This window comes from uncultured Veillonella sp. (genome assembly GCF_900545795.1).
In the GTDB taxonomy this organism is placed as follows: Bacteria; Bacillota; Negativicutes; order Veillonellales; family Veillonellaceae; genus Veillonella_A.
The window spans coordinates 288,357-346,027 of the sequence record NZ_URAR01000001.1; the positions used below are offsets into that span (position 1 = coordinate 288,357).

44 protein-coding genes and 1 pseudogene (2 of these 45 cut by a window edge) are annotated in these 57,671 nt (G+C 40.7%); 10 read left to right on the top strand and 35 right to left on the bottom strand.

The genetic code is table 11. The features are described 5' to 3' along the window. The 28 genes and pseudogenes from argS to QZR90_RS01310 form a co-directional block, all read right to left on the bottom strand. Positions 1–1,119: the 5' portion of an arginine--tRNA ligase gene (gene argS, locus QZR90_RS01175; RefSeq protein WP_295787860.1), read on the bottom strand. 546 nt of this gene lie to the left of the window's left edge; only the first 1,119 of its 1,665 coding nucleotides appear in the window; the start codon lies at positions 1,117–1,119; its stop codon lies off the left edge, out of view. After that, entirely contained in the window at positions 1,085–1,543 is a 459-nt protein-coding gene (locus QZR90_RS01180; RefSeq protein ID WP_295787862.1) for a DUF1934 domain-containing protein, read from the bottom strand. Before QZR90_RS01180 ends, argS begins: the two co-directional genes overlap by 35 nt. Before the next feature lie 58 nt (positions 1,544–1,601). Then, the gene (locus QZR90_RS01185) at positions 1,602–1,949 is read right to left on the bottom strand and encodes a GIY-YIG nuclease family protein (protein WP_307984880.1); all 348 of its coding nucleotides are present in this window, start codon (positions 1,947–1,949) and stop codon (positions 1,602–1,604) included. A gap of 30 nt (positions 1,950–1,979) precedes the next feature. Beyond that, on the bottom strand, positions 1,980–2,651 hold the full coding sequence (locus QZR90_RS01190) for a peptidylprolyl isomerase (protein ID WP_295787864.1): 672 nt from the start codon (positions 2,649–2,651) through the stop codon (positions 1,980–1,982). Positions 2,652–2,838: 187 nt separating this feature from the next. Further along, positions 2,839–3,612, bottom strand: a complete 774-nt coding sequence (locus QZR90_RS01195) for an HAD family hydrolase (protein ID WP_295787866.1) — start codon at positions 3,610–3,612, stop codon at positions 2,839–2,841. 9 nt (positions 3,613–3,621) lie between these two features. Further along, complete coding sequence (locus tag QZR90_RS01200; RefSeq protein WP_295787868.1) at positions 3,622–3,861, bottom strand: DUF1653 domain-containing protein; 240 nt, start codon at positions 3,859–3,861, stop codon at positions 3,622–3,624. 192 nt (positions 3,862–4,053) lie between these two features. After that, positions 4,054–5,061 carry a ketol-acid reductoisomerase gene (ilvC, locus tag QZR90_RS01205; protein ID WP_295787870.1) on the bottom strand — a complete coding sequence of 336 codons (1,008 nt, stop codon included), beginning with the start codon at positions 5,059–5,061 and terminating at the stop codon, positions 4,054–4,056. Positions 5,062–5,283: 222 nt separating this feature from the next. After that, positions 5,284–5,769: an acetolactate synthase small subunit gene (ilvN, locus tag QZR90_RS01210; protein ID WP_295787872.1), complete on the bottom strand. Its 486-nt coding sequence runs from the start codon at positions 5,767–5,769 to the stop codon at positions 5,284–5,286. Beyond that, a complete protein-coding gene (gene ilvB, locus QZR90_RS01215; RefSeq protein WP_295787875.1) occupies positions 5,762–7,477 on the bottom strand; it encodes a biosynthetic-type acetolactate synthase large subunit in 1,716 nt (571 codons plus the stop codon). Before ilvB ends, ilvN begins: the two co-directional genes overlap by 8 nt. A gap of 49 nt (positions 7,478–7,526) precedes the next feature. After that, entirely contained in the window at positions 7,527–8,762 is a 1,236-nt protein-coding gene (gene ilvA / locus QZR90_RS01220; RefSeq protein ID WP_295787876.1) for a threonine ammonia-lyase, read from the bottom strand. A 314-nt stretch (positions 8,763–9,076) separates the two neighbouring features. Further along, positions 9,077–10,744, bottom strand: a complete 1,668-nt coding sequence (ilvD, locus tag QZR90_RS01225; RefSeq protein WP_295787878.1) for a dihydroxy-acid dehydratase — start codon at positions 10,742–10,744, stop codon at positions 9,077–9,079. Between the two features lie 612 nt (positions 10,745–11,356). Beyond that, positions 11,357–12,745, bottom strand: coding sequence for an amino acid permease (locus tag QZR90_RS01230; protein WP_295787880.1), 1,389 nt, complete (start codon positions 12,743–12,745; stop codon positions 11,357–11,359). A gap of 256 nt (positions 12,746–13,001) precedes the next feature. Continuing rightward, positions 13,002–14,351 (bottom strand): branched-chain amino acid transport system II carrier protein, encoded by a 1,350-nt coding sequence (gene brnQ / locus QZR90_RS01235; RefSeq protein ID WP_295787882.1) that lies wholly within the window; start codon positions 14,349–14,351, stop codon positions 13,002–13,004. A 169-nt stretch (positions 14,352–14,520) separates the two neighbouring features. Then, complete coding sequence (locus QZR90_RS01240; RefSeq protein WP_295787883.1) at positions 14,521–16,674, bottom strand: molybdopterin-dependent oxidoreductase; 2,154 nt, start codon at positions 16,672–16,674, stop codon at positions 14,521–14,523. A 251-nt stretch (positions 16,675–16,925) separates the two neighbouring features. Further along, positions 16,926–18,053 (bottom strand): Ldh family oxidoreductase, encoded by a 1,128-nt coding sequence (locus QZR90_RS01245; protein WP_295787886.1) that lies wholly within the window; start codon positions 18,051–18,053, stop codon positions 16,926–16,928. 154 nt (positions 18,054–18,207) lie between these two features. Continuing rightward, complete coding sequence (locus QZR90_RS01250; RefSeq protein ID WP_295787888.1) at positions 18,208–19,269, bottom strand: M48 family metallopeptidase; 1,062 nt, start codon at positions 19,267–19,269, stop codon at positions 18,208–18,210. A gap of 163 nt (positions 19,270–19,432) precedes the next feature. Beyond that, positions 19,433–20,782, bottom strand: a complete 1,350-nt coding sequence (gene dnaB, locus QZR90_RS01255) for a replicative DNA helicase (protein ID WP_295787890.1) — start codon at positions 20,780–20,782, stop codon at positions 19,433–19,435. A 57-nt stretch (positions 20,783–20,839) separates the two neighbouring features. Continuing rightward, a complete protein-coding gene (rplI, locus tag QZR90_RS01260; RefSeq protein WP_295787892.1) occupies positions 20,840–21,286 on the bottom strand; it encodes a 50S ribosomal protein L9 in 447 nt (148 codons plus the stop codon). Next, a complete protein-coding gene (locus QZR90_RS01265) occupies positions 21,283–23,304 on the bottom strand; it encodes a DHH family phosphoesterase (protein ID WP_295787894.1) in 2,022 nt (673 codons plus the stop codon). The genes rplI and QZR90_RS01265 overlap by 4 nt, the downstream gene beginning before the upstream one ends. A 20-nt stretch (positions 23,305–23,324) precedes the next feature. Then, positions 23,325–24,281, bottom strand: coding sequence for a YybS family protein (locus QZR90_RS01270; RefSeq protein WP_295787896.1), 957 nt, complete (start codon positions 24,279–24,281; stop codon positions 23,325–23,327). Between the two features lie 82 nt (positions 24,282–24,363). Next, positions 24,364–26,511: an RNase J family beta-CASP ribonuclease gene (locus QZR90_RS01275; RefSeq protein WP_295787898.1), complete on the bottom strand. Its 2,148-nt coding sequence runs from the start codon at positions 26,509–26,511 to the stop codon at positions 24,364–24,366. 581 nt (positions 26,512–27,092) lie between these two features. Next, on the bottom strand, positions 27,093–27,806 hold the full coding sequence (locus QZR90_RS01280; protein ID WP_295787900.1) for a uracil-DNA glycosylase: 714 nt from the start codon (positions 27,804–27,806) through the stop codon (positions 27,093–27,095). A gap of 357 nt (positions 27,807–28,163) precedes the next feature. After that, positions 28,164–29,774, bottom strand: coding sequence for a glycosyltransferase family 39 protein (locus tag QZR90_RS01285; protein WP_295787902.1), 1,611 nt, complete (start codon positions 29,772–29,774; stop codon positions 28,164–28,166). Between the two features lie 171 nt (positions 29,775–29,945). Continuing rightward, a pseudogene (locus QZR90_RS01290) lies at positions 29,946–30,530 on the bottom strand (DedA family protein); the annotation flags it as partial. 230 nt (positions 30,531–30,760) lie between these two features. After that, positions 30,761–32,053: an adenylosuccinate synthase gene (locus tag QZR90_RS01295; protein ID WP_295787905.1), complete on the bottom strand. Its 1,293-nt coding sequence runs from the start codon at positions 32,051–32,053 to the stop codon at positions 30,761–30,763. Between the two features lie 250 nt (positions 32,054–32,303). Then, positions 32,304–33,596 carry an adenylosuccinate lyase gene (gene purB / locus QZR90_RS01300; RefSeq protein WP_295787906.1) on the bottom strand — a complete coding sequence of 431 codons (1,293 nt, stop codon included), beginning with the start codon at positions 33,594–33,596 and terminating at the stop codon, positions 32,304–32,306. A 337-nt stretch (positions 33,597–33,933) separates the two neighbouring features. Next, on the bottom strand, positions 33,934–34,152 hold the full coding sequence (locus tag QZR90_RS01305; RefSeq protein ID WP_295787908.1) for a hypothetical protein: 219 nt from the start codon (positions 34,150–34,152) through the stop codon (positions 33,934–33,936). Positions 34,153–34,318: 166 nt separating this feature from the next. Then, positions 34,319–34,552, bottom strand: a complete 234-nt coding sequence (locus tag QZR90_RS01310) for a DUF2922 domain-containing protein (RefSeq protein ID WP_295787910.1) — start codon at positions 34,550–34,552, stop codon at positions 34,319–34,321. A gap of 520 nt (positions 34,553–35,072) precedes the next feature. Here QZR90_RS01310 and QZR90_RS01315 point away from each other — a divergent pair. Both QZR90_RS01315 and QZR90_RS01320 read left to right on the top strand, forming a co-directional pair. Further along, positions 35,073–37,355, top strand: a complete 2,283-nt coding sequence (locus tag QZR90_RS01315; RefSeq protein WP_307984881.1) for a ribonucleoside-diphosphate reductase subunit alpha — start codon at positions 35,073–35,075, stop codon at positions 37,353–37,355. 104 nt (positions 37,356–37,459) lie between these two features. Further along, complete coding sequence (locus QZR90_RS01320; RefSeq protein WP_295787914.1) at positions 37,460–38,488, top strand: ribonucleotide-diphosphate reductase subunit beta; 1,029 nt, start codon at positions 37,460–37,462, stop codon at positions 38,486–38,488. 276 nt (positions 38,489–38,764) lie between these two features. Here QZR90_RS01320 and QZR90_RS01325 read toward each other — a convergent pair whose 3' ends face one another. Then, a complete protein-coding gene (locus QZR90_RS01325) occupies positions 38,765–40,084 on the bottom strand; it encodes an amidohydrolase (protein WP_295787915.1) in 1,320 nt (439 codons plus the stop codon). A gap of 267 nt (positions 40,085–40,351) precedes the next feature. Here QZR90_RS01325 and dcuC point away from each other — a divergent pair, with 267 nt between their 5' ends. From dcuC to QZR90_RS01365, 8 genes are all read left to right on the top strand, one after another. Further along, the gene (gene dcuC / locus QZR90_RS01330; protein WP_295787917.1) at positions 40,352–41,608 is read left to right on the top strand and encodes a C4-dicarboxylate transporter DcuC; all 1,257 of its coding nucleotides are present in this window, start codon (positions 40,352–40,354) and stop codon (positions 41,606–41,608) included. Between the two features lie 665 nt (positions 41,609–42,273). Beyond that, complete coding sequence (gene aroF, locus QZR90_RS01335) at positions 42,274–43,287, top strand: 3-deoxy-7-phosphoheptulonate synthase (RefSeq protein WP_295787920.1); 1,014 nt, start codon at positions 42,274–42,276, stop codon at positions 43,285–43,287. Positions 43,288–43,311: 24 nt separating this feature from the next. Further along, positions 43,312–44,370, top strand: coding sequence for a 3-dehydroquinate synthase (gene aroB, locus QZR90_RS01340; RefSeq protein WP_295787922.1), 1,059 nt, complete (start codon positions 43,312–43,314; stop codon positions 44,368–44,370). Between the two features lie 209 nt (positions 44,371–44,579). Then, the gene (locus QZR90_RS01345; RefSeq protein ID WP_295787924.1) at positions 44,580–46,061 is read left to right on the top strand and encodes a 3-phosphoshikimate 1-carboxyvinyltransferase; all 1,482 of its coding nucleotides are present in this window, start codon (positions 44,580–44,582) and stop codon (positions 46,059–46,061) included. Continuing rightward, entirely contained in the window at positions 46,051–47,181 is a 1,131-nt protein-coding gene (gene aroC, locus QZR90_RS01350) for a chorismate synthase (RefSeq protein ID WP_295787925.1), read from the top strand. The genes QZR90_RS01345 and aroC overlap by 11 nt, the downstream gene beginning before the upstream one ends. Next, on the top strand, positions 47,178–48,506 hold the full coding sequence (locus QZR90_RS01355; protein WP_295787927.1) for a shikimate kinase: 1,329 nt from the start codon (positions 47,178–47,180) through the stop codon (positions 48,504–48,506). Before aroC ends, QZR90_RS01355 begins: the two co-directional genes overlap by 4 nt. 13 nt (positions 48,507–48,519) lie before the next feature. Beyond that, a complete protein-coding gene (aroQ, locus tag QZR90_RS01360) occupies positions 48,520–48,951 on the top strand; it encodes a type II 3-dehydroquinate dehydratase (protein WP_295787928.1) in 432 nt (143 codons plus the stop codon). Between the two features lie 455 nt (positions 48,952–49,406). After that, complete coding sequence (locus tag QZR90_RS01365) at positions 49,407–51,011, top strand: YadA-like family protein (RefSeq protein ID WP_295787930.1); 1,605 nt, start codon at positions 49,407–49,409, stop codon at positions 51,009–51,011. A gap of 413 nt (positions 51,012–51,424) precedes the next feature. Here the strand turns inward: QZR90_RS01365 and QZR90_RS01370 are convergent, their stop codons facing one another. The 6 genes from QZR90_RS01370 to cysD all read right to left on the bottom strand — a co-directional run. Further along, the gene (locus tag QZR90_RS01370; RefSeq protein ID WP_295787932.1) at positions 51,425–52,426 is read right to left on the bottom strand and encodes an electron transfer flavoprotein subunit alpha/FixB family protein; all 1,002 of its coding nucleotides are present in this window, start codon (positions 52,424–52,426) and stop codon (positions 51,425–51,427) included. 18 nt (positions 52,427–52,444) lie between these two features. Continuing rightward, positions 52,445–53,248 carry an electron transfer flavoprotein subunit beta/FixA family protein gene (locus QZR90_RS01375; RefSeq protein ID WP_295787933.1) on the bottom strand — a complete coding sequence of 268 codons (804 nt, stop codon included), beginning with the start codon at positions 53,246–53,248 and terminating at the stop codon, positions 52,445–52,447. Positions 53,249–53,262: 14 nt separating this feature from the next. Next, positions 53,263–53,544, bottom strand: coding sequence for a ferredoxin family protein (locus QZR90_RS01380; RefSeq protein ID WP_295787935.1), 282 nt, complete (start codon positions 53,542–53,544; stop codon positions 53,263–53,265). After that, the gene (locus tag QZR90_RS01385; protein WP_295787937.1) at positions 53,541–54,821 is read right to left on the bottom strand and encodes an FAD-dependent oxidoreductase; all 1,281 of its coding nucleotides are present in this window, start codon (positions 54,819–54,821) and stop codon (positions 53,541–53,543) included. Before QZR90_RS01385 ends, QZR90_RS01380 begins: the two co-directional genes overlap by 4 nt. 223 nt (positions 54,822–55,044) lie before the next feature. Next, on the bottom strand, positions 55,045–56,733 hold the full coding sequence (locus QZR90_RS01390) for a sulfate adenylyltransferase subunit 1 (protein ID WP_295787939.1): 1,689 nt from the start codon (positions 56,731–56,733) through the stop codon (positions 55,045–55,047). A gap of 242 nt (positions 56,734–56,975) precedes the next feature. Then, positions 56,976–57,671 carry the 3' portion of a sulfate adenylyltransferase subunit CysD gene (gene cysD, locus QZR90_RS01395; RefSeq protein WP_295787940.1) on the bottom strand. It continues 204 nt past the right edge of the window, so only the last 696 of its 900 coding nucleotides appear in the window; its start codon lies off the right edge, out of view; its stop codon occupies positions 56,976–56,978.

The following is a 57,671-nucleotide window of genomic DNA, read 5'->3' on the forward strand; positions in this document are numbered from 1 at the left end:
GCGATATAAGGACACCATCTGTAATAATAAAATTTCAAGGCGTTCTGGATTATATCCTAAAGCCTGCATAGATGCTTTTACACGGGTAATATAACCATGATGGTCAGCGCCCCAAATATTGATCATCTTCTTGAAACCACGTTCAAATTTATTGCGGTGATACGCAATATCAGATGCTAAATAAGTAGGCTCACCATTTTCACGGATGACTACGCGGTCTTTGTCATCGCCGTAGCGAGTGGAGGCAAACCAAAGAGCGCCGTCTTTTTCGTATACATCGCCAGTATCTTTTAAGAATTGAATAGCCTTATTCACTTCACCACTGCGATGCACGGAGCGCTCACTGAACCAATTATCAAAGGTTACATGGAAATTGCGAAGCGTTACACGAAGCGCATTGAGCTTTTCTGTTAAGCCATATTCTTTAAAGAATGGTAAACGCTCTTCATCATTGAGTACGGCAAAGAAGTCACCGCGCCAATTAATGAGGCTTTGCGCTGTTTCTACAATATCTTGACCATGATAGCCATTTTCAGGGAATTCATTTTTTAAATCAAGTAACTCTAAATAACGCGCGTTGATAGATTTTGCTAAATTATCAATCTGATTGCCCGCATCATTAATATAGAACTCAGACTGTACATTATAACCAGCAGCGCGGAATAAATTAACGAGCGCACTGCCATAAGCTGCACCACGGCCATGACCTACATGAAGAGGGCCGGTTGGATTAGCACTTACATATTCCACTTGCACTGTATCTTCAGCGCGAGTTTCTTGATTACCATAGGAAGGACCTTGGATTAACACACTCTTTAATGTGTCATATACCATATCAGTTTTTACGAAGAAGTTAATAAAGCCAGCACCAGCACGCTCTGCTTTTTCTAGCCAATCAAAATTCATATATTCAATGATAATATCGGCAATCGCAGCAGGACTCATATGTGCTACACGAGCTGATTGCATAGCAATATTGGAGGAAAAATCACCAAATTCCTTTTGTGGTGGTACTTCAAGTACTACCTCTGGATACTCTCCAGCGGGTAATTTACCTGCCTCTAGTGCCGCGTTCAACGCACTTTCAATCCCTTGCTTGAGCTTGTCTTTCATCTCCATACTCTGTGTCCTCCTGTAAGTTAATGTCTAATTGGTTGTAAAATTGCCATTCACCACCAACAGAAATATCATATCCTAAATGAACATGGCCAAGGCCATCATCTATTTGTATATCTAGCTCATGAGTTTTAATCCCCATATGAAGCTCACCAAATGGTGTATTAACCACAGTCTGCTTCATTTCACCAAGTACATATTCATGTCGCATCGATACATTACCATTGCGAATTAGTATCATCGAAGCCGGCTTAATCTTAATTGTTGTATGAACCCCTTCAAGGCCTGTCACTTCGCTTTCATTGTACATGATGTATTTTACATTGTTTTTCTCATGATACTCACCAGGTGAAAGCAACTCAACGACCGTGTCTTTGCCACTTGCATCACGCTGAATGCTTTTTAACCCTACTAAAACACGCTTCATCGCGCCCCTCCATCTCAATGTTTCAATCAGTTCATTATACCATATTTACGCTTTAAATTTAAGAATTTTTCTGTGCTGCAAAGGCTGCTTTTAAGGCTCGTTTTTGGTCCCTTGCCATGCGCTTCACTTGATACTCCATAGATTGCGCATCTTGCTTGCGAGAAAATGTAGTGTACCATACTAAAGTTACAGGGCGACGACCGCGCGTATACTTAGCCCCTCCTGGTACGAGACCATTATGAGCCTTTAGACGATGCTCTATATCCACCGTCCAACCAGTATAGAAAGACCCATCGGCGCATTCAAGCATATACGTATAATATTGCTCACCCCCAACCGGTGTACTCTGCGCACCTTTACTCAAATCCTTCGCCTCACCAGGCGCAACAACTTGTTCGTCCTTCATCTGGGTCCCTCCTCTCAAGCATGCAAAAGATTATTTGCCATCATTAGAAAGTGGCTCTAAAGTAATAGATTTAATTACCACTGGTGTTAACGGTTTATCCTTTTGATCTGTCGGCACCTTGCCAATCTTGGCCACTACATCCATGCCCTGAGTGACAATGCCAAAGATTGTGTGCTTATTATCTAACCAAGGGGTCGGCCCCAAAGTGATAAAAAATTGTGCATTCCCCGTATTAGGCCCACGGTTCGCCATAGCTAATAAGCCCATTTTATTAAAGTGCAAATCATTAGAAAATTCATCAGGAATTGTATAGTCTGGGCCTCCTTGACCATTGTCGCCGCCTTGAATCATAAAATCATCGATAACACGATGAAAGTTCAAGCCATTGTAATAACCAGCTTTTACTAAAGAATCAAAATTTTTGACTGTAATAGGGGCCTTTGAACCAAAGAGACGCACCTTAATTGTACCCTCTGATGTTTCTAAAATAGCATAATGGTCTTTTATAGGGGTGGCATCAAAATTCGGTGCCTTACTTTCTGTCTGTGTACTCTTAGTGCTAGCCTGAGCTGTACTATCGGAGCCAGTAAAACTACAAGCCCCTACAATCGCTACCACTACTAATAAACTCATTATTAAAATCCAACGAAATCGCATAAACGATGTATTGCGTGCTGACTTAGACTCATTGCGTCGTTTCATATGTACCTCAATCTAGGATGTTAATCAATTTATATATAAAAACCGCTCACAAATCATGAGCGGTATTCTTGACATTTAATTATAGCATATAAAACCATTTTATCCAACCCGTGGAGATTTCACACTTTGAAAAATCACACAAATTCATAGTTCCATAAACTACTTACACTATTAATCACATATACAATTATATAAAACCCAATGCCTTGCAGGCCTTATAGATGCCATCATGCTTGCAATCTTCGGCAATATAATCAGCCTTAGCCTTCAATTCATCGCGCCCATTCCCCATGGCTACTTTATACCAATCAGGGCAAAACATAGATAAATCATTGTAACCATCACCAAACACGACCACTTGATGAGGCTCCATCTGATAATACTTTAACATGCGGCGAATGCCTTCACCTTTTACCATGGGCTCAAACAAAATGCAATTATCTCCATAGCGAATTAAATCCGAACTCATATGAACGACCTGTTTAGATATTTCTTCTTCAGGTGTCATAAAGGCAAATATTTTATAAAAATGCTCCACCTGACGATAGTCAAACTCTGGATCATAAATAGTCTCCATCACATCCCAACTAGGATGCCAACTGACTACATCTTCATAGGGGGTGATGCGAATAAACTCATTTACATCAGTTAAAGCCCAATGAAGATTCTTCGCTTCTAAATGTTCAATATAATCAATGCAAGCCTGACGATCCATGCCTTCCATAAAGCGTATTTCATTATCTATAGTGCCACTGCGCCCACCATCAGCTACAAAATCATCTAACTCAGCCATCTTGGCAAAACGACTGGCATCAATTTGCAGTCGACCTGTTGCCAGTGCCACGCGATGCCCCTGCTGCTCTAATCGGCGTAATGTATCTAGCGCACTATCAGGAATAATCCCTTCTGGCCATACTGCTAAGGTGTTATCAATATCAAAAAAGAAACACTTTTTTTCCATTTCGCCTCCTTATTTATCGCGTCCTGACATCAGTTTAAATCGTTCCTTTTGCTTTACTTCAGGATATTTCTCATGATCTACAGGACTAGCGAACATAGTCAAAGGACGGATATAGGTTTTACGCTCTCCATATAGTTGCTGATACACTACAAAGGGCTCCCCTGTTTCAGAATGAATCGCAATATCCTTTACATAATAGTACATACCTTTAAAATGACGATATAAGCCACCCACTACAATTTCCTGCATCTTTACCTCCAGGAATAGTTTTACTAACAAATTTAACATCCTATAAGACAACATAGCTTATGTATATAACTAAAATGGCATGTCCTATAGGTACAACAGAAATTTTCTTTATGATTATTGTATCATAGAAAATACAAAAAATCCCCTGATTAATATGTATAATCAGGGGATCTATTAAATTACATATGTTTATTATTTAAGCCAAGACATTAAGCCGCGAAGCTCAGCACCTACTTTTTCACATTCATGATCTGCCGCTTTTTCGCGTTCTGCATACAACTTCTTGAAGCCACCTTTATAATCATCCAAGAATTCATCAGCAAATTTACCAGATTGAATATCAGCTAAGATATTTTTCATAGCTGTGCGAGTTTCATCTGTAATAATTTTTGGTCCTGTAACATAGTCGCCATATTCAGCTGTATTGGAAATGGAATTACGCATAGTTTGGAAGCCACCTTCGTAGATGAGATCCACGATTAACTTCATTTCATGAATAGCTTCAAAATAAGCATTTACAGGATTATAACCGGCTTCTACAAGCGTTTCAAAGCCAGCTTGCATCAAAGCACATACACCACCACAAAGTACGGCTTGTTCACCAAAGAGATCTGTTTCCGTTTCTTGACGATATGTAGTCTCAAGAATACCAGCACGGCCAGCACCAATGCCAGCAGCCCAAGCTTTAGCAATTTCCATTGTATCACCAGCTGGGTCTTGCTCAACCGCTACCAAGCTAGGCACGCCGCTGCCTTTAGTAAAGGTACGACGCACTAAATGGCCAGGTCCTTTAGGCGCTACCATGAAGATATTGGCATCTGCTGGTGGCACGATTTTCTTATAGTGAATATTAAAACCATGAGCAAAGGCAAGGTATACGCCTTTCTTAAGATTTGGTGCAATATCTTTTTCATAAGTTTCAGCTTGTAGTTCATCAGGGATTAATACCATAACTACATCAGCATCTTTTACTGCTTCCGCAGTGGTCTTAACAGCAAGTCCCGCTTCTTCTGCGGCCTTCCAGGACTTAGAACCTTCGCGAAGACCTACAGTTACGTCCATGCCATTTTCCTTAAGATTAAGAGCATGGGCATGACCTTGTGAACCATAGCCAAGAACGGTGATTTTCTTTCCTTTTAAAGCCCCCAAATTACAATCTGCATCATAATATACTGCTGTTCCAAAAATGTTTCCTGCCATAATAAATTCCTCCTCAATCTCTCTCGTTCCTCTAAGCCTTAGCTCTTCGGCACAATAATTTAATAAACTCAACGGAGCTTATCTATCTCTATATTAACTTGAGCTTTGCCAAGATAATATCACTGCGCATGCCCTCAAGGCATGTTGTATGGGCTAGCTTTATTACTAAAATAATGCTATATAACTAAACCAATACTTTAATACGTAATCAAATATATATTCCTACATTCTATCGCCACGACTCATGGCTGTAATGCCAGTCTTAGCGATTTCCAATACGCCATAAGGTGTCATAATATCGATAAATCCACGAAGTTTTTCAGTGTCCCCAGTCAACTCAATAATCAAAGATGTAGGATACACATCCAGTACATTACCGCGATAAATATTAGCGATTTGAACTATTTGTGATCTCGTTTGATCATCCGCTTTAACCTTGATAAGCATTAACTCTCGACGCACCACATTCTCAGCAGGAAATACCTTAACTTTTACTACATCAATAAGCTTATAAATCTGCTTTTGAATCTGGTCCAGTGTATTGCTATCAGCCTCCACAGTCAAAGTTAAACGGGCATAGCCAGTTTGGACGGTAACGCCAGACGTCATTTTCATAACAGAGTAGCCGCGACGATTAAATAGGGATAATATTCTAGCTCCAATACCTGGCGTATTTTTAGCGATGATTAAAATCTGATGCTCATTCATTGTCAGGTACCCCCTTTTTGCCCACCATCTCAGCCACCGTTTGGCCTGCTGGAATCATTGGATATACATTTTCTTCGCGCTCTACTACGCATTCGATGACTATGCCTTCATCAGAAGCTAAGGCTTCATCCAATTGTGCTAAATCAGACGTTTTACTAAGCTGTAAGGATTTAACTCCATAGGCTTTGGCCAAAGTCTGGAAGTCTGGATTTACACTTAAATCTACATAAGAATAGCGCTTGTCATTAAACAGCTCTTGCCATTGTCGTACCATACCTAAGAAGGAATTGTTCAACAATAGGACCTTCACAGGTAATTTGTATTGAGAAATGAGCATAAGCTCTTGGGCTGTCATTTGAAAACCCCCATCGCCTACAACGAGTACGACTTTTTTATCGGGACAACTAATCTGTGCCCCAATAGCAGCCGGCAAGCCAAACCCCATAGTGCCAGCACCACCTGATGTAATAATGGAGTTAGGGTCCTTATATTTGAAGTACTGCGCCGCCCACATCTGATGTTGACCCACATCGGTAACAATAATAGCATCACCTTGTAATTGTTGATCTACATACTCCAACACTTGCTGTGGCTTGAGGCCACCTGTAGGAGATGGATGATAGCGCAAAGCATATTCTTCCTTCCACTGTTTAATCATAGCTACCCATTCACTGCGGTCTGCCTCAGTAAGTCCTGAGTTAATAGCCCGTAATACACTCTTAGCATCACCTACAATCGGTACAGACACGGCTTTATTTTTTTCAATTTCCGCCGGATCAATATCAATGTGGATGACTGTAGCTTGTTTGCAGAAGGCCTTTGGATTACCTGCAATGCGATCATCAAAACGAATCCCTACAGCTAATACTACATCTGCTTCATCAGTAGCAAAATTGGCACTGGCCGTACCATGCATGCCCAACATGCCAAGGAAAAGCTCATGATGACCTGGGAAGGAGCCTAAACCTAACAAAGTATTTGTCACTGGTATTTGCCCCTTCGTAGCTAAGGTGTACAGCTCTTGAGCTGCGCCGCTTTTTAAGACCCCAGCACCAGCAATAATAAGTGGTCGCTTCGCCTCTTTTAATAGCTTGATGGCCTTTTTAATCTGCAGTGGATGTCCATCATAAGTTGGGTCATACCCTTCTAAATGATAAGGCTCTTCTAAAAGCTTTTTAAACTCATCGCGGCTAATTTGTCCTACTTGCACATCTTTTGGAATGTCGATGAGCACCGGCCCTGGTCGCCCCGTAGTGGCAATATAATGCGCCTCTCTCAACACCCGTGGTAAATCTTTAATGGATTTCACTAAATAATTATGCTTTGTAATAGGACTGGTAATTCCGACAATATCAGACTCTTGAAAAGCATCCTTACCTAACAAAGAACAACCTACCTGACCAGTAATCGCTAACATAGGAATGGAATCCATATGTGCTGTCATAATGCCTGTTACTAAATTAGTAGCACCTGGCCCTGATGTGGCTAAACAAACGCCACATTTGCCGGATGCCCGCGCATAGCCATCGGCTTCATGAGCAGCGCCTTGCTCATGACGAGCAAAATAATGTGTTAATCCATCGTATTTATAAATTTCATCATAAATAGGAATGACTGCGCCACCAGGATATCCAAAAATATGGCGAATGCCAATATGGTGCAAGGTTTCTAATACGATGCGTGCCCCATTAATCATCTCTCTACTCATGCATACACTTCCTTTCTCAACTGTTTAACCCCTAGGCTAAGAGCCACTATTACCGAGCCACTTCATATTCATGAACTTCATTAGAATTATCTCGATGAATCGTATAGCCTTCATCTTCTAGGGCCTTCGTAATTCGATCAATATGCTCTTCTCCATTAGTTTCTACGGTCACCCGCAATTCCACTTCATGGAAGCGATCTAAATTTTTAAATTGATTGTGCTCTAATTTAATAACATTCGCATTTTGTTCAGCTAAAATACGCGATACATTCACTAATTGACCTGGTTTATCTGGCAAATTAACTGAGAATGTAAAAATGCGTCCTCTCACAATAAGCCCCTTAGTAATCATAGATGCAATAGTCAACACATCTATGTTGCCACCACTGAGTATAGATACAACTTTCTTGCCTTTTTCCTTGAGCTTTTTAAGGCCTGCAATAGAAAGAAGTCCTGCATTTTCACCTACAATCTTGTGTTTCTCTGCTACCATGAGAAAGGCTTCCATCAATTCATAATCAGATACAGTGACGATTTCATCTACATATTCTTCTATGTATTTTAATGTCATATCACCAATTTGTTTTACTGCTGCGCCATCAGCAATCGTACTAACTCCATCTAAGGTCACTACATGATGGGCCTCTAAAGAAGCCGTAGCACTTGCTGCCCCTACTGGCTCAACGCCAACGACTTTAATAGATGGATTCTTTAGCTTTGCCGCCGCTGCTACACCGGCTATCAAACCGCCACCGCCAATAGGTACAAGTAATATATCAGCATCTGGTAATTCTTCTAAAATCTCCAGCGCAATCGTGCCCTGTCCTTCAATGACATCTTCATCATTAAAAGGGTGAACGAATACATAGCCATTTTTTTCCTGAAGCTCTACTGCTTTTTGGTACGCCTCATCATATACTTCACCAGCTAATACTACATCAGCACCATATTGCTTGGTCGCTTCTACTTTAATCAAAGGGCTCGGCTTTGGCATTACGATAACCGCCTTTGTCCCTAAGCGCTGTGCGGCTAACGCTACACCTTGTGCATGATTGCCTGCCGAAGAAGCGATGACACCTCTGCTTTTCTCGTCCTTGGATAATTTGGCGATTTTATTATAAGCACCACGCAATTTAAAAGAACCGGTACGCTGCAAGTTTTCTGGCTTGATGTACACATCATTGCCGCTTTCCTTGGAAAATACAGAGCTGTGAATCAATTTAGTCTTCACCGCCACTGTACCAAGTCGCTCTCTTGCTTCTATAAAATCATATAAACTTAACATCCTACCTAGTCCTTTCTCTTTTTCTAGAACAACATGTTCTAGCTCTCTTTTTATCTATGCTCGGCCTCTCACCGCCGAGTTTTTTATGTTCTCTATACTCTTTACTAGCCCTCTCACCGGCTAATATGTAGTAACGCTCTTTTTTCTCTCATTAACCCACTCATCGGTTAATTTGTATGTAATGCCCTCTTTTTTCTCACCACTAGCCCTCTCACCGACTAGTGTATATGTAACTCTCTCTTTTTACTCGCCACTAGCCCTCTCATCGGCTAGTGTGTACAGATTCTCTAAACCCTATAATTTATTTTTATTTATTAATCTTCATATATTTCAATAGCCCCTTGTGCTGCGGAAGAAACATGAGCCGCATATTTCTTTAAATAGCCAGTCACTTGAGGTTTGTATGGTTTTAAAGCAGCCTTACGCTTAGCAATTTCTTCATCGCTCAGACGAACAGCTAACTTTCTATTAGGAATATCAATTTCAATGATATCTCCTTCTTCTACCACTGCAATAGTACCACCAGATGCAGCCTCTGGAGATACATGCCCAATCGATGCGCCTCGTGTAGCACCAGAGAAGCGGCCATCTGTAATTAAAGCCACATCCTTACCTAAGCTCATACCTGTAATTGTAGAAGTAGGTGTTAGCATTTCTCGCATACCAGGACCGCCTTTAGGCCCTTCATAGCGAATGACCACTACATCACCGGCTACAATCTGTCCGCCCATAATAGCCGCCACTGCATCTTCTTCATTATTAAATACACGGGCTGGTCCACTATGTACCAACATTTCTGGATCTACGGCTCCGGCCTTAACTACAGAACCATCTGGTGCTAAATTCCCTTTTAATACAGCAATACCACCAGTGCTATATACTGGATCATCCCAAGGATGAATTACATCTTCATCAAGTACTTTAGCCACCTCAGCAATTTCACCTTGTGTTACAAGCGATACTGTTTTAGCCTCTTTATGAAGACGATTATGCACTGCTAAGCGATTAAGTACTGCTGAAATACCTCCAGCGGCATACAAGTCTTCAATAAAATATTGACCTGATGGAGATAATTTAGACAATTGCGGCGTCACTTCTGCAATATCGTTGAAATCATCTAGCGTAAGTTCTACACCTGCTTCATGAGCTACGGCTGGTAAATGAAGGGCTGTATTAGAAGAACCTCCTAAGACCATATCAACGGCTACAGCATTTTCAAAAGCTTCTCGAGTCATAATATCTCTTGGTCTAAGATCAGCTTTAAGAACATCCATAATCTGCATGCCAGCTCGCTTAGCTAAGCGAGTTCGCTCAGAATATACGGCAGGAATTGTACCATTGCCTGGAAGGCCCATCCCCAAGGCTTCAGTTAAACAATTCATAGTGTTTGCTGTGTACATGCCGGAACAAGAACCACAAGTTGGACATGCCACATCTTCTACTTCCGCTAATTCCTCTTCTGTCATAAGGCCTGCTTCCACTTTGCCTACCGCTTCAAACACATCGCTAAGACCGATTTTCTTCCCCTTATAGGTACCAGCCAACATAGCACCACCACTGACAAAGATGGACGGAATATTCAATCGCGCGGCAGCCATCAACATACCTGGTACAATTTTGTCACAATTAGGTATGAACACTAAGCCATCAAAAGGTGTTGCCATAGCTGTTGCCTCAATGGAGTCAGCTACAATTTGTCGCGTAACTAAAGAATATTTCATGCCAATGTGATTCATCGCTGTACCATCGCAAATACCAATTGTATTGAATTCCATTGGTATGCCGCCGGCTTCGCGAATCCCATCTTTTACAGCTTGCACTAAATTGCGCAAATGCATATGTCCGGGAATAATTTCATTAAATGAATTTGCAATGCCAATGAGGGGCTTACCAATTTCTTCATTTACAAATCCAAGTGCTTTAAGTAAAGATCTATGCGGCGCTCTGGCCACTCCTTTGGAAATATTATCGCTGCGTTTCATAAGTCTCTCTTCTTTCTCAATCCATTTTATAGATTGTATCTTTTAAATTAACTACCTAGTAAGCTTTTGATTAATTCTAGCTTTTAATAAAAAAAGACGATTCCTAAGAATCGTCTTAAAAGTCCGTATGACAATATGAGGATATGTTCAAAAAATCGTAATAACCACGCCTATACTCACATATTAACTTGCTATGCCAATGTTTCCATTGATGAGTATAGGGAAATGATTTTTTTAAACCTTCAAGACGAAGCCTGTTAAGTTTTGTTCATTTCTAATGACAATAATGTCAATAATCACCAGCAAGCTAATAATAATTAGAACAAATGCTAACATGACTTCTTCTCCTTTCCTCTACTCATTACTACGACTGATTATACTAATACAAAATTATGACTACCTGCTAGGCTCTAAAGGCCTTTACTTACACATTGCAATTTAGTCATATATCATCGATACATCTAATCCCAAACTCCACAACAGGAAAACTCTCGTTTACCTGCAATGTATTGTTCCACTGTAAGTGTATCCATGTCCATTATATTAGCACTATGATGAGAAAAGTGCAATACTTTTTTACTATAATTTTACAATTTTTTCAACTTTTTTCTTTTATTTTTCTGAAGACTTAGCAAGTACGCTATGTTTTCGACTATAAAAAGTGTATATCAAAAATCCTAAAATGCTCCAACTTGTAAATAATTCAAAGGTGTGCGCCGATAATTGTGAAAATACAAATAAGCAGAAAACAATTGCTAAAGGCGCTACTATATATACAGCAGGGCAACGGAAATCGCGCTTCACATCAGGATATACGCGGCGCAGTACCATGACACCTAAGGACGCGCACATAAAAGCAAATAAAGTACCGGCAGAGCACATTTCAGCCACTATATGAATGGGAGTAAATCCTGAAATCAATGCTACCACTACACCTACAATAATCGTGATAATATGAGGCGTATGGAAGGTTGGATGAATGCGACATAAGCTTTTAGGAATTAAACCATCCCGGCTCATCGCATAAAAAGCACGCGTCTGTGCGTAAATCATCACCAATAATACTGTGGATAAACCGCATAATGCCCCCGTACCAACAACAGCCGACCCCAACCGGGAGCCTACATATTCTAGCACATATGTAGCCGGTGCTGCCGTATCTAACTGGGGATATGGCACTACACCCGTCATCACGGCGCTGACTGCAATGTATAAAACAGTGCAAATCGCCAAAGACGCTATAATGCCAACTGGCATATCTACTTTAGGATTTTTAGTCTCCTCTGCCGCTGTAGCGATAGCATCAACACCTAAATAAGCAAAGAATAAAATCGCTGTCCCTGCTGCTACCCCCTTCCAGCCATAAGGCAAGAATGGCGTCCAATTAACTGGATCTACATGAGGGGCAGCTAAGAAAATAAACAAGAAAATTGTAGCAATTTTTATCAATACGAGAACTCGATTAACCCTTGCACTTTCGCGAATGCCCAAGACCAACAGCAAAGTGGCAAATAAAACAACAATAACGGCCGGTAAATTCACAATGCCTCCATCATGAGGCACGGCCGTCAACGCTTGTGGCAAATCAATTCCACCAGCATGCAAAATGCCTACCAAATAAGCAGACCAACCACCGGCGACGGCACTAGCTCCTACAGAGTACTCTAGCACAAGCCCCCAGCCAACCCACCAGCCAAAAAATTCGCCCAGTGAAGCATATGTATACGTATATGCACTACCAGAAACTGGCAACATGGATACGAGCTCAGCATATGCTAAGCACACAAAGGCACATGTTATGGCCGCTAATACAAATGAAAGCATTAAGCCTGGCCCTGCATAATCAGCTGCACCAATACCAGTTAACACAAAGATACCCGTCCCAATTATGACGCCTAAACCTAATAAGGTTACATCAAAGGCACTAAGGGCACGGGTGAGTTTTTTCTCCTCTGCCACGGCCGTTAAATCAGCCAATGACTTCCTACGAAACCAAGTCACAATATTCCTCCTATGCTACATAACTACCTTTCTTATTATACACAGAAGGGCTTATTACGCCTAGGATTTATTCAGACTTTCTGCATAGACACAAATCAAAATTAATAACCAAATATAAAAAGGAACTGAACCTAAGCCCAGTTCCTTTAATCTTTATTATCTTATTTTTACTAACTAGTACGCTACTGCCCCCAAGCAAGTTTGAAGATGTCTCAACAGTACAAAGTACTCATCTTCTTCGCACTAGCCCAATCTATTAGTTAACTTCTGCTACAGCAGCTTTTTTTACAACAGCCTTATTAATGAGACCAACTACAAAACCCACTACAGCAAAAGGTACCCAACTCATACCAACAGCGTGGAATGGTACATATTGAGCAAATGCTTCGCCAAAAGAACCTAGTGCAAAACCGGCTGTTTCAGCACCACTTACAAAAGCGGCAATCAACGTAAGGCCAATGCTCCACGCATATACGCATTGACGGCCATCAAACACGCGATCTAAGAACGCTAATGCGATGATTACAATAGTCAATGGATACAAGAACATCAACACTGGAATAGTAGACACAATGATAGTTTTTAAACCAAACATACCAATGAAGAAAGATACTACTGAGAAAATAACGGCATATGCTTTATAGCTTAAGCCTGAGTATAAACGGTTAAAGTAAGTAGCACAAGATGTTACAAGACCAATACTTGTAGTCAAGCATGCTAATAATACGATAATAGCAAGTACGATAGCACCTACATTGCCGATTAGAATACGAGCACTACCTGCTAATACAGGAGCCCCTGTTTCAAGCACACCTAATTGCTCTACGCTAGTAGCACCAAGATTAGCGATGAAGATATATACAAAGCCAAGGCAAGCTACAGCAATAATACCGGCCTTAAATGTAGCCGATGTGATTTGCTCTTTAGTTTTTGCACCTGATAAAGTAACAAATTGAATCACCAAGATAGCAAATACTAAGGATGCTAACGCATCAAGTGTATTGTAACCATCTAAGAAACCTTGAAGCACCGCTGTGCTTGGTGTAGCATATTGCTCCATAGGTGCCATATAGCTACCCATTGGGGTAATCAAAGATTTAGCAATTAAAATACAAATAGTCAATAATAAAAGTGGTGTTAAGACTTTACCAATGCGGTCTACTAATTTAGCTGGGTTAATAGCCAACCATAAAGTAATAGCAAAGAAAATAGCCAACACAATACCTTGCGTCATATCAGAGCCGCCGCCATCTAAGAAAGGTCGAACGGCAATTTCATAAGATACTGTGCCTGTACGAGGAATCGCGAAAGCTGGCCCAATGGAAAGGTATAAAAGTACAGTATAAATAAATCCATAGGCAGGGTGTACGCGACTAGCCAAAGCTTGTACGTCCTTAGAGCCAGAATAGCCCATCGCCATAACGCCAAGTAATGGCAAACCTACACCAGTAATAATGAAGCCTAAAATAGCCCACCATACATTCTCACCTGCTTGTTGCCCCAAAGCGGCAGGGAAAATTAAGTTACCAGCTCCAAAGAATAGAGCGAATAACATGAGACCTATAGCTATATAGGCTCGGTTGTTTAAATTTGCTTGATTGTCCATAAAAATCTCTCCTTTTCACAAGTTTAGGTTTTATTATACAACAGTTTTTTAGAATGGACAAATGTATTTTTCTTTATTTTTTTAATTTTAGTATGCAGAAAGCGCATATTATTATTTAATATGTGCTTTGTACTAATAAGTGTTAAATTTTTACTATCTAACAAACCCTTTATTTACAGGGAATAACGCCTACCTTTACATCATAAAATGTACTGCCCGTCCCCTTATCAGTCATGCGGCTGGCCGTTAAAGCATTAATGCTTACTGCCTCATCTGAAGAATTCCGTTGCCACCATACCCCATAGGTAAGCACCGTTCCCTTCGCTACCCTATCATCAAAGTAAAGGGGCAACTTCACTTCCCCACGTTCATTTTTCAAAATGACTGTATCCCCTTCTTTTAGTTCCTGAACCAAAGTTTCGTTTGGATTCATATAAGCAGCCATATAGGGTTTTGAATTGATTTTCTCTTTTATGTTTTCTTGCCCCTCAAGCTTGCATTCTACTTCTACACCATATCGCTCATTAAAGGAAGAATCTAAAATGCGTGGATCTGGTGCATTAATTAGCCAATACGCTTCATCATCTCCATAAGGTGTTGTATATGTGGGCAACGGTTGATCTTCCTGAGGATTTAAAATTTCAATCTTCCCAGACGGTGTTTTAAAATCCATTTTGTAGTGTTTAGGTAACTCTACTTCTACCGGTTCACCTGCTAAAACGCGCTGCTGTTCTTCGTCAGTTAAAGCAGATCCTTCCAACGTTTCTTTAATTAAATCCCAAGCCGAACGATTAAAAATCTCATCCGTTAGGCCAAAGGCTTTCGCAATAGTACAAATTGTATCCCAGTTAGACTTGCTATCCCCTATAGGCTCAATTATCTTACGCCCTAAACCAACAGAGTAATGACCGTAAGAATTATAAATATCATCATGCTCTAAGGATGAAGTAGCAGGTAGCACAATATCGGCATACTTAGCAGTATCAGTCATAAAGCGCTCATGCACAACCGTAAATAAATCGTCTCGCATCAGCCCTGCGCGTACTACATTTTGGTCTGGCAAAGTAATCGCCGGATTCGAGGAGTACACATAAAGACATTTTATAGGCTTCTTTGTATCCAATAAAGCAGGCCCTAATTGCACCATAGGAATGAGACGACCTAGCAAAGGCGCCTCTGTATCATCAAGACTATAAGCTAAGCTTTTAATTTGCGCTTTAAGTTTAAGAGCCTCCTCTGAATTATAAAATTCACTGCGCTCTAAGCTATCCAAAGTAGGCGCATGAGAGCTCCAAGCCATGAGAGCTTTACTTATAAAGGCACTTCCTGATGTGCTGCCTAAAAATCCGCCCCCCTGTTTTGCATACGCTCCCACCAAGGCTGGCAAGCAAGTAATAATGCGCACCGTCATGGCCCCATTTCCATAACGGGACAGGCCACTACCTAAGCGAATAAAGGGCGCCTGCGCTGCGCCATAAGCATGGGCTAATTCTTCAATACGCGCTTCACTTACACCTGTAAGCTCTGCTACCGTACGCAAATCATAATGAGGTAATACATCCTTGCACAGTTCTTCATAGCCCTGTACATAGTTTGCTACAAACTCTTTATCTACTAAACCATCACGAACTAGCACATGCATGACGCCTAGTGCCAAAGCACCGTCGCTACCTGGTTTAGTTAGGACTACTTCATCACCAAGATCGGCGGTGCTGCTACGATACACATCTACGACCCATACTTTAGCCCCTTTTGCTTTAGCACGCTTCACATCATGAAGAATGTGAAGATTCGTGGCCACTGCATTAAGGCTCCATAAAATAATAAGATCACTATGCTGCATTTCCTGAGGCCTAGTACCTAATGTTTGACCCATTACGGCCTGCCAAGCATAGCGCTTAGCAGGGGAGCAAATCCCTCTATCTTGACGCGTTGCCCCGAGGCGTGCAAACAGAGGATCACCGGCAGCGCTTTGGATGAGCCCCATTGTACCTGCATAGGAATAAGGCATAATACTTTCACTGCCATAATCCTTAATCGTCTTTTTAAATTGTTGTGCAATTTCCGCTGTCGCTTCGTTCCACGAACAAGGCTCAAACTGCCCTAAACCTTTAGGGCCTACACGGCGCAAAGGAGTCTGTAGGCGCTCTGGAGAATGAACTACGTCTTCATAGTGAACCATCTTTTGACATAAAGTCCCTCTAGTAAAACTATGGTCAGGATTCCCCTGTACCTTTTTTACTATATTGTTCTCCACCTTTATAACTAAGCCACAAGCATCTGGACAGTCATAAGGACATACGGAATTATGAATTGTTTCCATCACCAAGCTCCTCTCTTTATGTATAGTATCTGCCATCTTAAATATACCACGTTTGTAGTATCAGATAAAGTAAAGAGCCCTCTACAGTAGAGAGCTCTTTGCTAGAATTTATATTATATTTTATATTTTCAAGCGCTATAGAAATCAACCTCTATTAGTAGCACTATAGTGATTCACCTTTAGTAGTAGCTCTATATAGTAGCACCATAAGGATTAAACTTTATCCATAACACTATAAAGATGGCCCTCTATTAGTAATTCCCTTTGAAATCACCGGCAGCCGGTGGCTCATAATCGCCGAAGTAATCAGAGAAAGTTAAACCTATGGATTGGCAAAGATTATAAATTTCAAGCATAGTCATATCAATAACTGGAATGCCTTCCTTGCGGCGGGTTTCATATGCTTCTACTTCTTTTTCGCCATGTGTATAAATCCGTGTTTGCCCCTTAGCTTTTGGACTATTGCGAATTTCTTCTAGTAAAGTCGACATATGCTGTTTAATCGCGTCAGCATCACCAAAGAAGGCCGGATTAATAGCCATAAATCCATGACAAGTATTGGCGCGTCCGCCTTCACCTATATGATGAGACGTAGCCCCTACAGATAGAATAGAGGCAAAGAGTTCTGCTACCATGCCATTGCCATAGCCCTTGTGAGAGCCTAATTCTTCAGTACTGCCGCCTAAAGGCATAATGCCGCCGCCTCGCTTATGGGTCAAATTATCAAGGATCGTAGCCGCATCATCGCTTGGACTACCATCAATATCTACAGCCCATTCCTTTGGCACCTTTTTGCCAAGTTTATTGTAAATCTCAAGTTTACCTCTCGTAACAACCGTCGTAGAAGCATCAAAGAAGAAATTATATGGCTCTGCTGGTGCTGCCCAAGCTTGAGGATTGGAACCCAACATAGCCATGCGACCAAACGTTGGCACCATTAAGGATTCTGAATTTGTAGAGGAGAAACCAATAAGGCCTTCTTCTACAGCCATATTCGCATAATAGCCTGCGATACCATAATGATTGGAATGTTTTACCGTCACTATACCGATGCCTGACTTCTTAGCCTTGTCAATGGCTAATTTCATAGCAAAATGCCCATTTATCTGACCCATCCCATGATGTCCATCCACCACTGCGGTAACCGGTGTTTCAAAAATAACTTCCGGCTTCGTATCGACTTCAATGATACCTTTTTGAATGCCCTTTTGATAGCGCACTAAGCGTTGTACGCCATGACTATCAATGCCATATAAATCTGACATGAGCAAGACATCGCGAATAATCGCTGCATCTTTAGTGGAAAAGCCAAATTTCTTAAAGGCATCCATACATAAACGGTTTAATTGATCATATTTGACGGTTACTGTGTGTTCCATAACAAGGCCTCCTCATCGGCATTTAGCACACTTAATACATTATTCGGCCGCGTCTTTTTGATATACTATAGCTATTTTATTTCCTATGCGGTTAGCAAACACTCTTACGTATTCGCTTTATTTTACAAATTCGTTTAGCTTCTATAAATTCATTTTATTTTTTACCTATAGCTTCATTCATAGCGGCACTAATACTCTCCGCTTGTGCAGAACTACTAGCAGTTACCAAAGACACCGAGCCCATGGAAACAACAGCTCCATTACTAGTAGTAGGTACAACTTGTTTATCATGGAATAAACGAGCTAATTTCCCCGCCACTAAATAGGCGCGTTCTTCTGCTGTCAACTGACCTGTAGGCTCGCCTGTGTAGACTGCTTTATTATTAATATATACAGTATTTTCTTTTACCTGCACTTTTTTGCCTGAGTATTCATATAGGCGTTGTAAGTTTTCATTAATGCGATTACTTGTCTTTGGATGATCATTAGGATTAATAATCTGGGCTAATCCTTCCTGATATAATTCGCCATATTTTTCGCGAATCGTATACATCGACATCGGTGCGCCACCAAGATTATACGGACTATCCGCTAAAATAGAAAATCCTAATTCATCAGCATTTTTCTCCTGAGATACAGAGAATACTTGATTGGATAAGTACTGACCAGCAATATTGCCTAAGAGCACACTAGCCGTACCTGCATCAGCTGTAGCAGCCCCTACAGCAACTTGTACACCAAGCTTTTTCTTTAAGCCGCGCACGCCATCCTTATGTTCCCCATGGGCAATTTCATGACTCATAATATAAGCCAATTCATCATCACTCATGCGGTCCATAGTGCCCTTATTGACCGACATAACTCGACCAATAGCCATAAACGCATTGATATCATCTTGCGGATTTACATACACTACATAGGAGCGCTTCACCTTAGGAGACTGTGATAAGGTATCTAAAATGCGTTGCGCCCGTTGCTGATACGCCGCATTATTATAATATCCAGTCATCTCCTTATATTTTTTTAAGCTAGCTTCTTGCCCCGCATCAGTATCATCTAATTGTGATACAGTTTGGTGCACTTCAGCCATGCCTAAGGCGCCCCCTAATAATACGCCCAGTGCCGAAGCGTCAACTCGTTGCCCTTGACTGCCTGAACCTACTAAAACTGTTGCTCCAAGTAAACCTACCATTAATCGTCGTTGCCATTGTTTCATAGTCATTCACTCCCGTCAAATCACCATTACATCCTTGCAAACGTATTCACTTGTAACGCCTTTATTTTATTATGGCAAAGGAGACCTCGCTTGTCTTCATGTTCCATAATAAATAAAATAGTCACTTCGGCCTATTTTTTGGCTCTACGCAGCATAAAACAAATTATACTTCGTCTGGTCGCGAAGTTGTATTGCGGAATTTTGTTAGCGCCCCGTCAAAGAGGAGTTTAATATTATCTAAAGCGCCATTACGGTGCTTACTAATAATAACTTCCGTCACATCCTGGGCATTTTCATCCTTTGTATAATATTTGTCGCGATATAAAAAGGCTACAATATCCGCATCCTGTTCCAAAGAGCCTGATTCACGAAGGTCACTGAGGAGCGGCCGCTTATCTTGACGCGCTTCTACAGCTCGACTGAGCTGTGATAAAGCAATTAAAGGAACATTAAATTCACGAGCCATTATTTTAAGATTTCGAGAAATCTCTGAAATTTCCTGCTGCCGATTTTCTGGACTTGATTTACTACCACTACGTCCCTTCATGAGCTGAATATAGTCAATGATGATTAAATCAAGACCATGATCAACTTTTAAACGGCGAAGTCTCGATCGCATATCTTGCGGTGTCATATCCGCTGTATCATCAATATATAGGCGCGCACTACCCATCATTTCAGCAGCTTTAGCTATGCGGTTCCAATCATCTGGCTCCAATTGACCACGTCGCAATTTCTCAGAACTAACTTGTGCCACAGATGACAAAATACGACCTACTAACTGAGCCTTTGACATTTCCAAGGAGAAGAAAGCTACTGACTTCTTAGACTCCAATGCTACATTAGAAGCAATGTTCAGTGTAAATGCCGTTTTACCCATGGATGGACGGGCTGCCACTAAAATAAGATCTGACGGCTGTAGACCATTAGTCAATTTATCTAAGTCAATAAAACCTGTAGGAACCCCACTAATCGCATCGGTATTTTGCGCTAACTCACCAACGCGATTTACCACCTCTTCCATGACCTGACCAATGGAAGAAAATCCTGTATCCGCCTTGATTTGACCGCTAACGCCAAGAACTAATTGTTCTGCCCGATTAACGATGTCTTCAGCTGTATCAGCGCCTTCATAACTAATGCCTACAATTTGCTCCCCTGCCGCAATTAAACGGCGAAGCTGCGCTTTTTCAGCCACAATGCGAGCATGCTCTTCCGCATTATACGTAGCTAAGGAATCATTAGTGAGCGACGTAATATAGGCAATGCCACCTACTTCATCAAGCTTTTTTAATCGCGTTAATTCATCAGTTAATAAGACTAAATCTGCTCTTTTATTGGCGTATATGATATTTTGTATAGCTCCAAAAACAATGCGATGCGCATCGCGATAGAAATCTTGCTCGGTTATGATGCCACTAATATTGTCATACACATTATCCCCTGTCAACAAGGCGGCTAATACAGCCCGTTCTGCCTCTATACTATGGGGTGGAATGCGTGCATCTGCCATGTAACTTCCCCCTTCAACTGTGCAAATAAGGCACCCAAAATACCGGGTGCCTCACACTTAACCTTCTACTACTTCAACCTTAATGGTAGTGGTAATTTCTGGATGCACACGAATTAGCACATCATGTACGCCCAAAGTTTTAATTGGATCTTTTAATTCAATTTTCTTTTTATCTACATCTACATCGAATTGCTTAGCTAATGCATCAGATACATCTTTGCCCGTTACAGAACCAAACACGCGACCGCCTTCACCCATTTTTACAGGAATGCGAACTTGAACTTTAGCTAATTGGCTAGCCAAAATTTTTGCTTCGTCATTATCCACTTGTTTTTTATGCGCTACAGAGGCCTGTTTTTGCTTAGCATTATTTAAATTAGCTGGTGTACCTTCTAAAGCTTGGCCTTTTTTAATCAATACATTGCGGCCATACCCTTCACTTACTTCGATAATCTCGCCACGTTTACCTACTTTTTTGACATCTTCTAATAAAATTACTTTCATTCTGTCTCTTCCTCCTTCTTCATGGCTAATAACTGCTCTTGTGCTGTCTTTTTCACAGCTTCACGAGCTTCAGCCATAGTCATATCATATAATTGACCACCTGCAACAGTGCGATGACCACCACCGCCGAGGGCCTCCATAATAAGCTGTACATTAATGGCTCCTTGAGAGCGCGCACTCACACCGATGCCACCATCGGCTAAATCATAGAGTACAAAACTCGCCTCAATACCTTCAATAGTAATCAATTGATCTGCTGCTTGAGCAGATACAATCGATGAATTTTGAATCCCTTCCGGACATTCTGTAAGCGCTAAACCATCAAAACGCTCTGCTGCGGCTAACATTTTAGCTCGCAATTGCATGCTATCAAAGCTTTCCATAAAGAGATGACGTACAATCGATAAATCAGCTCCTGAACGACGTAAGAATGAAGCTGCATCAAAAGTTCTAGATCCGGTTTGCACTACGAAATTCTTCGTATCCACTACTATGCCTGCATATAAAGCACTAGCCTCTACTACATTGAGTGTAATAGGATCAGCAAAGTACTGAATTAATTCCGTCACTAATTCACTAGTAGACGAGGACGCTGGCTCTAAATAAGTCAATAATGGTTTTTCAATAAAATCAGAAGCACGGCGATGATGGTCGATAACTACGCGTCGCTTAGATAATTGTAAAGCCCGAGGCGCCGCTACCATATCAGGGCGATGCACATCCACCACAAATACTAAAGTAGAGTCTGTTACAAAATCCTCAGCCGCCTGCGGCGTAATCAATAAACTTTCAAAGCCTGGCTCTGTAGGGAATAAATCAGATAGCTTTTTGATGGCTACCGTCTGGTCACTTACCGCCACATGTACAGATTTACCAGCAGCTCGCGCCATAGCAGCTACGCCAATAGCACCGCCAATACTATCATAATCTTCTCGCTCATGGCCCATTACAATAACGGAATCGGCATCATCCATTAACTCTTTAATAGCCTGTGCCACTACACGGGCACGAACGCGCGTATTCTTCTCTGCCCCTTGAGTTTTACCGCCAAAGAACTTCAATTCCTTACCTACATATACACTCGCTTGGTCACCACCACGACCTAAAGAAAGCTCTAGCGCCGAACGAGCTCGCTCAGATTGCTCCTTAATAGATGGCTCGCCAACGGCAATACCAATACTAATAGTAGCAGGAATACGGCGACTTGTTTCCAAATTATGAACCTTCGCTAATAATGGGAAGTTTTGACTAATCATATGTAGCAAAGATTCTTTTGAAATACAGAAAATATAGGAATCTTCTGTATAATTTCGCACAAAACCGTCATATTGGTCAATCTCCGCCACGATGGCATTATTGATTTCAGCCCAAAGATTAGTGTACTCTACATCACTAAGACCCTTAGTCACTTCTTCAATATTATCCATCATGAGGAAGCCAAAGGCTGGTGCCATAGCCTCCGCTTCATGGCGAAGCTGTTCTGATTCCGTAATATCATCAAAGTAAAATGCCATATAGGACTCAGGCATTTCTTCTTCCTCTTCCCCGGGCTTAGGCGCAATCCCTTCAATAAACTTATAAATGATGCGATATGAGCGCTCCTCAATCTGTTCATTGAAAAAGCCTGACTTGCCCCAAAGCTTATCGAGTCGCAAGCTAGGAATAAATGTATTGAGACGTTGCGTTTTATCTGGGTCTTGAGGCATCCAATCGCGGAATACACTATTGCACCAGCATACACGCGCCTTACTATCAATTATAACAATCGCTGTTGGTAAATTTTGAATAGCATAACTAGTAGCTTGTGTAATCCCCTTAGCAAAGGTGTCTAATTGCACGCTCATCTTCTTTTGCTGCTTACTAATCGCACGACTTGCTACTAAATAGGCAACGATTACAAAAAACAAGCTAAAAATAGCCATAATCCAATTCAACCAACAAATGACTAACAATAAAGCAATTACAATGCCTAATGCGGTAAATTGTAGTGCTCCATAATAGCCTTTATTCGCATTCATACACTCGCTCCTTGTCCCACTTAATCCTCGCTAGAACGCTTAGCTAGGCGGTGACGTAAATCCATAAGTAAATCTAGCATGCCTACAATCATAACGGCATAGCCCATTAATAAACTTAGAAAAATTAGTAGCATACTCATTGTCTTAGAATACCCATGAGTATGTAAAATATACCACAAACAACTTAGCCCTTGAGCTAACAACATATACGAGCCAAGAATAAAGAAGTTTGTCGCTATAAAATTGAGCCATTCATAAGGATATAAATTTACCCAATACTGCAAGATAAGCCCTAATAAAAATAAATATACAGACCACTTTGGCATGCGCCACTGCAATACGCCAGGCAATGGTAAATCTCGTCCACCAGCACGTCGCATAATGCCATTAGCAATCCAACAAATCACATAATTTAAGCATGCTACACCGACAAAGGAAGCACCGGCAATCATATATGTAAATTGTTGCATAGCCTCCCGTGCTACAGTCATTTGACTTTGAATCTGCTCTTCCAACATGCCTTGATTGCGATAGGTCTCTTCAATATCCTTAATAGCCTTGGCAAACTCTTCATTCCATAAGGACACTAAGTCTATATTTAAAAACTGAAAGCTCAACCACATTTCAATAGGAAAGGCCACTAAAAACACTAAGGTTGGAATGACGAGCAACTTACTAGTCTCCCAACGGCGCTCATAGCCATAGGCCAGCACTAGAGCCGGCAGACCTACTGACAAGACTTGCAGCAACGACTGCAAGGGGGAAATAAAAAAAGCCATAACGATGGCCGCCGTAATCACTGCCAGAATACTCCATCGTATACCATGACGAGCCGCCAACACTAGCAATGTAACGGGAACCAACAAGCTCACCAACATATATAAGAATGGCACACTAGAACCGACTAATGTAAATACCATAATCAGAGCTGTTAAAAATCCTGTTTCCACTACAGCCCTTGTATTTGTTTGATTCATAATCACACTCCTATGTAAATAGACGTATGACTATTATGTCATACGTCTATTATTATATCATGTTACTTTATATTTGAATATGTTACACGTCTTGAATAATTGGCAAAATCATTGGACGACGACGAGTTTTCTCATATAAGAATTTTCCTAATGTATCGCGAACTTGTGATTTTATAGTAGCCCAATCTTTAAGCTGAGCTGCTTCACATTTCTCAATAACATTCTCTACACGTCGCTGTGCTTCATTCATCAAATCTTCTGCATCGCGCACATATACGAAACCACGAGATACAATATCTGGTCCCGATACAATTTGACCGCTAGCGCGATCCATGGCCATAACCACGATTACCATACCTTCTTGAGCGAGCTGCTGACGATCGCGAATTACAATATTGCCTACATCGCCAACGCCTAGACCATCAACGAAGACTTTGCCCGCCGTTACATGACCAGATTTACGACCTGTGCGACTAGTGAATTCAAAAATCTGACCATTATCACCTACGAGTACGTGATTTGGCTTAACAAGACCCATAGATACGGCTAACTCACCATGCTTTTTAAGCATGCGATATTCGCCATGAACAGGGATGAAGAATTTAGGACGCACTAAATTGAGCATAGTTTTTAAATCTTCTTGGCTACCATGACCAGACACGTGAATGCCGCGGTCACGACCATAAATTACATTCGCCCCAAGGCGCAATAAATTATCAATTGTGCGACCTACTGCCGCTTCATTGCCAGGGATTGGGGTAGCTGAAATAATCACTGTATCATTAGGTGTAATTTCAATGGTGCGATGATTATTTGTAGCCATGCGAGATAGACCTGCCATAGGCTCCCCTTGGCTACCAGTAGTTAAAATCATAATTTGATCATCGCGGTAACGGCCCATTTCTTCTACATCGATAAATGTACCTTCTGGAACATTTAAGTATCCGCGCTCTTGAGCGATTTCAGATACGTTCACCATGCTGCGACCGAGCACAATAACTTTACGTTTAAACGCCACTGCTGCATCACAAGCTTGTTGTAAACGAGACACATTAGAAGCGAATGTAGCCAGTACCACACGACCACGAGCTTCTCCTACAGCGCGAAGCAAGGCCGGCCCAACAGTACTTTCCGATGGTGTAAAACCAGGTTTTTCCACATTCGTAGAATCAGACATAAGGGCTAATACACCGCGATTGCCTAGTTCTGCAAATTTATGAACATCCATCAATTTACCATCCACTGGAGTTTGGTCTACTTTGAAGTCCCCTGTATGAACTACAATGCCCACTGGTGTTTCAAAATATACGGCGCAAGCGTCAGGGATGGAGTGATTCGTTTGGATAAAGCCCACTTTAAAGGCACCAATGCAAATTTCATCTCCAGCTTGTACTACATTGAGTTTCTTTGCACTTACGCGGTTTTCTTTTAACTTGCCTTCAATTAAACCACAAACTAAATTAGTGGCATATACTGGCACATCAATTTCTTTTAATAAGTATGCCAAGGAACCAATATGGTCTTCATGACCATGAGTGATAACAACGGCGCGCACTTTATCTTTATTTTCAATTAAATAGCTCATGTCAGGAATTACAATATCTACACCTAACATGTCATTTTCAGGGAATGCAAGGCCTGCATCCAACACGATAATATCATCGCCATATTGGAATACAGTCATATTCTTACCAATTTCCCCAAGGCCACCTAAAGGAATAATCATTAATTTATCTTTTTTAGAGCCACTTGTCTTATGTTCTTCTTGCCCTACTGCACTGGCTTGATTATGGCGGCTAGTAGTGCGGCTGCGAGTTGCATTACGGGTACTTGTCTTATGTTCAGAATCGCCATTTTTAGTACCACGACCTGTCCCCTTGCTACGGCTATCATTAGCTTTAGCACTTTGACTAGTCTTAGTAGTACGACCTTCTGAGTCCTTAGTATTTGTACGAGTACTTTTACTTGTACGATTAGCGGTTTTCCCAGCTTTAGCATTACTTTTTTCACCGGTCTCTTTAGCAGCAGTAGTTGTACGACTTGCATTCGTTCTGCCTGTGCCTTTAGAGTTTGTGCGGCTATTGCGACGCGCTGGCTTTGCCTCGCCTGCACCTTCCGCGACTTTAGCACCACGAGTGGACTCTACAGTTTGGCCTTTTACTTCATTCTTAGTTGTTTCTTTGGTAGCAGTGCCTTCACCACTAATAAATTTTACTATTTGATCTAACATTGTCTAACAAAATCCTCCTATGGAATATACATATATCTAAATTTGTATTACATGAATCGTAGCAATATGACTAAATCTCTCTATTAGATACGCCGATTTTTTCTTTTCACGAGCCAAAACAATGCTTCTATTTTACTGCTTATACTTCCTATAGCAAAGTTTACGGACGTGAATCTGTCCCTACACATAAAATCCGTATACCTAATTATTAGATATAAAATAAAACTACTGCTAGTGTCTACTTGCCCACACTACACACTTATATCTTTATAAGAGATCCACTTCAACAGGTCTAAAAAGTCTTACGCACAACAAAAAGAAGGACCGCTCCTAAGGGACGCGCCTCTCTCGCTTGCTTTTTTACATGACCTATTTGTTAAGTTAAATATGATGAGCCTAAAAGGATAGACTTCATCAAAAGCCGAACGATTTACTTAAAAATAGTATATCATATTCCGATTATTTAGAAAAGTCTAAGGTAAAATGACACGTTCTTGATTATTATCACATAAATCTAATGTCTATTACCTTTCGTACTGTACTCAATACGATTAATTACATCCCGCTCTTAATAGAGTCAATCATTTACCGCACTCAATAGCTGCTTTAAACTGCGCCTTATATAAATTAGCGCCCCCATTAGCGGGATGTCTCAAAGATATAGAATCTACACCATAATGAGCCAAAGTAGCAGCGGCTTTTTGTCCTACAGCAAATACGGTAGCCTTTTTATTTAAAGCCAATAAGGCCTTTGTATAAGGCCAACCGGCATCTAATTCAGCTGGTGTTGGCGTGCGATTGCTAAGAGGCTCTGATGGCTTATGGGGATGAAAAGGAAAGATATTCCAAAGCAACACCTTATAAGGATTAAGTCCATTTTCTATAATGGAATTCCACACCACTGTATCCGTTGGTTCATTAAAACCTAGTCGCTTTTGTACCTCTTTTTCAATGGACATACTATCACTGCGACTTGTGCGCTCACCAAGCTCACAACTTGGCCATATCATGGATGGTGTAATGGACTTATGATGCCCCAGTAACATGCGCTCACAAGTAATAGCGATGCCTGTAAATCGCCCACCTTGATAGCCTACCGCTTCGGCTACCACAATATAGGGGGCCCCTAAACGCGACTCCATATACGCTTCTAATTGCTGCTGACGAATTAATGGGGCCTTCGCTACATCATAACGCTCATCATAGTCACGCCAAGGATTAAACACTTTATCATTGCCTTCATACTCAGCTAAGGCTCGAACAAAATCCTTTGCTGACGAAATCTTCTCTATCATCACTGTTCCATCCTTTCTCATCTTATATTGCCGATTAATTTTTCATCATCTCACGGTGTCATGAGACTCTTTGTAAATTATTTCACTGCACTTGAACGCTATTTGTTAATGATCTCACTATCCTATGAGGCTATACACTAATTATCTCGCTGCATTTTAAAGCTATATGTAGCTATTAGTTCCCAATTTAACTTTATAAAAATTGAGAGTCTAGCCACACAAGAGTTCTTTAACCGAGCCATACAAAAAGCCCTCTGGTCTCTTACATTATATTTTATAGTGGCTCTTTATTAAAAGCTACTACAAAACGAATCAAGGCCAAAGGGCTATGTTTACCTATATTTAATTTATAGATTGTTAGGGCATTACATAGATGAACTCACGAGCTGTTTGCTTCTGCAAGGTAACTAATGTATACAGAGGTGATTGAACGAAATACTTCTGTTCTCCCTTAGCTACAATGATCATTGACTTTTCACCTTTTGCCTTCGCCCCAAGTATATCAGCTAGTGCTTGTTCTTCCTTAACCATTGGCATTTGATATTTTTCATCCCAAGCAGCACTGCGAATCTCTTTTGGCTCTACCAAGTAGGAATCGATTCGAGTCACCGGTTTATCCGTATAATACACAGCAGACGCACTATAACCAGCAAAACAATAAATAGGGCCAGAAAATTCTTCCACATCCTCTACATAGGCCACGGATGAACGCTGTGCTACTAATGGCTGAATGCCTTCATGGATTACTACGCCACTAATGGCTAAGGTCGTTATAGTAATCACAACAGGTAGCATGTAGCGTTTGCCTTTTACATAAGTAGCTACAGTTAAAATTATGCCTGCTACTATAAATACATAGAGTAAATACCAAAATCCCCAAGGCACAAAGAAACTAGCTATGCCAAGTAAAATCCATAGGAAAAAGGCTGGTCCCATAAGTATCCACATTTTACGCTTATTAGAACCAGGACGAAGAATTTTCACCGTTCCAATAGCACCTAAGAAGCTAAACGGAATCATACTAATAAATGTATACGTCGGGTATTTAGTAGCCATTAAAGTATAAAAGAGAACCGTACCCCAGCCTAAAATCATAGACAGCACATAAAAGGACTGTTTTTGCTTCCAACCATAGTACATGCCATAGAAAATAGCCCCCGTCCAAGGTAAGGCTGCCACAGGCATAACAGCTAAATAATACCACCAATGATTATCTCCAGGGTGCTCCGACTGAGTGGCGCGCACCACATTGTGAAGACCTAAAAAGCCATTGATAAAATCTTGCCCATGGGTCATATACATGTACACATACCAAGGCAATGTAACGATACAAAAAGCGAGTAATCCTTGCCAAGCAAAAAGCTTTTTAATCATCGTCCAAGAGCGATTTACTAAGGCAAAAACAAGTAGTAATAGACCTGGCAAAACGATGGCCACTGGCCCTTTAGTCAAAGTACCTAGGCCAGCAAAAATATAAGCTAACACGATGAACCAAGTCTTATTCTCTGTTAATCCACGGTAAGCATAAGCAAAAACGCCAATTGTGGTGTATAAAAGAACCATATCGGTTACAATACCGCGAGCTAAAATCCAAAACTCTAAAGAAGAGCCTAGAATAAAGGCACACCAAATGGATAAAAGCCGACGCCCAGAAATAGTTCGCACCACTTGATAAAAGAAACTCACCGAAAAGGCGCCAAACAAGGCAGATGGAAAACGAGCGGCAAAATCAGTTATGCCAAAAATTTTATAAGAGGCTCCAATAAGCCAATAAATCATAATGGGCTTATCGAACCAAAATGTATGATAGATCTGCGGTGATAGCCAGTTGCCAGACATCACCATTTCCTTTGCCGTTAAGGCATAATTTGACTCTACTGGATCCGTAATGGGCAAGGAGCCATTACCTACGGCAAATACAGCGAGTGCTAAAATGAAAAATATAACACTGATGCGATGTAAGCGCATAGTAATCCCTCCTTATTTTTGTGATTCACCGATTGAATCTTGCGTTGTAGGATTTGTATTACCAGCTACATCTACTATATCTTCCTCTTTTTCACTAACTGCTAAAATTTGCTCATCCTCTGACTCTGCTTTTACTTGATTCACTTCACTAGCTTCAGCCGCTTGTTTTTTCTTGCGAACTTTTAAATAACGATAGCCAAAGATAGCTGCCGCAATAAGGAATACAACTACCATAGCGATAAGCAGTTCATGATTATAGTCGATTAAGTCTTGCCAATGTTCGCCTAGCTTAACTCCTAGCCATACGAGCAAAATAGTCCATGGAATAGTGCCTAGTACGGTCCAAAGGATAAAGCGTCCCATAGGATAACGCGCAATCCCTGCAGGGAAAGAAATAAAGGTGCGAATACCAGGAAGTAAACGGCCAAAGAATACGGCAGCACCACCATATTTATTGAACATTTTTTCAGCGAGTTCAAATTTATGCTCATTAAAGAAGATGTAGCGCCCATATTTTAAAAGTAATGGACGACCGCCCCATTCACCAAGCCAATAGGAAATAACTGACCCCACTACACCGGCCAAGGTAGCCACTACCATAGTCGTGTACATTTCAAATACACCTTGGGCAATTAAATAGCCGGAAAAACCTAATACTACTTCACTAGGGATGGGCACATTGGCATTTTCCAACACCATCGTAATAAACATGGCCCAATATCCATATTGCTCTAAAAATGTAATTATATGTTCCACTGTATGCTCCTTTTACTATTTATGAATCACTATTTATAAACTATATATCGACAAAATTAAATATTTTCTCACATTACCTTTTATTTTATCATATTTTACGGTTTTTTCACATAAATAAAATGCATACATCAAATCACGTAATGCATAGAACTAGCGCATCCTCTCAAATAAAAATCGCTAAGCCCTGATGATAAAGTCATCAAAGCTTAGCGAGCATTTAGTTATCCTTATTAGTTCGCAAATACATCGTGCAATACGATAGTTTGACTGCGATTAGGGCCTACAGATACGATGCCAAGGCGAACGCCAGTTACTTCGGAAATACGTTCTACATAGCGACGTGCCGCTTCTGGAAGGTCTTCGTACTTTTTAATAGCGCTTGTATCGCATTGCCAACCTTGTAATGTTTCATATACTGGTTCACATTGCTCAAGCTCACGAAGATCGGCTGGGAAGCCTTTAACCGCTTCACCATTTTTAGTATATCCTACGCAGATTTTAACTTCTGGTAATTTATCGAGAATATCTAAGCGAGTAATTGCTAAGTAGTCAAGACTATTAAGGTCTGCTGCATAGCTAACTACCGCAAGGTCTAACCAACCACAGCGACGAGGGCGACCAGTTACAGTGCCGAACTCATGACCTGTATTGCGAAGATAATCGCCAGTTTCATCAAGAAGTTCAGATGGGAATGGACCTTCCCCTACGCGAGTCGCATAGGCCTTTACTACACCGATGATATTCTTCAAATAGTTAGGTCCTACGCCAGCGCCTACAGAGGCACCACCAGCAATTGGATGAGAGCTAGTTACAAATGGATATGTACCATGGTCAAGGTCAAGCATAGTGGCTTGTGCACCTTCAAATAATACTTTTTTGCCTTCTTTAATAGCTGTTACAACATTGTAGTTAGTATCAGTTACATAAGGGCGAAGACGCTCTGCATATTCAGTATAGTCTTTTAAGATTTGGAAGTAATCAACAGCTTCTGTGCTACCATATACTTCGCGAAGAATTTTATTTTTAATACGAACATTATAATCAAGTTTAGCCTTGAATACTTCTTCGTCTAAGAGGTCACAAATACGAATACCTACGCGATTTACTTTATCTGCATAGCAAGGGCCAATACCATTTTTAGTAGTGCCGATTTTTAAATCGCCTTTGGAATTTTCCTCTGCTTCATCAAGTAAATTATGGTAAGGCATAATCACATGTGCGCGATTGGAAATTTGCAAGGATTGAGCGCTTTTCCCTTCATGCTCTAAGTTTTCAATTTCATTGAGCAATACTTTAGGGTCCACAACAACGCCTGTGCCAATAATATTTGTTTTATTATCGTATAAAATACCACTTGGCAATAAACGAAGTGCAAATGCGCGGTCGTCAACAACAACTGTGTGACCTGCATTATTACCACCTTGGCTACGTACAACTACATCAGCTTGTTCCGCTAAATAGTCTACGATTTTGCCTTTTCCTTCATCGCCCCATTGTGTACCAATTACCATACTGGTTGCCATAATATTCGAACCTCCATCAATTTATGTCATAGTTAGTCATATGTACGGCCTGTTTCTCCTAGAAACATTTCATACACTTCATTATAACATAGAAAGTAAAAGCATGCATTATAGAAAAGAGGCCATAACAAAACCACCATTTGTGCTTTTGTTATAGCCTCTACTTAAAGGTCAATATTATCTAATTTTAGACTCAAATTTAGGAGCAAAAATTTTAGCCTCCCAATTTTGTCTAAATTTAAACTAAAGCTTATAGACCAAAACGAGCCATAATAGTATCTACATGACGAAGCATACGATGTGGATCAAATAATTCATCAATTTCTTCATCAGTTAAATATTTTTTAATATCTTCATCGCCTTTAAGGCCAGCTTTGAAGTCTTTACCTTCTAACCAACGCGCCATAGCATGACGTTGTACCCAACGATACGCTTCATCACGTACAGCCCCTTTATCTACAAGAGCTGTTAAAATTTGTTGGCTGAAAATTAAACCACCAGTTAGCTCAAGATTTTTCATCATATTATCTGGATATACCAATAATTTATCGATAACACGTGTAATCAAGGATAACATATAATCTACTGTAATCGTGCTATCAGGAAGAATAACGCGTTCTACAGAGCTATGGGAAATGTCGCGTTCATGCCATAAAGCTACATCTTCAAGAGCCGCTTGTGCATTGCCGCGTACCACACGAGCTAAACCGCAAATGCGTTCACAAGTGATTGGGTTGCGTTTATGAGGCATAGCAGAGGAGCCTTTTTGCTTTTTGCTGAAATATTCTTCTGCTTCACGTACTTCAGTACGTTGTAAATGGCGAACTTCCATAGCAATTTTATCTAAAGTACTAGCGATAATAGCCAAAGTACTGCAAAGTTCAGCATGACGGTCACGTTGAATAACTTGTGTTGCAATTTTAACTGGTTCAAGACCTAGTTTTTCACATACATACTGCTCAATAAATGGATCATTTACAGAATATGTGCCTACTGCACCAGACATTTTACCTACAGCTACATTTTTCTTAGCATGTTCTAAACGTTCGATATCGCGTTCAATCTCTGCCATCCAAAGGCAAAGCTTAAGACCAAAGGTAGTTGGCTCGCCATGAATACCATGCGTACGACCCACCATAGGGGTGTATTTGAACTCCGCTGCACGACGACGAAGTACTGCATGGAACTCTTTTAAATCTTCTAAAATAATATCACAAGCTTGTTTCATCATAGAACCAAGAGCTGTATCTTTAACATCAGTTGAAGTTAAACCAAGATGAATGTATTTAGCTTCTTCCCCTACATATTCGCCTACAGCTGTGACGAAGGAAATAATATCATGATTAGTTTCTTTTTCGATTTCGTGAATACGCTCCACATCGAAATTAGCTTTTTCACGAATCACTTTCGCTGCTTCTTTTGGAATAATACCGAGTTCAGCCTGCGCTTCACAAGCTAAAATTTCCACTTCCAACATTTGATCAAATTCGTTGCGCTCGCTCCAAATATGACCCATTTTTTCTCTCGTATAACGTGCAATCATCGTGCAAAACCTCCATAGAAACTAAGAGAATAACTTACGTTACATAACTATCTTTATCATAACATAGGGCCTATAAGCGGTCAACATAAATGCCCGAACATTAAAAAGAATATTTCATCAATGTTCGGGTTTTGTACTTTCTCCCTATCCCCTCTCCTTCAACGACTTTAGAGCCTACAGCATTAAGCGAATAGCAGAAACATATTTATATAAATAAGAAAATAATAAAAAGCCCCACATATACATGTAGCGACCATTCGAGCTTGACGATCGGGAGCAAGTGTATATGTGGGGCTTTTCTATTTTGTTAAACTAACATATTTTTCTGCCAATGAGCTTACGCCTGTGGCCCTAAAGTCGTAGTCTCTACGCGTACTACTTCTTTATAAGGATACGCACAGAGTCCCGCCACAGCTTTACCAATTTCAGTAAAGTCCCTAGGATCTACTGCCGGATTTACCGGATTAAGGGTAATGGATTTCGTTTTATTTTCTTCCATTGTTAAGCGCACTTGTGCTTTTACTGCTTCTACCATAGTATTTTCTACATCAGCCATAATGTTCTCCTTTTCTAGACAATCTATCCGCTGCCTTATGAATTGTAACTAAGAATACATAAATATATCTTCTTCTAAAATATATTACTTCTAAAATTTTAAAATTAAATGGAATCACTTTTAGTAAAATTATTTTAGGATTATTACACATCACACTTTATTAAACTTAAGATAATGGTGTAATCGTGCTAACCGCCATTTGAGCGCCTTTAAAATCTACCAATACTTCGCCCTTAGAAGAGAGCATAAACTGTTTTGCCAACATAGCCTCGCCAACTGCTTGGCATTCTGCTAAACTTACTTCTTCCTTAGGCACGGATATTTTAAATAAAGTTTCCTTATTATTTTTATCCGTAAAAATTAATTGCAATTCTTTTTTTACACTTACTTCATTAGCCATAATGTGCCTCCTATTTTTAAACAATATACTTTATATGCTATTTTTAATCGCGCTTCATTTCTAAGCGCAATAAATCAATTTTCAGGCCTGTTTGACTTATTTTGCATGATAAAATGATAAATTCTCTTGCAAGAGTAGTAAGGCTTACTTTTTCAATTCTGCCTTACACCTTTATACATTCCGTTAAAACTCATTTGTAAACCTAAATTTTAAAAAATTTTTCACCTATTTTTTATAACTTTTGATTCTTTAAAAATGACAAACTAGCACTGTGCCGCCATTTCTAAAATTTTCTATATAGTCAAGAGGCATTATGTTGCAAATTTCACAACTTAATGTGTCAAAATTCCTCTTTTATTTTTTCTTCAAATAATAGTATAATGAGGTGTATCTTGTAGTAGAGAACGAGTTTTATATACAAGATATTGATTTTATCAGTAAGTAGCTGACACTGCACTAAGTTGTATGTATCAGCTCTTTTTTTAGCATATAAGTGTTTAGGGAAGGATTAGTAGTAGTTATGGCTATTATGATTAAAAAACGAGACGGTCACTATGAACCGCTCTCCGTTGAAAAAACGAAAAAAATGATTGCCTTTGCTTGTTTAGGCCTTGAAACATGCGACCCTATTGAGCTTGAAATGGACTCCAAGCTTCAATTCGTAGACGGTATGAGCACGAAAGAAATCCAAAAGATTTTAGTGCAAACAGCCATTGAAAAAGTAATTCAAAAAACTGACGATGGTTTCGGAAACCAAGTCAACCGAATGAACCAAGATTGGCAATATGTAGCTGCTCGTCTCTATTTATTTGATTTATACAAGGAAGCAGCTATTAACCGCAAATATAAAGCATTTGGCTATGGCAATTTCCCTTCCTTAGTAAAAACCTTAGTAGAACTTGGCCGTTATGCCGATTTCTTCCTTAAAGATTACACGGAAGAAGAACTTCAAGAATTAGGCGACTACATTAAACCAAAACGCGACTACCTCTTCAACTATGAAGGTATTAAATTATTAGCTGATCGCTATTTAGTAAAAGGCTTTGACAAAGAAGTGTATGAACTTCCACAAGAACGCTTCATGGCCATTGCTATGCATTTAGCTTTAATCGAAGGGGATCGCAAAGTAGAATTTGCTAAAAAATTCTATGATTTAATGAGTGAATTAAAAATGACTACTGCTACGCCTACATTAGCCAATGCAGGGACGCCATTCCACCAATTAAGCAGCTGCTTTATCTCCGGTGTGGATGACAATCTTTGGTCAATTTATGATGTAAACAGCAAATTCTCCCGCGTATCTAAGCATGGCGGTGCCCTAGGCATTTACATGGGTAAAGTGCGTGCCTTAAATAGTGATATTCGCGGTTACAAGAACTCCTCCGGTGGCGTAATTCCTTGGGTTCGCCTCTACAATGACACAGCTGTAGCGGTTGACCAATTAGGTAAACGCAAAGGGGGCGCTACTGTAACTCTTGATATTTGGCACAAAGACTTCTACGAATTCGTCGAGCTTCGCACAAATAATGGGGACGATCGTCGTAAAGCCCATGATATTTTCCCTGCCATTGCCATTCCAGATATCTTCATGGAACGCCTCTTAGCGCGCGAAAACTTCTCCTTATTTGACCCTCATGAAGTAGAACGTGAAATGGGCTTCGCCTTAGAAGATTTCTACGATGAAGATGATAACAAAGCCTTCACTGAGCATTATTTACTTTGTGAACAAAATCCAAATCTTCATTCCATTCAGGTCAGCGCTCTCGATATGATGAAACGTATTATGCGCAGCGCCGTAGAAACAGGCACACCTTTCATCTTCTTCCGCGACACAGTAAATCGCACTAATCCAAATAAACATGCTGGTATGATTTATGCGTCCAATCTTTGCCACGAAATTGCACAAAATGTGGGCTTTACTAATCTTGGTGAAGAAGTTATCAATGAAGATGGTTCCATTACAACTAAAACAATTACCGGTGATATGGTAACTTGTAACTTAAACTCCATCAATCTTGGTAAAATCACAGATGAAGAATTAGAAGCTAATGTAACACTTCAAATTCGCATGCTCGATAATGTTATTTCCATCAATCAATTCCCTGTGCCTGAAGCTAAAATGACGAGCGAAAAGTACCGCGCTATCGGTCTTGGCACAAGTGGTTACCATCATTATTTAGTGCGTCATCAATTACAATGGGAAAGCGAAGAGCATATTAAAGCAGCTGACGAATTATTCGAAAATATTGCTTACTATGCTATTAAAGCGTCCATGGAACTGGCTAAAGAAAAAGGCGCTTATCCTGCCTTCAAAGGTTCTGAATGGGACACTGGCGCTTATTTCGAACGCCGCGGCTATACATCACCACGTTGGAAAAAACTTCGTGAAGATGTAGCTAAATACGGCATGCGCAACGGCTATTTAATGGCTATCGCTCCAACTGGCAGTACTTCTAACATTGCCAACACAACAGCTGGTATCGATCCTATCTTCAAAAAATTCTTTATTGAAGAGAAAAAAGGTAGCTTCACACCTAAAACAGCACCAGATTTAGATAATTCTACGTTCTGGCTCTATAAAGAAGCTCATACTATCGACCAACAATGGAGCATCAAAGCTTGTGGCGTACGTCAACGTCATATTGACCAAGCACAATCTTTCAATCTTTACATCACGCCACAAATGAAGGCTAAAGAAATTCTCAACCTATACATTGAAGCGTACAAACAAGGCATTAAAACTATTTACTACATCCGCAATCAGTCTCTTGAAATGGATGAATGTACTAGTTGCTCCTCCTAAAATAAAGCTTTGACTGCCTTTTCAAGGCCTGTCATGATATACTAAATACAAGTGGCCCTCACCTCGAGGGCCCACTCCTATATACAGAAAGGGTGAATGCAATCATGAAAAAAAAATTGATTTTCAACGAACACGGCGATCGTGGCACAGAAAGTATGATTGGCGGCAACACCACAAATCTTCGCGAGTGGAACCGCATCAAATATGACTGGGCAACTGTTCTTTATCGTACTATGTTAAACAACTTCTGGATTCCAGAGGAAATCTCTTTAAATGAGGACGTTAAACAATTCCCTTATTTAACTGATAGTGAACGCCGCGCCTTCGACAAAATCATTTCTTTCTTAAACTTCTTAGATTCCATTCAAAGTGAAAATTTACCTAATCTAAGCCGCTATGTAACGGCCGCTGAAGTAGCTTCCTTGCTTAATATTCAAGCATTCCAGGAAGAAATTCACGCACAAAGCTATTCCTATATCCTAGATACAGTAACAAATCCTATTACTCGTGACCGCATCTATGATGAATGGCGTACTGATGAAGTATTACTATCTCGTAACCGCTTTATCGCTGATATTTACCAACGCTTTAGTGATGATCCTTCAGAGCATAATTTCATTCGTACTATTATGGCGAACTATATCCTCGAAGGCATTTACTTCTATTCAGGTTTTAGCTTCTTCTATACCTTAGCGCGTCAAGGTAAAATGACTGCTACTAGTACGATTTTTAAATATATTAATCGCGACGAAGTAACACATTTAATTTTATTCCAAAATATCATTCGTGAGCTTCGCATCGAGCGTCCTGAACTCTTCACACCAGAACTAGAAGAAGAACTCACTGACATGCTCCGTCAAGGCACTGAAAATGAAATTGCCTGGGGGCAATATATTACTGATGATAAAATCCTCGGTATTAACAATGTACTCATCGAGCGCTATATTAAATACCTAGCAAACCTTCGTCTCGATGCTATCGGCCTTAAACCACTTTATCCAGAAATCAAAGAAAATCCAATGGCTTGGATTGAAAGCTTCTCCAATCTTAATAGTACAAAAACTGACTTCTTCGAAGCTAAAGTTACCAACTATACTAAAGCTGCAGCCTTTGATTTCGATGATTTAGAGTAATTCATCGGCCTAGCCAAAGAAACATTATAAAAGCTATGACCTAACTAACATTGTAAAACTATGGTTTAACTAAATTTATAAAAGCTATAAACTAGCTTTATAAAAGTAAATGCCTGTCATGGCTTTAATAAAATCTAATCAAAATTAATTTTAACTACAACATAACAATAATTATAAGACTCAAGTCTAATACTAAAACGCCCCTCCTGGCTCATAGTCCGGGAGGGGCGTTTTCTATTTTACATAAGGGTATAATATTTTAACTTACACTTATTTTTAACTTACACTTATAATGTTTTGTTTACCTAAAAATTTATCGGCTAATACACCAAACCAAGCTACACCTTTAATCATATCTGATTCATCAATGTCAAAATGAGGATTATGATGAGGCGCTTTAATATTAGAGCCTAAAATCATATATGTAGCTCGTCCACCACGTTCAATAACACGGCGCATAAAGTAAGCACAGTCTTCACTGCCACCACCATAATAAGTTAAATCAACGCGGTCAAATAACTCTGTACCTTCTGCTAATACTTGAATCTCTTTAGCTAGGTCTTCACTATTTTCAACTGCTGGGGCACCACCAGTTTGTACAATCTGCACTTCACAATCATGCATAGCTGCAGCAGCTTGTAAAATCGTGCGACAACGCTGCTCTACATATTCATTAATTTCAGTAGTCTCACCACGTACTTCTAGTTTTAAATTAGCAAAGCCAGGTGTTACATTGCGCCCTGTACCAGATTCTAAGACGCCCACATTAACTCGCGTTACCCCACCAGAATGACGTGCAATAGCCTGTAAGTTCAACACCGCGATGCAAGCTGCTAGCATAGCATTATTTGCCTTTTCAGGGCTCGCCCCTGCATGAGCGGCATAGCCAGTAAAGCTTACATCAAATTTTGTAGTCGCCAAAAAGCCTGGGTCACTACAAGCTAAAGCACCTGTAAGAGCGCGATCAATCCCTATATGCATGCCAAATAAAATATCTACATCATCCACCACGCCTGCTTCCATCATGGCACGAGCACCGCGAACACCTTCTTCAGCAGGTTGAATAATTAATTTTACAGTGCCCTTATATTTGTCTTTATTATTTGCTATATATTCAGCTAAACCTAAAATCATAGTCAAATGCGCATCATGACCACACGCATGCATCGCTTTGTCATGAGTCGAGGCAAATCCTTCTCGTGCTGGTAAATGGTCCTCTTCATGACTTTCATCTACATCATTGGAATCAATGTCAGCACGAAAGGCCACAGTGGGGCCTTCTTCTGCAAATTTCATTGTAGCCACCAAGGCTGTCTTACCATAGCCAAATACAGTTACCCAGCCTGGATCTGCCCCTTCACTAATAGCGCGGTCCATAGCCGCCTTCATGACTTCATCTGAAGGCAATCCCATACGCGCCTCTAAATCTAATACTTCCTCACCAGCTTTAATCTCATAGCCCAATTTACTCAATTCAGTAGCCGCATAAGCTGCTGTGCGGTATTCGAGCCAACCAGGTTCTGGATGGCGATGTAAATCGCGACGACGAGCAATATATTCTTCTTGTTTTACTTTTGCAAATTCAATGCTATTCATAATACTCCCTCTCTATACACACTACGGCTATGATTATGTTTATGGCGACAACTCATAAACTCATAAACTCATAAACTCATAAACTCATAAACAAAATGATACGCTAGAAACTATATTGGTACAACACCAAAATATATGTATACATGTATACATCCCCCTAATTCATTGCCAGTGCTTTATCAATTCGCTATAATCCGTGGTAGACATTATTCAATTCACAAGAGACATATGACTACATATGCCGTCCATTTATGAAGGGGGATTATTATGGTTATTGCAGGTTCCATCATTGTTATTGGCACCATCATACTACTCATTTTGAAATATGATGCCAAAGTTGTACTCTTAGGTGCAGGCTTTCTCATGGGTATTATTGGTGGCGTGCCAATGGATATTTTTAAAGCCTTTGAAAAAGGCATGACTAGCGCCGGTCTTATTACATCCATCTGTTCTTGTATGGGTTTTGCCCTCGTTATGAAATACACAGAATGCGATAAACATTTAGTCAATCTGCTAGCCAGCGTCATTAAAAATGTACCCTTTTTCCTCATCCCAGGGGTTGTAATAGCCACCTATTTTATCAATATGGCCTTGCCTAGTGCAGCCGGCACAGCTGCTGCAGCAGGTGCTGTGTTTATCCCTCTCATGATGTCAGCTGATATCCATCCTGCCATGGCCGCAGCAGCCTTAAAAGCTGGTACCTATGGCTCTATGTTAAATCCAGGCCTAGCTCATAATGCCTTTGTAGCAAAACTTGCCCATGTGACGCCTATGGATGTCATTAGCTTCCACTACATAGCCAATATTACATCTTTAGTCGTAGCCGCTATAGGCCTTAGCATTGTAGCCTATGTAACTAAAGAGTACAAAGGTCATCCAGCACCTGATCTTCAAACTGATTTTAATTTTAAAATCAATTTTATCTATGCCATTATGCCCATCGTACCAATTGCTATACTTTTATTAGGAGCCACTGGACTCATCCCATCCTTTAAAGTATCTGTGCCAGCAGCCATGCTCATTGGTGCCTTCCTGGCTATTTTAGTAACGCGCAGTAATCCTCGTGATATTGCCAATAATTTCTTCAATGGTATGGGTGAAGGATATGCCAAAATTATGTCCATTATCATCGCTTGTGGCGTGTTCGTAGCCGGCATGGATTCCATGGGGCTAGTAAAAGCATTTACACAAGAAATGATGCAAAATCCATCCATCATGAAAGTAGCCGCTGCAGTAGGTCCGTTCTTACTCGGCCTCATCACTGGCTCTGGAGATGCCGCCACTATGGCCTTTAATGAAGCCATCTCGTCTCATGCCGTAGACTTTGGTATGACTACCGTACAAATGGGCTCTATGGCCACCTTAGGGGGTACCTTGGGGCGCACGATTTCACCTATTGCCGGTGCTACTATTATCGTAGCAGGCATAGCGGGCGTAAATCCTATCGAAGTGACTAAGCGCAATGGGATTCCTATTATCCTCGCTTTAGCTGCTGGCTCATTAGTATTAGCCTTAGGCTATTAATTAAGTGATGTAATACTTTGTGGCTACGAAATATAGCGACATTTTATAACCATGCACTATAATAGCATCGTGTATCCATATAATAAGTATAGCAACATGGTACAATCATTCAGTATAGTAACACCGTGCGCAGCCCTGCACTATAATAGCACGGCAATACTGTTTCACCACGTTTTACCAATTCAATTTTGTGCATACAAAACATACAAATGTAATGCCAAAAAAATCATTTTTTTAATTTTCTTGAAAAAAACTACTTGCCAAAGTCTATAAATTAGGTTTATAATGTGAAAAACTACTTAACGAAAGGAACTAATACCAATGATGAGTCGAATCAGCACAATGAATAGCCAATACTTCTATTTTGGGTTCTTTATCCAGTCTACGGGTAAAGGACTATTTGGGCTACGCTGATTTAGGTCATCTTGGCGAGGCTTACTATAGTAAGGAGCTACCCGTATTGGAGACGGGTGGCTCCTTTTTTGTTACTCCCTCCGATGAATTGGTAATTCCTTACTGAGCAGTCTTCGAACAGCTAGTAATTTTACTGAGAATTATCGCAGTATAGCAGCATAGTAATATCTTTTCGATACCTAATGTAAGTAGCATAGTAGTATAGTAGGAGGCTCTTTTGAGCCAGTATTTAATCAGATGGAGGAATTATCATGATTATCACGTTAAAAGACAATGTAAACCCAGCGGAGTTAGCCAGTTTGAAGGAACGCCTCATTAACGAAGGCTTTCAATTAGTACCAGCGCAAGGTACGCATTACTCCATTATCGGCATTATCGGCGATACAGCTTCTTTAGACAAACGACAAATTGAGTCCCTCGATATTGTAGAAAAAGTAAGCCGCATTCAAGAACCATTCAAAAAAGCCAATCGAAAATTCCATCCAGATGACACCATCGTTGATGTAGGCGGTGTTAAAATCGGCGGTGGCCACTTCGCCATCATGGCCGGCCCTTGCTCTGTAGAAACACCAGAGCAAGTACTCGCCACAGCACGCGCTGTAAAAGAAGCAGGTGCTACCATTCTTCGCGGCGGCGCCTTCAAACCTCGTACCTCTCCATACTCCTTCCAAGGCATGGGACCAAGCGGCTTAGAACTTCTATTATTGGCTAAAAAAGAAACGGGCCTTCCTATTGTCTCTGAAGTAATGGACCCATCTCAACTACAATACTTCGACGAAGTAGATATGCTTCAAATCGGAGCTCGTAATATGCAAAACTTCACACTCTTAAAAGAAGTGGGCAAACTAAAAAAACCTGTACTCCTAAAACGTGGCTTATGCGCTACCTACGAAGAATGGTTAATGGCCGCTGAATACATTATGAGTGAAGGCAATGAACAAATCGTACTTTGTGAGCGCGGTATTCGCACCTTCGAAACTAAGACTCGCAATACCTTAGATGTAACAGCGATTCCAATGATCCATGAACTAAGTCATTTGCCAATTATTATGGACCCTAGTCACGCAGCTGGCATGAGCCGCATGGTACGCCCGCTCTCCTTAGCCTCCACTGGTGGCGGTGCTGATGGACTCATGATTGAAGTTCATAATGACCCAGCCAAAGCCTTATGCGATGGCCCTCAAGCACTTCGCCCTGATCAATTCGCAGCCTTAACGAAAGACGTATTCGCCCTTCGTCAAATCGTTGAAAATGGTTTAGCTTAATCATCGCCATGGAAAGGAATTCCTATGACACGTATTCATATTGAAGCGTCCACCGCCTATGATGTCATCATTGAATCTGGCGCGCTAAAGAAAGCCGCTCATTACATAGAAGAAGTAAAAAAGTCTTGCCCTGTAGTCATCGTCAGTGATGACCAAGTAGCACCGCTCTATTTAGGCATAGTAAAAGAGCAACTCCTAGAAGCAGGCTACACTGTTCATGAATACATTTTTCCTCATGGAGAAGCGCAAAAAAATGCATCTCAGCTCCTCCACTTAGTCGAATTCTTAGCTAGCAAGGCTTTAACCAGAAAAGATTTGCTCATCGCCTTAGGTGGTGGCGTTGTGGGCGATATGGCAGGCTTTGCTGCGGCTACCTATTTGCGTGGTATCGACTACATTCAAATCCCCACCAGCTTACTCGCCGCTGTCGACTCCTCTGTCGGTGGTAAAACAGCAGTTAATCTCAGTGCTGGCAAAAATCTTTGGGGTGCTTTTAAACAACCTCTGCTTGTACTTTGCGATCCCGCTACACTGAGCACTTTGCGTCATGTAGAATTTGTAAATGGCTGTGGGGAGATTATCAAATACGGTATGATAGGCTATCCTGAATTACTAGATGCGCTAGAAACTACGCCGCTAGTACAGGATAATTTAGACCAATTAAGCCACATTATAGCCCTCTGCGTAAAGGCTAAGGCTCATGTGGTACAGCAAGATGAAACTGAAAAAGGCTTGCGACAGCTGCTGAATTTTGGTCATACTTTTGGCCATGGCATAGAAATGGCTAGTCAGTTTGCCGTTCATCACGGCCATGCCGTAGCCATTGGCATGGCACTCCTCATGAGAGCTGCCATGCAACAAGGCGCCATTACTAATGAAGAATGCGAGCGATTTTTAAGCATCTTAATCCGTCATGAACTACCTATTACAACCTCTATAAATGATGCCACCTTATTAGAGGCCGCTTTACATGATAAAAAAAGCCAGGGCCAAACGATTACCATCGTTCGCCCCCTTCACTGGGGAGAATGTGAATTAGTCACCATCCCTCATAGTGAATTACAGCAATATATTATTCGCTAAGCTAAGGAAAGCTACCTATTTAAATAGAATAACTAGTAAAAGAAGTAATATACGTTCTAAAAGGATAGGTTCTAAAGGGAAGCTTTTTAAAGAGATACAATCTAATTCGATAAAATATAACCAATCTAAAAAAGAGTGAGAACGTATTTATAAGAGAAAAAACATATTATATATTATAAGAGAGAGAACATATCATAAAGGAGAGATTCATGCATACTATTACTAAGGCCATACCTAGTGGCACCATAGCAGCCATTCCTGCTAAGGCTCATGCGCACCGTGCCCTTATTGCCGCCACTCTAAGCAAAGAAACTTCCACATTACTCATATCTTTATATTCTAAAGATATTGATGCCACAATCAATTCATTACGTGGCTTAGGGGCAACGATTGAAAAAACAGCTACGGGTGTTACTGTAATTCCTAGAAACTATTCACTAGGAAGTGCTTCTAAAGTAACTCTTTCTGAAGTAGAGACTACCGAAGAAAATACTGCTGAAGCAAATCCAGCCAAAGCAAATACGTCTGTACCTAGTTCATCAGAATTACTTGCAGAATCTCCTACAGCCTATATTGATGCTCACGAATCTGGTACAACCCTCCGCTTACTCCTACCTGTAGGTGCCACTTTGGCCTCAGAGGTAATAGTAAAAGCTGCTGGCCGCTTGCCAGATCGCCCCTTGGAACCCTTAAAAAGTCAAATGGAAGCTCATGGTGTTCATTTTTCTAAGCCTAAGCCACCTTTTACTATGTCTGGACGATTACAAGGTGGCCAATTTGAACTAGCCGGCCATATTAGCAGTCAATTTTTCTCCGGCCTCCTTCTGGCGGCACCACAAACAAGTATAGAAACTACAGTTCATAGCACTACACCACTGCAATCTAGAGACTATGTAGAACTGACCATAAAAGTAATGCAAGACTTTGGCATCTCTGTAATATCTACTGATGATAGCTTTACAGTACCAGCCGGAGCTACTTATGTAGGCCAAAATAAATATCCTATCGAGGGCGATTGGTCCAATAGTGCCATTTGGCTTGTAGCCGCAGCCTTAACTGGTCAAGCATTAACAATTACTGGTTTACAACCAGACTCAGTACAAGCAGACCGCCGTATTATAGACGTAATAAAAAGCTCCGGTGCTCAAATACATTGGGAAACACTTCAAACCACAGCACAAACCGCAGCACAAGATAAAGCTTCTGAGCAAGTAAAGAGCGTTAACCAATCTGTAAACCTAACATCTAATAGTACTTATATTACAGAGCATCATTTACATTGCGAAGGACGAGCTACTAAGCCTTTATCTGTTGACTTAGAGCAGATGCCAGACTTATTGCCAGTACTAGCCGCTTTAGCCTGTGGCATTAAAGGAAAAAGTGAATTCCTACATGGTGCTCGCCTACGACTAAAAGAATCTGATCGCTTAGAAGCGGTTACGAATCTCGTCAATGACCTAGGTGGTACAGCCTACTGTGAAGGCGATAATCTATACATCGAAGGTACCGGCTCCTTGCAAGGTGGACAAGGGGACTGTCAAAATGATCATCGCCTCGTTATGGCTGGCACCTTAATGGCCCTTATTAGCGAGCAATCAGTAACACTTAAAGATAGCGAAGCTATCACAAAATCCTATCCCTTATTTTTTGAACACTGGAATCAGTTAGGAGGAGAGGCCCATGAGCTCTAATTTTGGACATGATTTAACTGTCTCTGTATTTGGTGCATCCCACGGTCAAGCCATCGGTGCCGTTATCGATGGACTACCATGCGGTGAAGCCATTGACCTTGAAGCACTTACGGCCTTTATGAAACGCCGTGCTCCAGGACAAAGTATTATTGCAACACAGCGCAAAGAAGCTGACACCCCAGTATTTATGGCTGGCTTAGTAAATGGCAAACTCAGTGGCTCACCACTAGCCTTTTACATTGAAAATACAAATCAACGCTCCGGTGATTACAACAATTTACGCGACGTGCCACGCCCTTCTCATGCTGATTATACAGCTCGCGTGCGCTATGGCGATTATGTAGATCTACGCGGAGGCGGTCATTTCTCAGGTCGCCTTACGGCTCCCTTATGCTGTGCAGGTAGCATTGCCATCCAATTATTAGCAGCTAAAGGAATCCAAGTAGGCTCTCATCTTCGCCAAATAGGACATGTTAAAGATACCCCTGTAGATTACGTAAATCCAGATATGAAGGCACTCCATAAGGCAGGACACGAAACCTTGGCTATGGTGGACAATCATGCAAGACTTAGCGCTATTACTTATATTGACGAACTTCGCCAAGCCGGCAATTCCACTGGTGGTATTGTTGAGCTTTTTGCTACAGGCCTTCCGGTAGGCATTGGCAACCCAAACTTTGATGGCATCGAAAATCGCTTAGCTAAGGCAATCTTTGGCATTCCTGGTGTAAAAGGTGTATCCTTTGGCAGTGGCTTTGATGGCTGTGTACAAACTGGAGCCGAACAAAATGACCCATTCCGCATTGATAATGGTACGATTCATACGACCAGCAATAATAGTGGCGGCATCCAAGGCGGCATTACTAATGGCATGCCTTTAGTATTACAAGTAGGTCTAAAGCCAACCGCTTCAATTTCACTACATCAAGACAGTATTAGCTTCTCGGAAGAACATAATGTAGACTTGCAGATTAAAGGCCGTCACGACCCTTGCATTGCAGTCCGTGCCGTTCCTGTAGTGGAAGCTGTAGCAGCCCTAGTTTTATTAGACTTTCTATTGCCACAATATAAACATCTTCCCAATGCAGTGTGTTCTAATGAAAAGGAAAGGTCTCTATGAGTTCATGTAAAAAAACAACAGATGCACCCAGTCACATGAATCAAGTTACAGCTTCTATTCAATCAGACCAGAACCTCCTAAAACAGGATGCCCTATTTGGCCTCTTAGGGAAAACTTTAGGGCATAGTTACTCCCCCTTGATTCATAACGCTTTGGGCAACCCTAACTATAGTCTCTTTGAAAAACAACCGGAAGAGCTTGCAGACTTTTTTAATACACCGAATCTTCAAGGTTTAAATATAACAATTCCATACAAAGTAAACGCCCTTCATGCATGTCAAGAAGTTTCAGCTATCGCTAAGCGAATCGGCTGTGTCAATACGATGGTACGTCGCCAAGCAGGTTGGTATGGCCATAATACTGACTATGACGGCTTCGTATTCATGCTAAAAGAAGCTAATATTACTATTAAACAGCGCAAGGTAATTATTTTAGGTGATGGAGCCACATCCCATACAGTGCACTTAGCCTTAGAGGACTTAGGTGCGCGCGAAATTATCCACCTATCCCGTCGCCAAGCTCCCTATTATAGCGATGCCTATGCAGTTGGAAGCGATGCCCATGTACTCATCAATACTACGCCGGTGGGCATGTATCCTCATTGCCCAGAATCACTTGTAAATTTAGATGATTTCCCTCACCTAACCGCAGTCGTCGATGTAGTCTATAATCCTTATCGCACAAATCTTTTAATAGAAGCGGAAAAACGAGGTCTCCTCTATTCAGATGGCCTTCCTATGCTAGTGGGCCAAGCTGTAGCGGCTGCACAACTTTTTATGGAAACTCAGATTGCTGATGAAGTAGCCTCAGAACTAATCAAAACAATTCGTCATGATCAAGAAAATATTATATTAATTGGCATGCCTGGCGTGGGCAAAACAACAGTTGGGTCTCAATTGGCTAAAGCATTGAATCGTCCTTTAGTAGATTGTGATGCCATCTTTGAAGAACATTATGGAAATCCATCTGAATATATTAAAGAACATAGTGAAGCTGATTTTAGAGCTAAAGAGACTGAGCTTTTGCAATCTATTACAAAACAAACAGGTCTCATTATATCCACTGGGGGTGGCGTAATTACCCAACCAGAAAATTATCCCATGCTGCGTCAAAATGGAAGAATGTATTGGCTCCGCCGTCCTTTAGAAACACTTGATACTACAGGGCGCATTCTCTCAACCGGGGGCTTAGAACGCTTGCAATCACTCTATGAAAAGCGCCAGCCTCTTTATACGCAATTTGCCCAAGTCATCATTGATTATACCACACCAGAAGATGGTGTAAAACAAATTTACGAAGACTTCCAAAATCACTATTCCAAATAATAAGGAGATTCTTATGCATATTCTAATCCTCAATGGCCCTAATATAAATCTATTGGGTTTGCGGGAGCCAGACATTTATGGTAGTACAACCTATGAAGACTTAGTCACTTCACTCCAACAAGAGGCTACAGAGCGAGGCATTACAGTGAGCTTCTATCAAAGTAATCATGAGGGACAACTAATTGATCGAATTCAGGAAGCCCGCTTTGATACTGATGCGATTATCATCAATCCGGCAGCCTACACACATACGTCGATAGCTATTTTAGATGCCCTAAAAGCCATTAATCTACCCACTGTAGAAGTGCATATCTCGAATCCATTAGAGCGAGAACCCTTCCGCCATCATTCCTTTGTCAGTGAATATGCAGAAAAGACTATTATGGGACAAGGTCTAAAAGGCTATACGCAAGCTCTAGACTATTTAGCCCATACCTACCAATAAGCTTATATGCGAAACTTTTATATGCTCTCTATATAAAATAATTTTCGCTCACATACTCTATGTCCATATAAAGGCTCTACATAATGAATATTTCATAAAAATTCAATAGCTAAAACGAAAAAATCAACAGCGCTTATCAAAAAGGCTCTGTTGATTTTTATTTGTATAATTAATATACAAATAATATTTATAATTTAACACAATGAGTAGCATTTAAGTAAACTAGTAAATACAAGTGTATACTCTCGCTGTATTTGAATTTACACTTTGTTAATCAAAAAATTTTATATACTTATGAATTTTCTATTGTTAAATCATTACCAGTTATGTATAATAATTTCATGTAAACTTCAACAGGTGTATTCCCTTTCATGACCAATGTAGTCAAGTAATTAACCTAAATAAAATTTATCGGGAGTATACGATTTGAGAATTCTTTATTAGGGAGAATAATTATGACTCAAAAACATACTTCACTGAAAAAACTTTCACTCGCTTTAGCTGTTGCTACTGTAACAGGCCTTATGACAACTACTACTTTTGCAGCTACTAATGTAGGTGGTACAGGCAATGGTGTAGCTTTTGGCGAAGGCGCTAAAGCTACGAAAAATACTGAAGGCTCCATTGCACTCGGTAACAATGCAAAAGCTGCCTATAATGGAAATATTGCTATTGGTAATAATGCTGAGCCAAGTGGTAATGATGCCATCGCCATTGGCACAGATGCCCACACAATAGCTGCCGGCAGTTCCATTGCAATTGGTAAAAATGCTGAAACTAAATGGGAACATAATATTGCGATGGGTACAGATTCCGTAGCCAGAGGTGAAGAAACTATTGCCATTGGTCATGCAACTAATTCAAATGGCACAGGCGCTGTTTCTATCGGTCTAAATAGTAAAGCCCAAGAAAAACAATCTGTTGCCTTAGGCTATGACTCAGTTGTTGAAAATAAAGCCACTGCTGGTATTGCCGTTGGCCATAAAGCTAATGTTAGTGGTAAATATGGCTTAGCAATGGGCGATGAAGCCATTTCCTCAGGAAACTATTCTGTAGCAATTGGCACTAATGCAAAAGCTGAAGGCACTAAATCCTTAGCCTTCGGTCACGGTGCTAATGCTGTATCTGACAACTCTGTTGCTTTAGGTAATGCTGCTTCTGCTAATGTAGCAGATACTAAAGCTGAAGAATCTTATCTAAGCAAAGAAGCTTATACTTCTGAAGAAGCTGGTGTTGTGTCCGTAGGTAATGCTGACTCTGATTTATATCGCCGTATTACAAATGTAGCTGGCGGTGCTGCTGACCACGATGCAGTAAATGTATTACAATTAAAATCTTTAGAATCCAATCTTAATGATAAAATTGAAAACTTAGATTCTACTAGCGCAACTATTGGTGGCAACACAACTATCAACGAAGGTGGTATCACTGTTACATCTCCTGAAACTGGCAATACTACAGTAATTAATGGAGACTCCGTTACCACAACAACAGTTAACGCTGACACAGTTAATGCCGGTACAGTAAACACTGACAAAGTAGTAGTAGGCGGTAATACATATATCACTAAAGATGGTATCGATGCTAATAACCAAACTATTAAAAATGTAGCGCCTGGCGTAAATGGCACAGATGCTGTTAATCTTGACCAATTAAACAGTGCTACTAGCTCCTTAAATTCCTCTATCAATCATTTAGAAACTAATGTTAAAAAAGTAGCTGCTGGCTCCGCTGCACTTGCTGCTTTACATCCATTAGATTTTGATTCTGATGACAAATTAACATTTGCTGTAGGTTTCGGTGCTTATAAAGGTGAACAAGCTGCTGCTATCGGTGCGTTCTACCGTCCAAATGATAACTTAATGTTCAGCGTTGGTACTGCTCTTGGTAACTCTGATAACCAATACAATGCGGGTCTTTCCTTCAAATTTGGCGATTCCTCTCCATACACTAATATGAGCAAAGCTGAAATGGTAACTAAAATCGAAACTCAAGGCAAAGAAATTGCAAGCTTAAACGATCGCTTAGCTAAATTAGAAGCTTTAATCGCTGCTAAATAATCTTTGCTCTTTCATACCATATAAAGCAAAATTAAAAATAAATAAAAAGAATGTCCGTAAATACTTAATTTACGGACATTCTTTTTTATTATCTCAATACCAACTGCGAAGAGTGCAACTAACTACTAACACTTCATCGTCTACAACATACTATATCGCAATATACAACTAGAGCTTATCTGAACCAGTTACTAGATTGCAATTGTCTGAAATGGTTGCAATATAGCAATTGTCTGATCTAGTTACAATAGTACAATTGTCTGAAACAGTTGTACTATTGCGATTATCTGAACTAGTTACAAGAGTACAATTGTCTGAAACAGTTATAATATAACGATTATCTGAATTAGTTACAATATAGCGATGGTTGTATTTTATATAATTGTAAGCTCTCTGCCAAAAATCAGAGTAGACTACGCTTTAGCGACCTTAAACTTGGCAATCATTTCATCAGCCACTTCCATGCAATCCCCTACAATGCCATAATCGCACACTTTAAATATAGCTGCTTCAGGGGCATTGTTTACAGCGATGATTAAATCAGAGCCAGTAATGCCTGCTGTATGTTGAATGGCACCAGAAATACCAAAAGCAATGTAAAGTTTAGGAGCAATCGTCTTACCCGTTTGCCCGATTTGACGACTTAACTCATACCAACCTTTTTCTACAATTGGACGCGTTACACCTAAAACGCCGCCCATCACTTCAGCCAATTCTTCCATTTTTTTGAAGTTCTGAGGATTGCCTACACCACGGCCGCCAGCGATGATAATTTCCGCCTCTTCAAGATTTACATCATTCTTATCAATATTAATCATTTCAACGAAACGATTGCGAATATCTGATATCTCAAGAGCTACCGTTTCTTGGCTAATCGTACCTTCACGGCCTTCTTGACGCTCAGGCATTTTAAACACATTAGGACGCACAGAACCCATTTGAGGGCGATGCTCTGGACAAATAATTTCAGCTAAAATATTCCCACCTAATGCAGGACGAGTCCAGTCAACTAAACGGTCTGCTTCATTTACTGATAAAATTGTACAGTCCGCCACTACACCATTCTTCATGCGACCAGAAATACGCGGTGCTAAGTCGCGACCATCATTTGTAGCCCCAATGAGGATAACATTTGGCTTATTATGAGCAAAGAAATCAGTAATAACCTTTGTATATCCATCTGTCGTATAACGAGCCAATAATGGATGCTCAAATACATGGACAAAATCTGAGCCATATTCAATCAAGCTTTGTGCTTCAGAGGCAATGGATTCGCCTAAAATTAAAGTATGCACATCTTCATTGAGCTGATCGGCAATAAGGCGGGCTTGCCCAATTAACTCATAAGTTACCTTGCGCACCTCACCATTGAAGCAGTCAGCGATTACATATACACCTTTGTAGTCTTCAAACATACTAATCCCTCCTTGCTCCTATAATAGCTCGCGCTTAGTTAATACATCCACAATTGTAGCCACTGACTCAGCAGTGCCATTAGTTAGCATCGTACCAGCTGAACGCATAGGAGGACTATATACTTTACGAACTCGAGTCGGCGACCCTTTAAGACCAAGTCTTGCTGGGTCAGTCGTCATATCATTAACCGTAATGCGATGAATCTCATACTCAAAGGCACGAATTGAGTTCAATAAGGTTGGATAGCGTGGCTCATTAAGCGATTTTACAGCGGTTACAAGCACGGGCATATCCGTATCTAATACTTCAAAACCTTCTTCATGCTCTCTATGAGTGCGCACAACGCCATCGCCAAGTATATTTAATTCACATACATAAGTAACTTGCGGAATCCCCATTTCTTCAGCAATCTGAGGACCTACTTGAGCTGTATCACCATCGATAGCCTGTTTACCGCAGAAAATAATATCAAATGGTTTGCCTTGTATTTCCTGAACTTTTTCAATGGCTTTCGCAATTGTATAGCTAGTCGCCAATGTATCAGCACCAGCAAATGCACGGTCAGTAATCAAATAGGCTTCATCAGCGCCCATAGATATACATTCACGCAATGCTACATCAGCCTGTGGAGGTCCCATAGTAATAACGGTTACACGCGTACCAGGATTTGCATCCTTCACCTTTAACGCAGCTTCCAAGGCATTCATATCAAATGGATTAACTATACTAGGTAAACCTGTACGAATGAGGGTATTCGTTTCAGGGTCCAATTTAATTTCCGATGTATCTGGCACCTGCTTAATACATACCAGTAATTCCATAATTTGCCTCCCTATTAACCTTGACGAAATTCTACACCCTTAGTGTCATCTGGATATTCCCATTTTGTTACGATCGTATGTCCACATAATACACGGCATGTACCACATTCTACGCAACCTGCATAGTCAAATGCTAATGTACCATCATCATTCAATGTATAAAGACCGGCTGGACAAGCATTTACCAGTTTCATCTTTTCCTTCATATCAGGATAGTCATGAATAATTTCAATATGAGGATGTCCTTCATTCACATAATATTTATTAACGCCTAATTTTTCTTCTAAATTTGTCATAGAGCGCGACCCCCTTTGAGCATATCAATGGCTAAATTAACTAAGCCCACGCCATTAGCCCGTTTAATGAGCTTAGGCACCAAGGATTTAGCGCCCTCACCATTAACAGTAAATACATCATGCATAATACCATTAACCATGGCTGGATATTTTTTGAAAATACGAGGATTGTTAAGGAATTCAGGGAAATAACGATAGTGTTTTAAATCTTTTCCAACAAAGCTATCATTAATTAAAATATCATAATAGCGCATAGCGCCAGCAGAATAATCATTTAACTTCTTAGCCTTAATGACCGCATCAGCAGCATACATGCCAGAGGCAATTGCAAAGTCCATACCGCGCACTGTATAGCCCATATTAATACAGAAACCTGCCGCATCGCCGACGATAGCAAAGCCATCACCACTTAAGGTTGTTACTGAATTATAACCTGCTTCAGGCACCATATGGCCACTGCGTTCCACAAGCTTGCCGCCCTTTAATAGGCGAGCAACCGTTGGATAGGCCATAAATTCATTCATCATATCATCAATAGTAGCATCAGATTCACCAATATGCTCTAGACCGACTACGATACCAAGGGATAGGGAATTTTTATTTGTATATAAGAATCCACCACCCATAAGGCCATGCGTAATATCGCCCATAAAGAGCCAGGATAAACCTTCATTATCGGTTAAACCTAAGCGCTCTTCTAACACGCCTTTATTGAAGGTATATACTTCTTTAGCACTTACAGCTACTTCACTAGCTGTAATCGGTGCACGAAGGCCAGCCCGTTCAGCCAATAACGAATTAACCCCATCAGCTAAAATCACCACATCTGCTTCCATCGTGTCTTGTCCACAACGAACGCCTATGACTTTTTTGCCTTCCATGAGAAGATCCGTAACTTGAATACGATTAACTACTACAGTACCTGCTTTAGCTGCTTCATCGACAAGCCATTTATCAAAAGTACTGCGAAGTACTACATAGGACTCATCCTTAGGCTCAGCTGGCTGCGCTTCGTACTCTACAGTGGTTGCCTTGCCGCCTTCTAAGATAGAAATCCGCTCTTTTGTAACCATTCGCTCTAATGGAGCTGTTTTTCGAAAATCAGGGATCAATTCTTCCAATGAATGGGTATAAATACGACCACCAGTCATATTTTTAGCCCCACCATAACTACCACGCTCAATCAAGAGCACTTTGACGCCAGCTTTGGCCATCCGATAAGCAGCTGCTGCGCCTGCCATACCGCCACCCACGACAATTGCTTCAAATCGTTTCATGCTTTACTCTCCTTAGATTATTAATATAATAAAATGGTGTTTAACAATCAAAGATAAATAAAAACTCAGAAATTTACTGCCTAATATATATATTCTTAGTGTATACTAAAAATACCTTCTTTGCATAGTATATATATTCTATAGTTATAGCTTAAGTCTTAAAAAAAGAGGACAGGTCATGACCTGTCCCTTTTTATATGTGAAATAATTCATGTTTTACTAATTAAATAGACCAAAAAGAGTCATGGAAGATAATTTTACGATACGTTTCAAATCGTAACCATTTATCATGCCAAGCACCATCATGGACTACCTCGTCCTGTGCCGATTCACTGAGGAATTGCGCAAGCTCCTGAGCTGTATTTACTTGAATGGCAAAGCCACGACCATTCACTACTGGCACATCATTGTATTCATAGGCTTCCAAGGCCTTTACATCTGCTAGTTTTCCTTCGCGCACTAATAGTGCCGCTTTATCGCGGACAACTAAAATATCAAAATTTGAAGGATAGGAATAACTAGCACCTTGTAATGGTAATTCATCTCCCAGTGTAAAGGTAGTGCGAGTTGGCCGAATTTTGTCCACCTTAAGGCCTTCTACATTATAATAGAATTCATCAAATACATCGCCGCGCGCTGTTATACCATTGCCTTCAAAAGTATGTTGCTCTGCCGCTGTACCAACGGCCTCCACTACACCACAAGCAGAAGTCATATTCGTGACGCGATTAATTAAGATGAGCTCGCCCATCGTCTTATGGCGACGGAATTCATCCATAACAACAGGCGCTTGGAAATGAAGTGTACAAAGAGCAATACCATTTTTAGTAAGCTCGGCAGTCGGTAGTTCAGCGCCCGTGTTCACATCAATTTGATACTGTATATCTGTCACTGTTCCTACCACTTGCTTAGTGCCAAGGCTCATTAAGTATTCCTGACCTGCTACTAATGGCTCATCATCCATCCAAAGAAGTTTCACACTAGCTGTTTGTGCCATACCAATGCCCGAATCTTTTACAAATACACTGCCCCGTGACACATCAATCTCACGGTCCAGCTGCAAAGTCAAGGGCTGACCAGGGCGTCCTATGTCCACAGTCTCAAAGCCGACCATTAAGGACTGCACTTTACCAGACTCACCACTAGGCAATACTGTGACTGTGTCGCCTACAGCAATTGTGCCAGCTTCTACTTGCCCTTGGAAACCGCGGAATGTATGATTCGGACGACATACCCTTTGCACAGGCATATAAAATCCATCTTCTGCCGTTCCCTTCGTATCCACCGTTTCTAAATAAGGCAAAATAGCTTGGCCCTTATACCATGGCATAGCCTCAGAGTACACCATAATATTATCACCTTCTGTAGCGGATACAGGAATCACAGTATATTGTTTTAATCCCACTTCTTTCGCAAGCTCTGCAATATCTTCTTCAATTTTACGGAATACATCTTCCTTATAACCAACAAGGTCCATTTTATTAACAGCAAACACAAAGGACTCAATGCCCATAAGCTCACAAATGCCTGCATGACGGCGCGTTTGCACTAAAATTCCCTGCGATGCATCCACTAAAATAATCGCCAAATCAGCAAAGGATGCACCAACTGCCATATTGCGTGTGTATTCTTCATGCCCCGGTGTATCAGCTACAATAAAGCTCCGATTATCGGTTGTAAAGTAGCGATATGCTACATCAATAGTAATCCCTTGTTCTCGTTCTGCCATAAGGCCATCAAGCAATAGGGAATAATCAATGGCACCGCCACGACTTCCCACCTTACTTTCTAGCTCTAAGGCTTTTTTCTGATCTGCATATAATAATTTTGCTTCATATAAAATATGGCCAATCAAAGTAGATTTGCCATCATCTACAGAGCCACAAGTAATAAATTTCAAAAGACCCTTCATTGCCTATCCTCTCTTTTCTCGTACTCATATGATGTTTTCAATTGCGACAATTTATAACTACTACTTCTATTGCTACTAAAGGCTTCGCAAGTCTCAATAAAGCTTGGCAAAACTAACTAAAAGCTCACTAAGGCAACTAAAATCTTTCACAAAACTGTCCATAAGTTTTGCCAACTAATTAAAATCTTGCAAACTTTCACCCTACGATAGCCTCGCCTAAAATAGATAGCATCTATCAATAGTTAGAAATAGCCTTCTCGTTTACGACGTTCCATGCTACCAGCCGCTTCATTGTCAATCACGCGAGTGGTGCGCTCCGATGAAACAGCGGATAGGGTTTCATCAATAATTTCATCCAAAGTAGTGGCCTCTGATTCTGTGCCACCAGTTAATGGATAACAGCCAAGAGTGCGGAAGCGAACTTTTTTATGCTCAATAGTCTCACCAGGAAGTAATTTAAAACGATTATCATCTACCATGATAAGATTGCCATCGCGATATACGACTGGGCGTTCAGCAGCAAAATATAAAGATACGATATCGATATTTTCTCGTTTAATATATTGCCAAATATCCTTTTCAGTCCAATTAGACAGAGGGAATACGCGGATACTTTCCCCTTTGTTGATTTTAGCATTATATAATTTCCACATTTCAGGCCGTTGATTCTTAGGGTCCCACCCATGGGAGGCATTGCGGAAAGAGAAAATGCGTTCCTTAGCACGCGATTTCTCTTCATCGCGGCGACCGCCCCCAAAGGCAGCCGTGAAACCATATTTATTTAGAGCCTGCTTTAAGGCTTGCGTTTTCATAATATCGGTATATGCTGCCCCATGGTCAAATGGATTGATGCCTTGTTTGACGCCGTCTTCATTGATATATTCCAACATATCAAGGCCAAACTTTTTCGCCGTTTCATCGCGGAAGCGAATCATCTC

Coding starts and splice junctions, on each gene's coding strand:
- QZR90_RS01180 (WP_295787862.1), bottom strand. CDS start 1,543: ATGAAGCGTGTTTTAGTAGGGTTAAAAAGCATTCAGCGTGATGCAAGT.
- QZR90_RS01185 (WP_307984880.1), bottom strand. CDS start 1,949: ATGAAGGACGAACAAGTTGTTGCGCCTGGTGAGGCGAAGGATTTGAGT.
- QZR90_RS01190 (WP_295787864.1), bottom strand. CDS start 2,651: ATGAAACGACGCAATGAGTCTAAGTCAGCACGCAATACATCGTTTATG.
- QZR90_RS01195 (WP_295787866.1), bottom strand. CDS start 3,612: ATGGAAAAAAAGTGTTTCTTTTTTGATATTGATAACACCTTAGCAGTA.
- QZR90_RS01200 (WP_295787868.1), bottom strand. CDS start 3,861: ATGCAGGAAATTGTAGTGGGTGGCTTATATCGTCATTTTAAAGGTATG.
- ilvC (WP_295787870.1), bottom strand. CDS start 5,061: ATGGCAGGAAACATTTTTGGAACAGCAGTATATTATGATGCAGATTGT.
- ilvN (WP_295787872.1), bottom strand. CDS start 5,769: ATGAATGAGCATCAGATTTTAATCATCGCTAAAAATACGCCAGGTATT.
- ilvB (WP_295787875.1), bottom strand. CDS start 7,477: ATGAGTAGAGAGATGATTAATGGGGCACGCATCGTATTAGAAACCTTG.
- ilvA (WP_295787876.1), bottom strand. CDS start 8,762: ATGTTAAGTTTATATGATTTTATAGAAGCAAGAGAGCGACTTGGTACA.
- ilvD (WP_295787878.1), bottom strand. CDS start 10,744: ATGAAACGCAGCGATAATATTTCCAAAGGAGTGGCCAGAGCGCCGCAT.
- brnQ (WP_295787882.1), bottom strand. CDS start 14,351: ATGGACAATCAAGCAAATTTAAACAACCGAGCCTATATAGCTATAGGT.
- QZR90_RS01240 (WP_295787883.1), bottom strand. CDS start 16,674: ATGGAAACAATTCATAATTCCGTATGTCCTTATGACTGTCCAGATGCT.
- QZR90_RS01245 (WP_295787886.1), bottom strand. CDS start 18,053: ATGGAACACACAGTAACCGTCAAATATGATCAATTAAACCGTTTATGT.
- QZR90_RS01250 (WP_295787888.1), bottom strand. CDS start 19,269: ATGAAACAATGGCAACGACGATTAATGGTAGGTTTACTTGGAGCAACA.
- dnaB (WP_295787890.1), bottom strand. CDS start 20,782: ATGGCAGATGCACGCATTCCACCCCATAGTATAGAGGCAGAACGGGCT.
- rplI (WP_295787892.1), bottom strand. CDS start 21,286: ATGAAAGTAATTTTATTAGAAGATGTCAAAAAAGTAGGTAAACGTGGC.
- QZR90_RS01265 (WP_295787894.1), bottom strand. CDS start 23,304: ATGAATGCGAATAAAGGCTATTATGGAGCACTACAATTTACCGCATTA.
- QZR90_RS01270 (WP_295787896.1), bottom strand. CDS start 24,281: ATGAATCAAACAAATACAAGGGCTGTAGTGGAAACAGGATTTTTAACA.
- QZR90_RS01275 (WP_295787898.1), bottom strand. CDS start 26,511: ATGTTAGATCAAATAGTAAAATTTATTAGTGGTGAAGGCACTGCTACC.
- QZR90_RS01280 (WP_295787900.1), bottom strand. CDS start 27,806: ATGATAGAGAAGATTTCGTCAGCAAAGGATTTTGTTCGAGCCTTAGCT.
- QZR90_RS01285 (WP_295787902.1), bottom strand. CDS start 29,774: ATGCGCTTACATCGCATCAGTGTTATATTTTTCATTTTAGCACTCGCT.
- QZR90_RS01295 (WP_295787905.1), bottom strand. CDS start 32,053: ATGGCAACCAGTATGGTAATTGGTACACAATGGGGCGATGAAGGAAAA.
- purB (WP_295787906.1), bottom strand. CDS start 33,596: ATGATTGCACGTTATACGAGAGAAAAAATGGGTCATATTTGGAGCGAG.
- QZR90_RS01305 (WP_295787908.1), bottom strand. CDS start 34,152: ATGGCTGATGTAGAAAATACTATGGTAGAAGCAGTAAAAGCACAAGTG.
- QZR90_RS01310 (WP_295787910.1), bottom strand. CDS start 34,552: ATGGCTAATGAAGTAAGTGTAAAAAAAGAATTGCAATTAATTTTTACG.
- QZR90_RS01315 (WP_307984881.1), top strand. CDS start 35,073: ATGGCTATTATGATTAAAAAACGAGACGGTCACTATGAACCGCTCTCC.
- QZR90_RS01320 (WP_295787914.1), top strand. CDS start 37,460: ATGAAAAAAAAATTGATTTTCAACGAACACGGCGATCGTGGCACAGAA.
- QZR90_RS01325 (WP_295787915.1), bottom strand. CDS start 40,084: ATGAATAGCATTGAATTTGCAAAAGTAAAACAAGAAGAATATATTGCT.
- dcuC (WP_295787917.1), top strand. CDS start 40,352: ATGGTTATTGCAGGTTCCATCATTGTTATTGGCACCATCATACTACTC.
- aroF (WP_295787920.1), top strand. CDS start 42,274: ATGATTATCACGTTAAAAGACAATGTAAACCCAGCGGAGTTAGCCAGT.
- aroB (WP_295787922.1), top strand. CDS start 43,312: ATGACACGTATTCATATTGAAGCGTCCACCGCCTATGATGTCATCATT.
- QZR90_RS01345 (WP_295787924.1), top strand. CDS start 44,580: ATGCATACTATTACTAAGGCCATACCTAGTGGCACCATAGCAGCCATT.
- aroC (WP_295787925.1), top strand. CDS start 46,051: ATGAGCTCTAATTTTGGACATGATTTAACTGTCTCTGTATTTGGTGCA.
- QZR90_RS01355 (WP_295787927.1), top strand. CDS start 47,178: ATGAGTTCATGTAAAAAAACAACAGATGCACCCAGTCACATGAATCAA.
- aroQ (WP_295787928.1), top strand. CDS start 48,520: ATGCATATTCTAATCCTCAATGGCCCTAATATAAATCTATTGGGTTTG.
- QZR90_RS01365 (WP_295787930.1), top strand. CDS start 49,407: ATGACTCAAAAACATACTTCACTGAAAAAACTTTCACTCGCTTTAGCT.
- QZR90_RS01370 (WP_295787932.1), bottom strand. CDS start 52,426: ATGTTTGAAGACTACAAAGGTGTATATGTAATCGCTGACTGCTTCAAT.
- QZR90_RS01375 (WP_295787933.1), bottom strand. CDS start 53,248: ATGGAATTACTGGTATGTATTAAGCAGGTGCCAGATACATCGGAAATT.
- QZR90_RS01380 (WP_295787935.1), bottom strand. CDS start 53,544: ATGACAAATTTAGAAGAAAAATTAGGCGTTAATAAATATTATGTGAAT.
- QZR90_RS01385 (WP_295787937.1), bottom strand. CDS start 54,821: ATGAAACGATTTGAAGCAATTGTCGTGGGTGGCGGTATGGCAGGCGCA.
- QZR90_RS01390 (WP_295787939.1), bottom strand. CDS start 56,733: ATGAAGGGTCTTTTGAAATTTATTACTTGTGGCTCTGTAGATGATGGC.